Origin of the sequence: Actinoplanes sp. TBRC 11911, assembly GCF_012933445.1 — a bacterium.
In the GTDB taxonomy this organism is placed as follows: Bacteria; Actinomycetota; Actinomycetes; order Mycobacteriales; family Micromonosporaceae; genus Actinoplanes.
The window spans coordinates 57,672-115,342 of record NZ_JABBNC010000021.1 but is presented as its reverse complement, the minus strand read 5'-3'; the positions used below and the strand labels follow the sequence as shown (position 1 = coordinate 115,342).

Genomic DNA, 57,671 nt, shown 5'->3' with positions numbered 1-57,671 from the left:
GCGCCAGCCCCGTCATGCGGACCTACCTCGGGCCGATGAACGTCGCCGCGTCCGACGGCGACGACGTGCTGCTGCGGATCGTGCGGGACACCTTGACCTCGATCAATCACCCGGTCGGCACCTGCCGGGCGGGGACCGACGACTACGCTGTCGTGGATCCGGACCTGCGGGTGCACGGCGTCGAAGGCCTGTACGTCGTGGACGCGTCGGTCATGCCCGACATACCGAGGGGCAACACGCACGCGCCGTCCATCATGATCGGTGAGCGGGGAGCTGACCTGGTGCTGAGCGCGGAGAACGCGTAGCGATGCCGCGTCGGATCTCGGCCATCGCCGCCTGGGTGGCCGGGTCCGCGCCGGGGATCATCACGTGCAGCGTCTGATCCGGGTCGTCGGTGATGCGAACGGCCTTCACCTGCACGTCGATCCGGGCGGCACCCCCGTAGAACAGCGTCGATCTGAAGTTGCCGCCGGAGGACACCGGTCCTTTCGCCCAGATCGTACGGAAAATACGGCTTCGCGCGGTCAACTCCTCGATGAGCTTGATCGTCTCCGGGTCATCGGGGTAGCGCCCGAGGTCCATGCGAAGCATGCCGATCAAGTGGCATGCCGCGACGAACCAGTCCTGGTGGAGATCGGCGCGACCACTGAGCGACAGCCAGCGGACGGCATTGCGTTCCCGGGACGGCATCGCCGGGAAATCCGCGATCACGAGGCGGGCCAGCGGGTTTGCCGCGAGGACGTCGGTGCGGCGGCCGAGCAGTACCACCGGGACATCGGCGAGCGTCTCCATCAACTGAAACGTCGACGGGCGTACGGTCTGGATCGCGGACGCCCGCCTGGAAACGGGGTGCGGGCCCAGCCGGGCCAGGTCGTACATGTGCTCGCGGGCGGCGCCGTCGAGCTCGAGGACGTCGGCGAGCGCACGCAGCACGACATTGCTCGGAATGAGCCGCCGCTTTCCCTGTTCCAGCTTGCTGTAATAGTCGACGCTTACCCCGGCGAGGTCAGCCACCTCTTCGCGCCGGAGTCCACGGACACGTCGCGGCTCGGCATTCGTGGGAGTCAGTGCTGCACGCCTTCTGTGCAGGAAATCACCCAGGGTGAGATGATTCATGCTTTCGTCCGTTCCCGCTTACCAGAACATTGCCTATTCAAAATGCGTGGGCGGCGCGGCCGTCGCGTTGCCTGATCCCGCCCGTCTCTTTGACTCTTGCGGCCAGCCGCACACCGCCGCGGCCCAGGTCACCGGAACACCGCGCCATGATGGGTGGGTGATGTGGGAAGACAGCAACGCCGTCAAGTGGGCCGAGGACTGCCATGCGTTCGGGCGCCTCTCGGTGCAGCCGATCGATGCGGGCGAGCCATCCGGAAAGATCTCGGCCACGTCGCTCGGCTCGATGTCCGCGTTGCAGATCACGGGGACGCCACAGGTGCTCCGCCGCACGCGCCGGGCCGTCCGGCAGGACCCCCTCGAAATCGTCAAGTTGTATATTCCGCTGACCCCCGCGGCCCTTCGTGTCGACGCCGACGACCTTGTCGCGCTGCGCCCCGGGCAAATGGTTTTCTACGACCTCGGGCGGCCCTACGACGCCGTCCACGAGCAGGAGTACTCGGCGATCGCGTTGACGTTTCCGCGCGACACCCTCGCGCTGCCCGGCCGGGTCCTCGAGCAGTGGTTCTACCGCCCCTTCCCGTGCGATCAGGGCGCCGGGGCCGTGGTGGCCGACTTCACCCGATCGGCGATTCGCGAAGGCGGGTTCCTCGGCATTTCCGCCGGGCGGCTGGGCGATGCCGGACTCCACCTCATCGCCGGAATGCTGGGCGCGCAGGTCGCCCAGGACGAAAAGGCGGCGGATGCTCTGCGGATCAAGATCTTTCACTATGTACGGGATCACCTGAGCGAACCCGGCCTGACCCACGATCGCGTCGCGGCCGCCCATCGCATGGCGCCCCGGACGTTGCACCGCCTGTTCGAGGACCAACCGTTCACCGTCACCGAATACATCCGCATGCGGCGCCTCGAGACCGTGCGCAGCGAGCTGACCAACCCGCTGTTCCGCCACCTCAGCATCGCCCGGATCGCGGCGCGCTGGGGTTTCCTCAGCCAGCCCCACTTCACCAGGGCATTCCAGGCGCGGTACGGCGTCACACCGTCCTCGGTCCGCCGATCCGGCCTCGATCAGAAGAACGTGTCGTAGAGCAGGAACGCGTTCAAGGCGATGATCAGGGCCGCCACCGTGGCGGCCGCGAGCGTGGTCAGCCGATGGTTGACAAAGCTGCCCATGATGTCGCGGCGGCGGGTCACCAGGATCAGCGGGACCAGCGCGAACGGAATGCCGAACGACAGCACCACCTGGGAGATCACCAGGCTGTCGGTCGGCGGCAGGCCCAGCGCCAGCACGGTCAGCGCCGGCGCCATCGTCACGGCACGCCGCACGAACAGCGGGATGCGGCGACGGATGAAACCCTGCATGACCACCTGGCCGGCGTACGTGCCGACGCTCGACGAGGACAGCCCGGAGGCGAGCAGGGCCACCGCGAACGCCAGCGCCGCGCCGCCGCCGACCATCCGGGCCAGGCCGTCGTGCGCGGCCTGGATCGAGTCGTCGCCCAGCGCGTAGCCCGACGAATGGAACAGCGACGCCGCCACCACCAGCATGGACAGGTTGATCAGGCCGGCCGCGCCGAGCCCGATCAGCACGTCGAGCCGCTGGAAACGCAGCAGTTCGTGGCGTTCGCCGTCGTCGCGGCAGGCGACCCGGGACTTGGTCAGCGCCGAGTGCAGGTAGACCACGTGCGGCATCACGGTCGCGCCGATGATGCCGCAGACCAGCAGCACGCTGTCGCCGCCGGCGAGCCGCGGGATCAGCCCGGAGGCGATACCGGCCGGGTCCGCGCCGACGGCCAGCAGGTCGTACAGGAAACCCAGCAGGACGATGCCGAGCAGACCGGCGATCGCGAGTTCGAAGCGGCGGTAGCCGCGCTGTTCCAGGGCCAGGATGCCGAACGCGACCACCGCGGTGATCAGCCCGGCGGGGAACAGCGGCACGTGGAACAGCAGGTAGAGGCCGACCGCGGCACCGAGGAACTCGGCCAGGTCGGTCGCCATCGCGATGATCTCGGCCTGCACCCACAGGCCGCGCGACACCGGGCGGGGCAGGTGCTGGCGGCACAGCTCGGGCAGGTCCCGGCCGGTGGCCACGCCGGCCTTGGCGGACAGGTACTGCACCAGCATCGCGGTGAGGTTGGCCAGCACGATGACCCAGATGAGCGTGTAGCCGAACTGGGCGCCGGCGGTGAAGTTGGTCGCGAAGTTACCCGGGTCCACGTAGGCGACGGCCGCGACGAACGCCGGCCCGAGCAGCGCGACCGTCCCCCGTACGCGGCCCTGGGCCAGCAACTTGCGCAGCTCGGAGGTGGCGACGGCGCTTTCCCCCGAACCCACGCCGTCGCCCTTTACCGGGCCCATCCTTACCCGACCGAGGGGCCGAGGCCGAGCGACTGCGGTGTGCTGGAGTCCGGCGACGGTTGCCGCAAGCCCTCGTCGAGCTCGCCGAACTCGGTCATCAGCGCCGGGCTGCCGCCCCACGGCGTCTGTTCCTCGGCGACCAGTGTGTTCGTCGTGAGCAGCAGACCCGCGACCGACGCCCCGTTCTGCAGCGCCGAGCGGGCGACCCGTAACGGATCGACGATGCCCATCTCGATCATGTTGCCGAACCGGCCCTGCAGCGCGTCGAAGCCCTCGTCGCGGCCCAGGGCCGAGATCCGGGTGACGACCTCCTGGCCGGAGAAGCCGGCGTTGCTCGCGATCAGGAATGCCGGCTCGGTCAGCGAACGCCGGACGATCTCGACGCCGGTGGCGTAGTCGTCCTTGAGCTCCAGGCCGTCGAGCGCGTCCTGGGCGTGCAGCAGCGCGGCCCCGCCACCGGCGACGATGCCCTCGGCCATCGCCGCGCGGGTCGCCGACAGGGCGTCCTCGACGCGGTGCTGCAGTTCCTTGAGCTCGGCGTTGGTGGGCGCGCCGACGTGGATGACCGCGACCTTGCCGGACAGCGCGCCGATGCGTTCGGTGAGCACGTCCTCGTCCGCCCCGAAGGTGGCGCGTTCCAATTCGGAACGCAGCTGGGTGAGCCGGAACTCGACGGCCTCGCGCGAGCCGTCGCCGCCGATGATCGCGGTGCTCTCCGCATCCACCCGTACCTGGTCGGCCCGGCCGAGCTGGTCGATCGTCATGGTCTCCAGCGTGAACCCGGAGTGCCGGCTGTACACCGTCCCACCGGTGATCGCCGCGATGTCCTCGAGCTTGTGCAGCCGGCGGTCGCCGAAGCCGGGTGCCCGCACCGCGACGCACTGGAAGACGCCGTTGACGTGGTTGTGGGTGAGCATCGACAGCGCGGTGCCCTCCACGTTCTCGGCGATGATGATCAGCGGCCGCGGCGCCCGCATGATCTTGTCGAGCAGCGGCATGAGCTGCTGCACCTTGGTGATCTTCTCGCTGCAGAGCAGGATGTACGGGTCGTCGACGACGGCGGTGAGCCGGGCCGGGTCGGTCACCATATACGGCGAGAGGTAGCCGTTGTCGAACTCGAAGCCCTCCACGAAGTCGACGTCGAGCCCGTTGCGCGCCGACTCCTCGACGGTCACGATGCCGCCGTCGCCGACCGTGTACAGCGCCTTCGCGATCGCCGAGCCGACCGTGTCGTCGTCGTTGGCCGAGATCGCCGCCACCCGGGCGAGATCGGCCTCGGCGGTCACCTCGCGGGCCACCGTCTGCAGCCGCTCGACCAGACGATCCACCGCAAGATCAACACCCCGCTTGACCAGTACGGGATTTGCCCCGGCCCCGATCGCCGCCATGCCTTCGCGGACGATCGCCTGAGCCAGAACGGTGGCCGTGGTCGTCCCGTCGCCGACGATGTCGTTGGTCTTGATCGCCGCTTCCTTGACCAGCTGCGCGCCCATGTTCTCGAACTGGTTCTTGAGGTGGATCTCCCGGGCGATCGTCACGCCGTCGTTGGTGACCACGGGCGAGCCGGTGATCTTCTCCAGGATGACGTTGCGGCCCTTGGGGCCGAGTGTCGACTTGACCGCCTCGGCCAGCTTGTCGACGCCGCTCTGGAGCAAAGTACGCGCATCAGCGCCGAATCGAAGTTCCTTGGCCATGAGGGTCTCTCCTTATGAAGATTCGCCGATGCCATCGGTGTCGTAGCGGTGCCGCAACATGCCGCGGCAGATGCTGGTGTTCGCGTCGAGGCTGGTGCGGGTCAATCGGGCCTTGCGCAGGTGCAGCGGGACCGCGTCCTCCTCCAGCGGGGAGCCGTCCGAAGAAAGAAGCAACGGCGAGGAGTCCCCACTGGGCAGCCCGAGCTCGCGGCGCCGCCGGCGCAACCTGTCCAGCGCCGCCGAGCGGGGCAGGTCGCCCAGCGTCGCCGCGGCCAGGTCCGCCGGCGTCGCGCCCGCGGCAACGAGCGGCCGGCACACGACGTCGGTGCCGGCCAGGACGGACTTGCCGAGGAAGTTGGCGCGCAGCTCGTCGAGCTCGCCGACCGCCTCCCCGCTGAACGAGTGGGCGAACCCGGCTCGTGCGGCCACCCCGTCGTTTATCGCGTCGGCCGCGAAGTGGTCGTCCAGCACCACCTCCGCGCGGCGGACCTCGTCGAGGGCGGACACCGAGTCGTACGCGTCGGCCACCATCAGGTACGCGAAGTTGGGCGCGCAGAAGTAGGTCGGCAGCCGCAGGTGAACCGACGCGGTGCCGTCCGAATCGAGCGACGCCGACGCCACGAAGCCGAGCGTCGTGATCGGCTCGTCCAGCTCGGGATCGCGCACCTCGGCCAGGGCGGCCAAGATGCGCGATCCGGTGGTGGCGGTCATCCCAGCGAGGCCGCCGGCGAGCCCGGGTTCACGCCAACGGCGTCGTCCCGGGCCGCCGGAGCCCCCTCGCCCGCGCCGAGCCGGTACTCCTCGGGGACCTCGATGCCGTACAGCTTGGCGGCGTTGAGACCGAGGATCTTCTTCTTGGTCGCCACGGTCACCCGCGGGTAGTCGTCGAACTCCTCGCCCGGGTAGTCCCAGTCGACGAAGCCCTCGATCTGCCACTTGGGCTCCCAGATCCCGTAGTCGCTGCCGAAGGTCATCTTGTCCTCGCCGACCCAGAACAGCAGCTCGCCCATCACCTTCGCGAAGAATCGGGGCCGCGCGTGCATGAGACCGCCGATCACCACCGACAGGCCGGCGTACACGTTGGGCTCCTGGGTCGCCATGAAGCAGAAGTCCTCGATGCGGGGCAGGCCCACGTGTTCCACGATGAAGTTGAGCTCGGGGAAGTCGGTCGCCGCGTGATCCACGTCGGAGACGTCGAAGGCGTCCTTGTCCAGCGGCCAGATAGTCGGGCCCTTGTGCACGTGGATGTTGCGGATGCCCAGTTCCTGGCACTTCTCCAGATACCGGTACGCGGCCGGGTCCTTGAGCGTCCAGCCGCGCGAGCCGTTGTTCCACTCGGCGGTGTAGAGCTTGACGCCGATGCTGCCGTAGCGGTCGACGTTCTCGGCCAGCTTCTTCAGCCCGTCGTCGCCGTCGCGCGGGTCCCAGCGGGTGTTCGCGATGAACTTGCCGGGGTGCTTGGCGCCCAGCGCGGCGTTCTTCTCGGTGGTGTTGAAGCCTTCCTTGTACCATTCGGTCAGATAGGTCGGCTGGAAGATCGCGATGTCCACGTAGCCGTCCTGGAAGACGTCCTTCATCAGGTCGTCCTCGGTGTAGGACATGAACTTCTCGATCGGCCAGTGCGTCGATTCCGGCCCCAGCCCCTGATAGGCGTGGAAGCACTCGATCCAGCCCTTGGCGTACTGCTCGGCGCCCGGCACCCAGTTGTCCGGGCCGGCGTTCCAGTAGTGCATGTGGCTGTCGACGACGAAGTACTTCTGGCCATCCTTCTCGTACAACGCGCTACCTCCCGGCCTTGAGGTCGAATCCGATGAATTCGGCGGCGTCCTCGGGGTTGGCGAACATGATCGTCCGGTCGTCCTCGTGGATCATCCGGCCGTAGTGGGTGGACATGCTCTCCTCGAACTGGGCCGCGTCGAAGTAGCCGGGCTCCTCGCCCAGCGCCTCGGAGACCTCGTCGTAGACGACGTCCATCCGGTTCGTCGCGTCCACCCGGATCATCGAGGGCAGTGGCGTCACCCGTACGTTGGGCTTGGTCCGCATGACATCCGCGACGACCACGCCGACCTGGTTGTTCATCAGCGTGAAGCCACACATGTTGGACGCGGTGTTGTCGGACTTGAACGGGCTCGGCGCCGTCTTGAACTGCTGTGTCACCGCTCCAGCTCCTTCGGGATGTCCAGGCCGAGATCGGTCACGATGCCGGCGAAACGGCTCTTCACACGGTCCAGCGCGTCCTCGAAGCGCAACGGCTTGTGGTCCGGCTGCGACCACAGCGGCTGCATCGCGCGGGCGGCGCCGATCGAGGTCCCGGCCCACTCGGCCAGCCAGGCGTTGAGGGTCCGCTTGTTGTGGTCGGCGAACTCCCGGTCGCTGGTGAGCAGCTCGTACAGGGCCCGGGTGTAGCGCAGGTCCCGTTCGGCGAAGTCGTACTCCTCGGCGCCGACGATCGTCGGGGTGACGAAGTCGCCGTTGCGCGGCGCCGCCTGCATCACGAGCTGGCTGCGGAACAGCTCGCCGACCAGTGGCTGGAACACCACGTTGGCGGCGAACACGGCCTCGCCCCAGTCGTCGATGCCGGTCAGCCGCTCGGCCGTCTCGCGGACGCCCTGCCACGCCGGATCCGCGTTCCAGGTCTCCAGGTGCGCGGTGCCGTCGAAGCCCTCGATCTCCTCGCTGAGGGTGAGCTGGTACAGCGCCAGGTCCTGGGCGGCCCGGATCAGGTGCATGCTGTTGACCGCGATCGCGGTGTTGTGCATGTTGGTCGGCCCGCGGCGGTTGGCGTTCGCGAACAGGTACAGGCCGAGTCCGTGGTCGACGTGCATCCACGCGCCGATGTGCTGCTGCACGAAACGCACCCAGTTCGGGTTCCACTGCTCGAACGCCTTGGCCTGGCGGGCCGCGTCGACGTTCTGGTTGACCTGGCGCACGACGTTGGCGTTGTAGCGGTAGAGCGAGAGCTCCCACTCCTCGTTGGGGTCGCGGAACTCGTGCCAGCCGTGCGCCGGCCACTCGTAGCCCTGCCCGCCGGTGCCGGGTCCGCGTTCGGGCTCGGGGCGGTCGCTGCCCCACGCCTTCAGGGCGGTCCAGTCCAGCGGGTAGCCGCCGCGACCGTCGGCGAACCCGTACAGCCAGCCCTGCGCGAGGTAGTGCCGGGGATCCGGCTGCACCTCGACGGTGACGTCCTCGTAGTGGGTCTGCTTGCGCTTCTGCGGAGTGAAGTAGTTGAACCGGCGCGCCGTCGAGTCCGGGAACTCCTTGGCGCCGGCCTCGGCGTCGGTGAAGACGGGCTTGGGAACGCTGCGTTCCGTCGCGGTCGTCATCAGTCCTCCCCACCTGTGGTCGTGAATTTGTCGTAGTAGATGTGTTTCTCGGGCGCGCCGAGCGACGCCATCAGCGGCTGGGCCGCTTCGACCATCGGTGGCGGACCGCAGAGGTACGCGTGTGCTCCGCGCAGGTCGGCCTCGTACCGCTTGAGCACGTCGGTGATGAAGCCGACCTCGCCGTCCCAGTCGTCGCCGTCCGGCTCGGACAGCGCCGGCACGAACCGGAAGCCGGGCAGTTTGTCCCGCAACGCCTCGATCTCGTCGACAAAGCAAAGATCCTTGGCCGTACGGGCTCCGTAATAGAACACGGCCTTGCGCTCGATTCCGCGCTCGGCCATCGAGCGCAGCAGTGCCAGGATCGGCGCCAGGCCCGCGCCGCCCCCCACGAAGATCAGGTCCTTGTCGGGGGCGTCGCGCAGCGTGAACACGCCGAACGGCCCGGTCAGGTCGAGCCGGTCGCCGACCCGCAACCGGCCGTCCAGGAACGACGAGAACACGCCGTCCGGGTAGACCTTGATGACGAACTCGAGCCGCCCGTCCTCCTTGCTGGACGTGTTCGCCATCGAGAACGAGCGCGTCACCTCCGTACCGGGCACCTTGATGTCCATGTACTGGCCGGGAAAGAACGTGATCTCGGCCGGCTCGATCAGCCGCAGGACCAGGTGCCGGAGGTCGTGGGTCACCTTGTCGATCGCCACGACCTCGGCCACCGCGTTCTGGATGGGCAGCCCCGAGCGGATCATGTCCTCGTCGAAGTTGAGCAGCTCGATCGTCACGTCCTCGTACACGTGCGCCCGGCACAGCAGCGTGAAGCCCTCCTCCAGCTCGTAGTCGGGCAGCGCGAACGTGGAATAACGGTCGAGTTCGATGTCGTCACCGTCGAGCACGAACGACTTGCAGGAGGCGCACTGGCCCTCCTTGCAGCCGTGCATGAGCATCAGCCCCTGCTCGGCTGCGGAGCGCAGCACGGTCTGCTCCTCGTCGACCTCGATCTCGATGCCGACCGGCTCGAACCGGACCCGGTGCTTCTCACCCATGGCGTCAGCGCGCAAACCGGCCGGCCGGGCCGCCCCTGATGTACTGCGCGTGGAACGCCGCGCGCTCTTCGTCGGTCATCTCGTTGAGCAGCACGTTCGGGCTCTGCAGCGGACCCATCCGGCGCAGGTGGTCCAGCGTCCACATCTTCTTCGGGTCGTCCAGGTTGAGGTGCGGCTGCGCGACCATCGTCTTGCCGTCGTCGCGGACGTAACCCATGTCCTTGACCACGTCGGCCCAGTTCCAGCCGTGGTAGAGGGTCTCCCACTCGCGGGCGCCGATGAGCTGACCCATGTTCGGGGTCTGACGACCCTGGTAGGTGGGCCGGAACGCCTCGACGTCGGTCCACCGGCAGACCTCGTGGCAGTACGTGCGCCACTGCCCGTTGACCTCGGCCATCACCATGTCCTCGCGGACCAGGCACGGGACCATGCAGGTCCAGCAGCGGTGCGGGTACTGGTAGTCGACGTCCTCGGCGACGATCGGGTGGTGCCCGTTGGGCGTACTCAAGCGGTTGTAGTTCTCCCACCACTTGCCGTACCGGTCATACCAGCCCGGGTACTTGTACTCGAACCACTCGAAGTCCTTGTCGGTCATCGGGTCGATCCGCCAGTAGTTGGCCAGCCAGCCGGTCGCGAAGAACTGCGCCACCTCGTGCACGTAGCCCTTGTTCCAGATCTGGTTCCACGACTCCTCGATCAGGTCGTGCGGGATGACCAGGCCGTACTTCTCCAGCGGTACGAGATAGCTGCGGTAGTAGTCGTCGTAGATCCAGCGGCGCCACATCTCGGCGTACGACTCGCGGTCCTTGCGCCGGTCCTTGGTGCCGTACTCGATGAACGTGCCGATCGCGGCGTCCACCACGCGGTGGTTGTTCCACCAGGCGTACCGGAGATCTCTCTCGAGCAGTTGGTGGTTGCCCTCGTCGGCGAGCGCCATCAGCAGGGTGGCGTACCCGTTGCTGATGTGCCGCGACTCGTCGGACTGCACCGAGTGGAACACGGTCGGCAGCAGGTAGTCGCCGTTCGCGGCGGCCTCGGCCGGCATCGCGACGAACAACGTGTTGGTGAACGCCGTCTCGGCCACGATGGTCAGGTAGATGCTGGCCGCGGTGATCGCGTCGCCGGTGATGAAACCCTCGGCGAACTGGCGGCCGATGGTGCCGCAGTAGTCGTTCTGGAAATTGCGCAGGCTCGAGTTGAAGCCGGCCGGGTCGATGTAGTTGTTCATGTACAGGCGCTTGAGGTTCTGCTGGATCGTCGAGTGCCGTACCTCGTCGATCATCTGGATCGCCTGGCCGTTGTGCAGCTCCGGGTTCGGCACGTTGCGGAACAGCAGCGGCATCGCCCGGGCCGCCGAGATCTCCGGCAACGGGATGATCGACAGGAACAGCTTCTGCCACTCCAGCCAGCGTTCCTGCACCTGGCGGAACATGTTGCCGCGGATCGCGCCGTCGGACGCGCCGTACACCCGGTGGTCCTTCTCCTCCTGCATCGGGAAGTACGACCGCAGCACCTGCTTGAGTGGGTCCTTCTTCTGCGCCTTGCGGAACGTGTAGTCGGTTCCGTAATGCGAGACCGGCTGGTGGTACATCGGTTCCCAGGCCAGCTCCTGGATCTTCTGATGAGCCTTGGCCACGCTCTGCCGACTCATAAGGTCAACTCCTTCGACAGCTCTGCAGTCCTTCAGACCGCATCAGACCCCGGCTCGGCCTGAGCTGCGGTCTCACAATGAGTCAGGGCTAAACGTCCTTTTCCCCGAAGACCGCAGCCCGGATCTCGGCCAGGTGGGCCTTGACGTTCTCGCCGACCTGGCGGTCGCCTTCCGGCGCCGGCTCGATACCGAACGCGCGCAGCAGCTCGGCGGCGGGCGCGCCCGGATCGGCGTTACCCAGCGTCGGATGCAGGCCGTGGTCGGCCAGATGGTGGAAGACCACATTGACGACGGTCCACGGGTTGAACGTCTCGGACGGCGGCTCCATCGCCTGAGTCCATCGCGGAGTCGCTCGTTTGGGGTCTCAACATGAGACGAAACAGGAATCGAAGCAGGTAGACGCGGCGCGTACGGTGTAGTCAGCACGCGACGGAGGGCAAGGGAGCCCCGCCCATGCCACCTGAACATCCACCCGACACCGGTGACATGAGACTGGCGAAGACCCGCGAGCGGTTCCTCACCGCCGAGCAGGTCGATCCGCACCATGTCCGGGACTCGATCCTGGCCTCGTGGTGGCGATCGCGCCGGTGGAATGTGGCCGCCGACCGGATCGACCTGGCCTACCGCCATGCCCCCGATCTGGACACTCCGCTGACCCGCAGCGCGTTACCGGTGCTGCGGCATCTGCGTCACCACCTGGACGGCCAGCCGATCAGCATCATCCTGACCGATCCGACCGGGCTGGTCCTGGTGCGCCTGGACGCCGGCCGCGACCTCGACACCCACCTCGACCGGGTCAACCTGGCGCCCGGCTTCAGCTACGCCGAGGAGTTCGTCGGCACCAATGGGATCGGCACCGCGCTGGAGGGCGGCCGGCCGATGCACGTGTTCGGCCACGAGCACTACGCCGAGCACCTGGAGGACCTGGCCTGCGCCGGGGTGCCGATCCACCACCCGATCTCCGGCAAGACGGTCGGCGCGGTCGATCTCACCTGCTGGCGCAAGGACGCCGACCCGCTGCTGCTGACCCTGGCCAAGACGACGGCGGGACAGATCCAGCAGGCGCTGCTCAGCGACAGCGGGATCCAGGAACTGACGCTGCTCCAGGAGTACCTGCGCACGTGCAGGCGTACGGCGGGAATTGTGTTCGCTCTGAACAACGACGTGGTGATGATGAACGACATCGCCCGGCACGCGCTCGACCCGGCCGAACAGGCGGTGCTGCTGACCCAGGCGGCCGAGACGCTGGCCGGCCGCAACCCGGCCGCGTCGCTGCTGGTCGAGCTGCCCAGCGGGGTGAAAGCGCGGATGTTCTGCCGGCCGGTGCGCGGCGAGGGCCTGCTCAGCGGCGGCGTCGTGCATGTCAAGCTGGGCGAGCAACCCGCGGGCGTACGCCTCGACCCCGGCCCCGGGCCGCGGATGTTCCTGCCCGGCCTCGTCGGCAGCGGCGGGCTCTGGCTCAGCGGCTGCCACCAGGTGAAATCGGTGTACGACACGGGCACGTGGCTGGCCCTGGAAGGCGAGCCCGGGGTGGGCAAGCTGGCCGCCGTGCGCGCGATCCACCAGTACGAACGGCCCGCCGCGCACTTCGCCGTCGTGGATGCGGCCGCCCCGGGCCGTGGCTGGCTGGCCGACGTGCGCCGCGAACTGGCCGGCGGTGCAGGCGTGCTGGTCATCCGCCACGTCGACAAGATCAGCGCGGCGGCCCTGGAAAAGCTGACGAAGCTGCTCGAACAGGGCGGTGCCGCGCCGCCGTGGGTCGCGGTGACGCTGAGCCCCCGGCACGACGGCGGCGAGCTGGCCGGGCTGCTGCGCTTCTTCCCGAGCACGGTGGAGCTGCCGCCGCTGCGCTACCACCTGGAGGACGTGCCGGCGCTGGTCTCGTTCTTCCTGTCCAAGCTGGTCACCGACGGGCGGCTGGGGTGTTCGCCGGAGGCGATGCAGATGCTCAGCCGGGCGAGCTGGCCGGGCAACGTCGAGCAGCTGTGGCAGGTGCTGCGCAACATCGTCCAGCACCGGCGCGGCGGCACCATCCAGCCCGGCGACCTGCCGGCCGAGTGCCGCACGGTCAGTCGCCGGCTGTTGAGCCCGCTGGAGGCGATGGAACGCGACGCGATCGTGCGCAGCCTGCAGGACTGGGACGGCAGCAAGGTCAAGGCGGCGGCCGCACTCGGCATGTCCCGCGCCACCATCTACCGCAAGATCCACGAGTACGGCATCGTCGCCCCGCCGCGGCACGCCTGATCACCTGCATCGTCGCGGCACCGTGTCACCCGGCCTGATTGACCGGCAGGGACACGACGATTGTGGTGCCCTTGCCGGCCGGGCTGCTCACCATGATCGCGCCGCCCAGCGCCTCTACCCGGTCGCGCAGGCCGACCAGCCCCGAGCCGTTGGACGGGTCGGCGCCGCCGGTCCCGTCGTCGCTCACCGACAAACGCAGCCAGCCGTTGCGCTCCTCGACCAGCACCTCGGCGTGCTCGGCCTGGGCATACTTGCTGGTGTTGGTCAAAGCCTCCGAAACCACATAATAAGACGCTATTTCCACCGATGGCGGGAACCGTTGCTCGGTGTGCACCCGCATCTCCACCGGCAGCGGCGCCCGCCGGGCCAGCGTCCGCAGCGCCGGGCTGAGCCCACCCTCGGACAGGATCGCCGGGTGGATCCCCCGGGAGATCTCCCGCAGGTCGTCGAGCACCTCGGTGATCTCGGTGGCGGCCGCCTGCACCGCCGCGCGAATCTCCTGCTGCCCGTCGGTCACCGTGGTCTCGGCCAGGCGCAGCTCCAGGGCCAGCGAGACGAGCCGCTGCTGGGCGCCGTCGTGCAAGTCCCGTTCGATGCGCCGGCGCGTCTCGTCGGCGGCCGCCACCACCCGCGCGCGGGAGGCGATCAGCTGGCCGTGACTTTCCGCGTTGGCGACCGCGGTGGCGATCAGCTCGGTGAAGTCGAGCAGCCGTTTCTCGATGTCGATGGGCAGTTCCTCGCCGCGTACGCCGAAAGCGCCCCACACCCGCCCCTCGACCGTGATCGGGCAGAAGATCGCCGAGTCCGCGCTCGCCGAACTGCCCGCCGTGACGGTCGTCAGAATCTGCGGGTCACGCAGCAGCCCGAGCAGGCCGGGCGCGGCGCCGTCGCCGCTGCCGCCGGCGTCGCTGCCGGCTCGACCGGCGCGGTCGCCGGCGAGATGCGACGGCGTCCCGTCCGGCGCGAACCGCACGATGATTGTCGTGTCCGCGCCGAGCAGGGCCGTCACCTCGTTGGTGACCGAGGTGAAGACGTCGTCCGGCTGGGCTCCGGCGGCGACCAGCGTCGCCACCCGGCGCAGCGCCGCCTGTTCCCGGGCCAGCCGGTTGATCTCCACGCTGCTTTCCGCGTTTGCCACGGCGGTCGCGACGAGCTCGGTGAACCTGGTGATCTGCGCCTCGGTCTCCGGCGGGAACGCCTGGTCGCCGCGGGTGGACGCGGCGATGACCCCCCAGATGTGGCCGCCGACCACGATCGGGCACCCCACCGACGAGCGGATGCCCAGCTCATGGGCCTCGTCGGCGATCCGGCCGGTGGCTCGTTCGAAGGTGTCGACGCGGGCCGGGGCACCGGTGCGCAGCACCGCCCGGGCGATGCTCGGGCCGTCCAGCTCGATCCACGTGCCGACGGCCAGCACGGCGGGCACCCGGCTCCAGACCGCGACGCCGACCACCCCGTCCTCGTCGTAGCGCTCCATCCGGGCCAGGTCGGCGTCGCAGAGCAGGCCGACCTCGCGGGTGACCGCCTCGAACACGGTGACCGGTTCCGGGGACCGCGCGACCAGGGTGGCGACCCGTCGCAGCGCGGACTGCTCGCGCGACAGCCGGGCCGACTCCACCACCGCTCGCCGCATCCGGGCGGCCAGCTCGGCCACCACCAGCGCGGTCACCAGGAAGACACCCATCGGCACCAGGTCGCGCTCCTCGGCGATCCAGAACGAATGCACCGGCGCGAGGAACAGGTACGAGAACACCACGACGCTGAGCAGCACCGCGAAGACCGCCACGTGGATGCCCCAGGTGATGGCCACCGGCAGCACCACCAGCATGTACAGCACGAGCAGGCTGAGCGCGGGCAGACGCGGTTCCAGCAAAGCGATGGCCGTGCTGACGACGGCCGTCAGCAACGCCGCGACAACGAGACCGCTCACCCAGTGAGCGGCCAGCGCCCTCCAGCGGTCGAACGTCATCACAGGTGCGCCCCCCGGGCACATGTTATGCCTGGTAGCGCCCCTGACGACAGTGCTCTTGCCGGTTGTTGGCCGGGGTCTTACTCGTCGTTCGCCGGCAGGCTGTCCATGAACGAGCTGACCGAGAAGACCGCGCGGCCGGCGCCGGCCGGTCCGTATCCGGGCGGGCTGGACAGCCCGTTGGCCTCCATGACAGCGCGGTACGTCTCCAGCAGCCGGACGTGGTATTCCAGCGGCGCGCCGTCCGGGTTGGTCTTGCCCAGCGGGGTGGTCGGTTCCGGGCACCAGGTGGTGAAGCGCGGCGTGATCCCCCGGGACATGAAATACTCCAGGCCCTCGGCGGTGGAGTCGATCGCCTCGTTGACCGTGGTGAAGCCGAACGGCTCGGCCATCTCGATGCCGGCCACGAAGTTCGGGATGACGTTGCGCGCCCCGAAGATCTCGGCGGAGTCCAGGATGCGGCGGTGCCACTCCTCCCGGCCCACGTACCGCTCTTTACCGGGGCAGTACAGCTCGAACAGCCGCTTGTCCCACACTTCGTAGTTAGGGTGATAAATGCGGACGCCGTAGTCGTGGAAGCGCTGCACGCTCTCGCGGGGCAGCGCCTGCGCCACCACCTTGCCGATCCAGCGACCCGGGAAGTGCTGCTCGATGGCCTCCGCGTACTGGCCGTAGAAGTCGGCCTCGGCCTTGCCACCGACGTGCGAGGTGATGCTGCCGCCGGTCAGCGTGTACGCCCGGGAGGCGCCGTCGGTGTCGTACTTGGCGATGATCTCCAGCGCCTCGAGGACCTCATCGACCGGCTTGACTCCGGTATACGGCCGGCCGGCCGCCTTGTGCTGACGCCAGTTGTGGTTGATGTCGCAGTACTGGCACTCTTCCTTGGCGCCGAAATACTGACAGACGCGGAAGACTGTCAAGTAAATCAGGTATCCCCATTGGATGGTCGGCGCGACCTCCATGACGGACTTCCCGTTGGCGAGCTTGTGCTGGTAATACGGCGGCATCGGGGGCAGCCCGACGTCCGCGATCGGCTTGTCGTCGAGGAACAGCGTCAGCTTGCCGTCCGCGTCGGGCTTCACCCGGTACGGCGAGTCGGGGTTGGTGCGCACCGAGACCACCGTGCGACGCAGCTCGTACGGCCCGCCGGTCAGCACGATCTCCTCCGGGGGGCGGCGCAGCGCGGCCTCGCCCAGCTCCGGCAGCGTCCGGTGGTCGAACGAGAAGATGAAGTACGACTTCGGCTTGACCTGCCCGTTCTCGTTGTCGGTCAGCGCCGAGTCGTCGAACGCCATCCCGCCGCGCAGCAGATCCTCCTTGATGATCGCCTCACGCGGCACGTGGGGAAAACGCCCCATCAGGTCCTCGACGAGGTCCGTACGCGATGTCATGTGTCCTCCCGCTGTTGCCCTCGCAACCATACGTCCCCGCTCCGGGCCGCCCGCGACCCTCCCTAGATCAACTCCGTACGCTAAAACCTCAACCCGCATTCAAGTCAAGTTCCCGGTACGCCCGTGCCCCGGCACCCCGGAAGCCCTTGGTGACCATCCAGACGCCGACGGCCAGCTCCCAGCCCGCGATCGGCAGGGTGGCCAGCAGCGACAGCCCGGAGGTCTGCTCGTTGCCACCGAACAGCGTCGCGAGCCCCGCGGCGACCAGCAGCGGCGCGCCGATCAGGCCGACCACCGGGATGACGCGCGGCACGAGGCGGGCCCGCAGCAGCAGCGTCCCGAACATCGCCGCGTTCAGCGCGGGCATGATCCCTGGCCCGAACAGAAAGGTCCAGTCCTTGACCGCGACCAGCGCCTGCCCCACCACGCTCAGCGTCGCCGGGTCGGCCGCGCCACCAGGGACGCCCGCCGGGTTCCCGGCCAGGACACCGCTCGGGTTCCCGGCCAGGACACCGCTCGGGTTCCCGGCAAGGACACCGCCTGCGACGCCGCCCGGGTTGCCGCCCAGGTCGCTGGCGGGGGCGGCGATCGCGGCGCCGATGGCGTCCTGCCGCAGCGTGACGACGGCGAGGACGCTGACGACACCGACGATGATGATCCCCGCTTCGATCAGGCGGGTGGTGAGGAAGCCGAGCGCCAGCGACTCGCCGTGCCGCCGGATGACCGGGAACACGACCACCGCGGTGGCGGCGCAGGCGAGCGCGGTGACGAAGTCGAGCAGGCCACCCCACAGAACCCGGGTCTCACTCCCCGCGCCGAGGATGAAGCCCGGGTCGTCGAGGACCGGCGCGAGCAGCAGCAGTGCGGGCACAGAGGCGACGAAGGTGATGAGGTAGAAGACCCCGCAGAGACGCACGTTGATGTTCATGAGCCGCAGCGTAGGGCCCGGCGCGGGAACCGGTCATCACCACAGGTGATGAGATGACGCCTCGACGTGGCGAGTTGACTGCATTGACGTCTTGAATCAATGCAGTCAACTCAAGTCAACACGTCGCCCGCGAGGACACGCCCGGGCAAGCAGCCAGCCTCGCCGCGGGCGGCCACAACCTGCACGACGCCGCGGCTCCCCACACCCGCAAGCAACCAGCCTCGCTGTGGCCGGCCACAACCTGCACGACGCCGCGGCTCCCCACACCCGCAAGCAACCAGCCTCGCTGTGGCCGGCCACAACCTGCACGACGTCGCGGCTCCCCACACCCGCAAGCAACCAGCCTCGCCGCGGGCGGCCACAACCTGCACGACGTCGCGGCTCCCCACACCTGGGCCGACTCCGGCATGACCGCGACCAAACGAGCCGAATAGTTGCACAACCCGGGATGGGCGCTCCCGAACACTGTAACGATTCAACTGCTTCGCTCGTTCGAGCGCCGATCCCCGTTTTGGTTTCGTAGTCCACGCCCGCGCCGGCCAGCGTTTGGTCGCCGTCCCGCCGGACGCCTTCTGAGCAGAGCATGCGCATCGCGGGATCGGGGCGGCTTTGTCCGATTAGGAAGCCTTCGTGCGGCGGGTTCGAGTGTCCGGTGTAGACCTTGGAGAGTTGTGGTCGATATGTGGGCGTAACTCTCCAAGGTCTCGATTCCAGGTCTTGCCGGCGGCCTCCAAAAGCCGCGAAGTAACACGAATCATCCGTCCAATGTAGAGGCCTGTCCACGATGTGGTCTGTCCCTGTCACATCGCGGGACGCTCGGCCGGATCGGCCATCAAGATTCGCAAAATCCACGATGCACGAGGTGCCCACAAGGCACAATTGCCGCAAAGCACCACCGAGCGGACCACCGCGCGTGCCGTGCCGACCGCAAGGCGGGCGGCACCCCGAACGCGGCTGCGGCAGGCAAGCCCGCCGCACGTGACAGGTCCGGCCCACCACGTGGCCATCCCGGCGCACATGGCCAGTCGACCGCAGGTGGCCAGCCCGGCGCACATGGCCAAGCATGCCCGCGTGACCAATGCGGCCCGCGTGATTAACCCGGCCCGCGTGGCCAGCCCGGCCCGCGCGACCAGCCCGGCCCGCGCGACCAGCCCGGCCCGCGCGACCAGCCCGGCCCGCGCGACCAGCCCGGCCCGCGCGACCAACCCAGCCCGCGTGACCAACGCGGCGCGCGCGAGGGCGCGGCGGCCGTGCTGCGTGCCTGCCGCGCCCTCGCGTCATGCGGTCATGAGCGCGTCTCGATGTGCGGTCAGGACTCGCCGTCGGTGCCGGACGGGGCGATGCCGTTGTGTGAGTTGACCGGCGCCGGGCCGCGCCACACTTCGTCGTTCGGCACCGGCTCGAAGTCCACCAGCCCGGGCATCGTCATCTCCGGCTTCGCGTGCGTGCGGTGCGCGGCCAGCGCCGCCCGGTGGTAGTCCTCCAGCTCGGTGAGGAACCCGCTGTCGGCGTAGACCGTGCCGTCGACCAGCGGGCCCGGCCGGCCCTCCAGCACCGCCACGACGTCCTCGCCGGTCAGGGTCTTGTGCGACTCCAGGGCGTGGGCCAGGGCGAGCACCTGCCGGCGGTTCTCCTCCAGGATCTCCGCGGTGCGCTTGAGCAGCACGCCGAGGTTGTCCTCGATCCGGTCGGCCAAGGCGCGGCGTACGGACATGTCGTTCTTCTCGGCGTTCGGCGGCGCGCCGCCGGGGGTGCCGGAGCCGATCCGGCTGGACGCCGCGTAGGAGGAGACGGTCGAGCCCATCCCCCACACGCCTTCCATGTTGGTCGCGACCGAGGTGGCCGACTCGAGGTCGCCGGAGACACCGGACGAGCTGTCGCCCTCGAAGAACATGCGCTCGCCGGCCAGCGACGCCAGCGCGACGCAGATGTCCGACTCGTAGTGGCTGCGCCAGCTGGTGAACTGGTCCTCGGGCGGGATGCTCGCGACCATCCCGAGGTAGCCGCTGCCCTTTTCGATCGTCGCGATGTCGATCTCCATGTGGTGCCGGGTGCGGTAGGCGACCACCGCGTGGCACGCCTCGTGCACCGCCACCGCGTGCCGTTCGCGCTCGATGTACTCGACGTTCTCCGCCGGGCCGAGCTCCTTGAGCTGCTTGGCCCGGATGATGTCGCGCCACGTGATCGCGTCGCGCCCGTCCCGGATCGCGGTGATCAGCGCCTCGTTCACCATGTCCTTGATGGTGGCCCCGGTGGCGTACGGGGTGATGGTGGCGAGTTTGTCGATCTGCTCGGGGGTGAGCTCGTGCTTGACTTTGTCGAGGTAGCCGTCGTACGTGCGGACCCGGCCGGCCTTGGTCGGGTAGCCCACCTTGTAGATCCGGTCGATGCGGCCGGGTCGCAGCAGTGCCTCGTCCAGCGCCTCGGGCAGGTTGGTCGCCATCATCACCAGGATGCGGTACTTGGGTGGCGGCTTCGGACGCATGCCCAGCACCCGGCGTACGTGCCGGTTGACGAAGCCGCGCGGCTTCTTCAGGCCGGACAGCTCGGTCAGCAGCGCCTCGAGCGTGCCCATGCCGCCACCCCCGCCGCCCATGCCGGGGAACCCGACCTGCGCCTTGTCGGTGGCGGAAGGGGCCGCGGCGGCCGCGTTCTGGGTGAGCATCCAGCGCGAGTCGTTCGACAGGTACGAGAAACCGTTGCAGCCGGCCGCCTGGAACGGCGCCGGCGTCATGCCACGCGGGAAACCGCCGCCACCCTGGGCCAGCGCGCCGCGATTACCGAGCGAGTCGGCCTCGTCGAAGAAGACGATGACGCCCCCGTAACGCAGGGCGAGCTTGCGCAGCTTGCGGAACAGTCCCTTGACCTTCAGCACGCCGACACCGAAGAACATGTTGATGAAGGCGCCCGGGTCGACGAACACGTACGGCTTGCCGGTCTCGCCGGCCACCGCCTCGGCCATCAGGGTCTTGCCGGTGCCGGGCGGTCCCCACAGCAGGATGCCGCCGGGCACGTACCCGCCCTTGGCCTCGATCGCCTCCGGGTTCTCCAGGTAGACGATGTTCTCCTTGACCCGCTCCAGCACATGGTCCTGGCCCCAGACGTCGGTGAAGCGGGTCTTCACGTCGTCCGGGAAGTAGACCTCGACGCCGCCCCGGGACAGGAACCAGAAGATCGCGCCGAACTGGGCGACCGCCACGAACAGCACGAAGATCACTTGGAGGAACAGCGGGGCGGCCGACCAGATCAGGGCCGGGAGCTGGAACAGCGCGGTGAACGGCGACGTCTTGAGCACCTGGCCGAGGATCAGCGCCAGCACCGCGATGACGAGCAGCCACTTGAACACCCGCAGGATCCGGTACCGGGTCCAGTCGGAGAACTTCCGATGCGTGGACCGCTCGAAGCCGCCGAAGATGCCCTCGGCCCACAGCCGGTGGTAGCCCGGGGCGTGCTCGCTGATCAGGAAGTGCAGTTGCCGGACGAGTTCCAGGCCGACGAGCACCAGCAGCACGATTCCCTTGGCGTCGCGCAACTGCAGGCGTACGGCGTCACCGAATGGCAAAATGGGATCGTTTGCCATCGATGCCCAAACGATGGCGAACCACGCCGCCACGAACAGCAGCAGGAATTTCACCCGGTCCCAGAACGAAAGCCTCTTCCGGGTCGGCCGGGGGGTATCGACCTGGATCTCGGTCATGAGCTGCTCCTCACCGTGAACGACGTCGCGATGTCGTTCAGCTCGCTCGACCGGTCGCTGTAACACCGGGAGGAGCATCGGATGATCAGCTCATAGAGCTTGCTGCTGTCGCTGTTCACCAGCGCTATCTGGTCGAAGGTGTGCAGCACGCTGTTGTCCATCTCGTATTCGTAGGTCACCCGCACGCCGTGCAGGCCGCTGGACGGGGTGAGGACCTGGTCGCGCAGCAGCTGGAACCCGGGAAGCCCGCCGGTCGCGGTGGCCGCGGCCTGCTGGCGAGCGGCATCGGTGACCGGCAGGAACAGATCCCGCAGCGAATCCAGCGAGATCTCGTTCTGCGCCTCCGGAGTCAGCGGGGAGACCCGGGCGTAGACCACCGGCTCGTCCGTCTCGTCGCCGGTGACCAGGTGTTCCGCGGTCGGATGCGCCGACGCGTCGTACAGCACCGACCACCACGCCTGTTCGCGTTGCTGGGCGGCGACCGAATCGGGGTTGGTGCCGCTCAACGCGTCGTCGAGCGTTTTCGTATCGGCCGCATGCCAGTCGTGGGGCACCTTGAAATAGGTCATCTGCCCCGAGTTCTTGACATAGTTGAATTCCGGCGCCGCGCAGGCACCGAGGAGCAGGACGCCGGCGGTTGCCGCCGCCGCGCCCCATCGCATTGCTCGTCTCAGCACAAAGGTCCACCACTCCGACTTCAGGACGATCACCGCAGACAACGCTTGCCGGTGCGCATTTGTTCAAGCTGTGAGTTGTCCGACTCGGGGGAACGAGACTTCAAAAAATAGCCGTTATCGGCGCATATTAATGGCGCCCTGACGTCCATTGAGCATTCATTTCCCGCGCTGGCCTGGCGATCTCCCGGCCGGCGCCCGGGGCTCCGGCGGTGCCCGCCGGCGCGCGTTCACATCGGATGGTGTGATGTCGCTGACACCCACGCGGACGCGCTGACCCCCGCCACCGTGTCCATCCTCGACATCGGCGCAGGTCACCACGTGGATGCCGGGAGTGGCCGGCGACCTTCCGGGGCGGCCTAACACTTCTTACAAGCCGGAAACAACTTCTTGACACATCTGACGGAGTCGATGTTGGCTCTGCTGACAACGTTGTCAGGGAGAGGAACCTGATGCTTCGAACTCGTGTCCTCGCCGCGTTAGCCGGGGTGGCAGTGACCATCCCGATCGGCGCGGCAGCGCAGGCCTCCGGGCCCGCACAGCTCATCTCGAACCCGGTCAATTACGTAAATCCGTTCATCGGCACGACGAACGCCGGCAACACCTACCCGGGTGCCGTGAAGCCGTTCGGCATGCTCGCCTTCAGCCCGCAGACCTCGCGGGGCCAGCTGGCCACGCCCGCGCCCGGCGGGTACGAGTACAACGCTCCGAAGATCCGCGGGCTGAGCCTGACCCACGTCAGCGGCGTCGGTTGTTACGGCGCGAACGGTGACATCCCGATCATGCCGTACGTGGGTGCGGTGACCACCTCGCCCAGCGCCGACACCGGTGACGTCGTCTACGGCAGCACGTATCAGCACGCCAACGAGGCGGCCGCGCCCGGCTACTACAAGGTCGGCCTGGACAGCGGTGCGGGCGCGGAGCTCACCGTCACCGACCGCACCGGCATGGGCAAGTTCACCTTCCCCGCCGACAAGCCGGCCAGCCTGCTGTTCCGTACGTCCATGTCGGAGACCGGCAGCACCGATGCGACGGTGCACATCGACCCGAAGACCCGCACGATCACGGGCTCGGTCAGCGCCGGTAACTTCTGCGGCCCGCAGAGCACCGACAACTCGCACTCGTACTACACGCTGCACTTCGTCGCGACGCTCGACCAGCCGTTCAGCACGACCGGCACCTGGAAGGACGCGACCGTCACCCCGGACAGCACCGACGCGGCGGGCGGCAGCGGCTACAGCGGCGGCCAGCCGGTCGCCGGCAAGGGCTCCGGCGGCTACGTCACGTTCGCGCCGGGGACGAAGGCCGTGTCGATGCGCGTGGCCATCTCGTACACGGACCTGGCCGGCGCCGAGCACAACCTGGCGGCGGAGCAGCCGGGCCGGATCGGCTTCGACACGATCAAGAAGAAGGCGCAGGACGCCTGGAACGACCGCCTCGGCAAGATCAAGATCGGCGGCGGCACCACCGCGCAGCGCACCACTTTCTACACCGCGCTCTACCACTCCACCCTGGAGCCGACGCTGACCAGCGACGTCGACGGCCGCTACTACGGCGCCGACGACAAGATCCACCGGCTTGCCAAGGGACAGAAGGCGCAGTACGGCACCTTCTCCGGCTGGGACCAGTACCGGGCCCAGGTGCAGCTGCTGGCCCTGCTCGACCAGCGGCAGGCGGCCGACTATGCGCAGTCGCTGTTCAACTACGCCACCCAGCGCGACGGCGAGTGGGACCGCTGGCTGCTGGAGAACGGCAAGACCAGCGTCATGTCCGGCGACCCGTCCGCGGCCGCGGTGGCGGCGATCTACGCGTTCGGGGCGAAGGGCTTCGACGCGAAGGGCGCGCTGAAGTCGCTCGTGACGGCGGCGACCGTGCCGACTGACAACGATGTCAGCGACGCCGGCTGTAACGTCGAGTGCTTCGGGCAGCGTCCGTCGCTGCAGGACTACATGGACCTCGGCTACGTGCCGGCCGACGACTGCCACTGCTGGGGCGGCGCCGCCGAGACCCTCGAGGACTCGGCCGCCGACTACGGCATATCGCAGCTGGCCCAGGCGCTCGGCGACAAGAAGACCGCCGCCACGTTCCTGGACCGCTCGCACAACTGGCGCAACGTGTTCGACCCGGCGGCCAAGGCCGAGACCGGTCTCGAGCACAACATCCGCGAGCACGTCACCGCCATCACCGCCAGCTCGGAGAACGCCCCGAACGAGGGCAAGGCGCAGGCGTTCGACGGCGACAAGGGCACCAAGTGGCTGACCTTCGCCACCACCGGCTTCATCGGGGCGCAGTTCGACAAGGCGTACACGGTGAACCAGTACGCGCTGACCTCGGCCAACGACGTGCCGGGCCGCGACCCGGCCGACTGGCAGCTGCAGGGCTCGAACGACGGCCAGGACTGGACCACCGTCGACACGCAGACCGCGCAGACCTTCGCCGGGCGGGGCGTGACCAACGAGTACACGGTCGCGAACCCGCAGGCGTTCAGCTACTACCGGCTGAACGTGACGAAGAACGGTGGCCAGCCCATCGTGCAGCTCGGCGAGCTCGAGCTGGCCGACCCGAGCGTGGCGACCCCGGTTCCGGCCGACGGCGCCTTCGTCGGCTGGGCGCGGGAGCGCAACCGCGACGGGTCCTGGGCCGGCGGCTTCTCCCCGTCGACCGGGCAGGGCTTCGTCGAGGGCACCAGCGCCCGGTACACGTGGATGGTCTACTCCGACGTGACCACGCTGGCGCAGAAGATGGGCGGCAACGACGTCGCGGTCCAGCGTCTCGACGCGTTCTTCCGCAACCCGGACGGCACGTTCGACTTCAGCGCCAACAAGGGCACCCGCTTCGACGTGGGCAACGAGCCGGACATCCAGACGCCGTACCTGTACAACTACTTCGGTGCCGCGGCCAAGACGCAGGAGACGGTCAAGGCGATCATCGACACCGAGTGGAACGACGGGCCCGGCGGTATCCCCGGCAACGACGACGCGGGCACGATGAGCTCCTGGTACGTCCTGTCGGCGCTGGGCCTCTACCCGGCCGTGCCGACCCGGGCCGAGCTCAGCCTCACCACCCCGTTGTTCCCCAAGGCCGAGGTTCGCCTCGGCAGCGGCCACAAGCTGACCATCGACGCCCCGAACACCGAGTCCAAGCACTACGTACAGGCTCTGAAGGTGGACGGCAAGTCGACCACGCACGCGTGGCTCGCGGCCAGCACGGTCACCAAGGGCGGCCACCTCTCCTACACGCTGGGCAGCACGCCCAACGCCAAGTGGGGTAGCGGCCGCGGCGACGTCCCGCCGCAGAACTGAGAACCACCGGGGCCGACCTTCCCCCCAAGGCCGGCCCCGGGCTCTTTCAGCGGCCCGCCATCACGCCGCCGTCGACGCTCAGGATCACCCCGGTCACCCAGCTCGCGTCAGCGGAGAGCAGGTAGGTGATCGCCGCGGACATGTCCTTCGGCGTCCCGACCCGGCCCAGCGGATGCAACGGCAAGAACCCCTCCAGCGCGGCCGGCACCTGTTCCTTGGGCAGGAACTTCTCGAAGATGGGCGTCGCCACCGCGCCCGGGGCGACGGCGTTGACCCGGATCTGGTGCGGCGCCAGCTCCAGGGCCAGGTTGTGGGTCAGGGCATGCAGCCCGCCCTTGGCCATCGAGTAGGCGCTCGACGGCGTGAGCCCGATCGCCTGCAACGCCCACATGCTGCCGACGTTGACGATCGACCCGCCCTTGCCGCCGTCGACCATCCCCCGGGCGACCGTCTGAGTGATGAAGAAGATCGCCCGGGTGACGTCGTGGTACGTGTCGAAGGCCGCGTCGTCGTGGTCGAAGAACGGCTGCGGCAGGAACGTCCCCGCGGAGTTGACGAGCAGCGTCGCGTCCGCGTGCTCGGCCGCGAGCTGCTCACGCACCCGGCGTACCTGGTCACGGTCGCGCAGGTCGCCGGCGATCCCCCAGGCCTGGCCGGTGGCGGACAGCTCCTTCACCGTCTGGTCGACCTTGTCCTGGTTCTGGCCGATGATGACGGCGCTGCCGCCCCGCTCCACCACGTCGATGGCGGTCTGCCGCCCCATTCCGCTGCTGCCACCGACCACCACGAGCTTGCGACCCTGGAAAGCCTCGGTCATGACTTCTCCCTTCCTTGTGGCGTACGCCTGACCGGCTTCCAGTGACTTTCATTTGGATCGCTACCGCTCGCCTACGAGGTTTACCCGGTCCGCCCCCGGGTCGCGCTACGCCTTCGACGGCGCGATGTTCTGGTTCAGCCGGAACACGTTCGCCGGGTCGTACCGGTCCTTGACCGAGACCAACCGGTCGTACGTGTCCCCCGGGTACGACGAACGCACCTGGTCCGGGCCCGCGGCCTCACCGGTGAAGTTCACGTACGCCGAACCGGTCCCCACCCCGTCGGTGGCCCGCCGTGCCCAGGCGACCGCCTGGTCGAAGCCCTCCGCACCGGGCGTACGCGCGACGACGTTGAGGATGAACTCCTTGTCCCGGTTGTGGAACGCGCTGCCCCCGGCCGGCGGCCGCGACATCGCCCCACCCAGGTGGTGGACGTGGATCTCGGTCATCGGGGTCGGGATCTCCGCGTACGACCGCAGCAGCGACGCGACCGTGTCCGCGCCGATGCCGTCGAGGAAGTTCGACCGGAAATAGTTGTGCACGCCGCGCGGGTACAGCGGGTCGATCAACTGCTGCATCCCCAGGTACGGCATCGGGGAGAAGACGTCGGCGATGACCGGAGCCAATTCCCGTACCGGCTGGGTCTGCTTGTCGCCGTCGGCCAGCGCGCCGGACCACATGCCGAGAACCGCCACGATCGGCTTGCCGTGCACCTCCTCGGGCAGGAACGGCACCGGCGGCGCCGTGGTCAGGTTGAGCACCGTGGTGAGCTCGTCCGGCGCGCTCGCACACGCCTCCCGATAACCGTTGATGATCTGCTCGGCGTACTCGCCCGGGTAGAAGACGCCGCCGGAGAACACCATCGGGCCGACGTCGTGCAGCGTGTACTCGAACGAGGTGACCACCCCGAAGTTCCCGCCGCCGCCGCGCAGCGCCCACAGCAGGTCCGGGTTCTCGTCGGCGTCGGCGCGCAGCAGCTGCCCGTCCGCCGTCACCACGTCGGCCGCGACCAGGTTGTCCGCGGTCAGCCCGAGCCGCCGCACCAGCCAGCCGATACCGCCGCCCAGCGTGAACCCGGCGATCCCGGTGCTGGAGATCAGCCCACCGGTCAGCGCCAGGCCGAACGCCTGGGTCTCCGCGTCCATGTCCCGCCAGAGCACCCCGGCCTGCGCGACGACGCGCTTGTTGATCGGGTCGACCCGGATCCCCTTCATCGGCGACAGGTCCAGCACGATGCCGTCGTCGGTGGTGGAGAAGCCCGGGATGCTGTGCCCGCCGCCGCGCACCGCCAGCGGCAGGTTCTCGCTGCGGGCGAACTGGACGCCCTTGATGACGTCCGCGACGCCGGCGCACCGTAATACGAGTGCGGGCCGGCGGTCGTGCGCGCCGTTCCAGATCGAGCGCGCCTCGTCGTAGCCGTCCGAATCCGGCGTGATCAATTCCCCGCGTACGCCTTGGGACAGTTCCGCCAAGGTCGCCTCGCCTAACGCGGTCATACCAATTCCCCCTGTTGTGCCTAGGTGTTTTGCCTCGACAAGCCAAACAGCCGAGCCCTGAGCAGGGTCTTAGCGCGCCTTAGCGAGAATTTCCGCGGTCTTTGCCAGGCCGATCCGGCAGCCCGCCTTCGCGAAATGGGTGGCCGCCTCCCGGGCGTTTCCGGCGGTGTCCTGCCCCAGCTCGGCCAGGAACAGCAGCGCCCACCCGGTCAGCCGCGGATAGCCCTGCGGGCGTAACGCCTCCACCGCCTGCCCGGCCAGCTCCCGGCTCCGGTGCCGATCGCCCGCGAACAGCTCCAGCACCGCGAGATCCAGCAGGCCACCGCCCGTGCCCGGGCCGTCCTCGATCTCCTGCGAACGGTGCAGCGCGGCCTCGGCCAACCGGCGGCCGGTGTCGATGTCCCCGGCGGCGGCCTCGGTCAGGCCCAGATTGGCCAGCGTCAAATTCTCGCCGCGACGGTCCCCCAGCTGCCGCCGCAGCCGCAGCGCCTCACCCAGGTGGGTGCGTGCCGACGCGTACGAGCTGAGATCGCGCTCGATGCAGCCGAGCTGATGCAACGCGAAAGCCCGGCCGGCGTCATCGCCCAGCCGCTCGAACACCTCGGCCGCGTGCCGCACCGCGCCGGCCGCCATCGGCAGATCACGGTCGGTCCGGTACGCGGACCCGATCGCCGACCAGATGTACCCGACGGCCTGCGCGCGCCCGACCCGGCGCCCGACCAGCGCCGTCTCTTCGAACGCCGGCACCCACCGCCCCGCGCACGGCACCAGCACCAGCGTGGCGGTCACGACCGGCAGGAAGGGAGCGGTGGCGCTGGGCACCCGCTCCACCGCGGCGAGGGTGTCGTGCAGGAACTTCAGGGCCGCGGTCGTCTCCTCGCGGGACAGCTCGAGGACACTGCGCAACCAGTACGCCGCGGCGACCACCTCGGGCGCCTCCTCGGCCATCCCCCGGTCCGCGATCGCGAGAGCCTCAGCCGCGTTGCCCCGAACCGGTTCCAGGAAGCCCGCCAGCACCCGGGTGTAGTCCTGCCGCGGCGCGATGGCGACCGCCGCCTCCCCCAGCTCGGCGAACCGGTCCACCCGCCCCAGCCGGGCATCCAGCAACGCCAGCGCCAGCAGGGCCCGGGCCCGCTCCTCGCAGCAGTCCGGCGAGGCCGCGGCCAGCGCCTCCTCCAGCCAGCGCGACCCCTCGGCGAAGTGACCGCGGGCCAGCCAGAACCGCCACAGGCTCACGGCGAGCAACAAGGCCCGGTCCGGGTCGGTACGCAGCGCCCGGCCCAGCGCCACCCGAAGGTTGTCGTGCTCCTCGTCCAGCAGCTGTGGCCGGGCCTCCACCACGTCCCGGCGCCGGTCCGGGTCATGATCCACCGCCAGCCGCAGGTAATACTCGAAGTGGGCCGTCCGGGTGCCGGCCTCCTCACCGGAGTTCGCCAGCTGCTCGCGCCCGAACTGCCGGATCGTCTCCAGCAGCCGGAAGCGCGACCGCTGCCCGGCCGGCTCGGCCAGCACCATCGACTTGTCCACCAGCCGGCCCAGACAGTCCAGGATCATCTCCGGCGCCAACGGCTCCGCGGCCCCGACCCCCTCGGCCGCGGCCAGCGTGAACCCGCCCGCGAACACCGACAGCCGCCGCAGCAGCACCTGCTCCGGCTCGGTCAGCATCCCGTGACTCCACTGCAGAGCCGCCCGCAGCGTCGCGTGCCGCGTCATCCGGTCGCCGCCACCGAGCACGGTCAGCGCGTTACCGAGCCGCTCGGCGATCTCCGCGGGCGCCAGGTGCGCCAGCCGGGCCGCGGCCAGCTCGATCGCCAGCGGCACCCCGTCCAGCCGCCGGCAGATCTCCACCACCGGCCCCACGGTGTCCTGATCCAGGTGAAATTCCGGCCGTACGTCCAACGCCCGCTCCACGAACAGCCGCACCGACTCGCGGCCCAGCGCGTCATCGACCGCTTCCGCCAGGTCCGACATCTCCGTCGACGGCACCCGGTCCGGCACCGCCAGCGACGGCACCCGAAGAATCACCTCACCCGGCACGTGCAGCGGCTCCCGGCTGGTGGTCAGCACCCGCAGCGCCGGGCACTCCGCCAGCAGCCGCCTGAGCAGCCGCGCGCAGGCGTCCAGCACGTGCTCACAGTTGTCGAACAGCAGCAGCACATCCCGGGCCACGAGCCGCGCCACCAGCACCCGCACCGGATCCGCCCCCGCCGCCGGGTCCAGCCCCATGGCCTCGGCCACCGCGTCCGACAGCCGCTCCGCCGCCGTAACCGGCGCCAGGTCAACCAGCCACACCCCGTCGGCGTGCCGCGCGATCAGCCCGCGCGCCGCCTCCTCGGCAAGCCGCGTCTTCCCGACCCCGCCGGGCCCGGTGAGCGTGACGAGCCGCGCCCGCGCCAGTTCGCGCCTTACCTCCGCGACTTGCCGTTCCCGCCCCACAAAGCTGGTCAGCCCCGCCGGAATGTTGCTCCCCGCGCGCGCCCCCGCGTAGCCCAACCCAACACCCAGGCCCACCCCCGCGTCGGCCGGCCCGACAGGCATTCCTGTCCCAACGTCGGCGCCGCCGGTGCCCGCACCCGTGTTGCCGTCGCCGGCACCCTCGGTCCGCGTGTCTGCCCCTCCACCCGTTTCCGAGCTCCCGATGAGCAGGTCCCGATATAACCGCCGCGTATCCGGGTCGGGATCCGTACCAAATGTCTTGTCCAGGTCCTCCCGCAGCCGTTCATAGAGCGCCAACGCCTCGGACCGCCGCCCTTCCCCCGCAAGCAGCCGCATATAGGCACGCGCGGCCGCCTCATGCACCGGATCCGCCTCGTTCGCCCGGCGCAGCGCCTCGGCCGCCACCGCCGCGTTCTCCGCCTTTTCCGCATACGCCACGAGCACATCGCAATACGTCTGCCGAAGGTCGTTCCGCGGCCCGCTGGCCCACTCAGCAAACCGATCCTCAGGCAGCAGTTCCCCCGCGTACGCCTCCACGGCCGCCTCGAGATCGGCCAGCTCCCGGCTGGCGAGCGCATGACCCGCGAGCTGCCGAAACACCCGCACATCGGTCTCCACCACGCCATCGGCCCGGAGCACCACCAGACCATCCCGCAGCGCCAGCAGCTCCCCATCGCCCCCGCCCAGCTCCCGCCGCGCGACATGCAACGCTTGATGCAGGTTGTTGGCCGCCGACGCCGCACTCCGATCCGGCCACAGCAATTCGAGCAGCTGCTCCCGGTGCATCCGCTGCTCCGGCGCCAGCGCCAGCACTTTCACCACGGTCCGCGCTTTACGCAGCCGCCAGGGCCGCCCACCGACGTCAGACCCCGCGACGTCGATAGCGAATCCCCCAAGCAGCCGGATACGCATCTTCCCCCCGAGCCCGACCCTATGCCCGCGACCAGCGAGATCGCGACAGCCTGCCGCCTTACCGACACCCACCCCACCCCCGCCACCCACCAGCCGCCAGTCCCCAGCCCCCCGCCGCCGCACCCCTAGCCGACCGACTCACCCCAGCGACGCCGTCACCTTCGGTTCGTCAAAGACTCCGACCCCAACCTCGCGGCCCGGCCCGAGTCGCGTAGCCAAGCCCAGCCTCGCGGCCAAGCCCAGCCTCGCGGCCAAGCCCTGACCTCGTGGTGGCCAAGCCCTGACCTCGTGGTGGCCAAGCCCTGACCTCGTGGTGGCCAAGCCCTGACCTCGTGAGGCATCCTAGGATCCTGGACTGATAGCTCCCTAGTCTGTCGAGATCGCGCACAGGATCTACCGCTATCGCGACAAGCCGCTAGCACCACCCGGGCTCGGCTCGCTAGCACCACCCGGGCTCGGCGGATCTCGGGGGAAACCTCACCTGCGGGCGGTCGCAGCCGGTGGGTTGGGAGTGCAGGCGCGGTGGGCTTCTAGCGCCGGCAGAAACTGGACTCCGACTGAAATTCCGTGCGTGCGGAGAGACGCTCCCGGAGACCGAATCCCGAAATGTGAGCGCGATGACCACAATGCGGAAGAATGTATGAGCCGGGCGGAGGATTCGTCTGATTTGCAGCATTCGAAGTCCGATTTCGAAGCGCGAATTCGAGATCTTGGAAAGTTACGCCCATATTTAGACCACAACTCTCCAAGGTTCACATTTTTCACGCCGAAGCCCGAGGACAAAAGCCGCCTACTCCCACAAAGAACCATCCAAAAGGGACGGCTATCTCGAATGGTGGAACGCCCATCCACATAGAAAGACGCCGCGCCCACATAATGAGCCAATCGCGCGCCTACATAGTGAGCCAATCGCATCCCGCGTCCGGCGCAGGCGTGGTTCATCCTGGATGGCGCTCCAGCTTCCTGCGATCCACCACGATATATCGCGAAAAATCGGGCAGCGGGCTGGTCATCGGGTACTGCGGCAAGATTCGAAAGGGCGCGCAACTAACGCATCCGCTGCACAAGAAGGTTGGCCCGGACACGGCCGACTGCCCTCGCCAGAACGCGGTGCGCGCAGAGGGCTACGGCAAATCGGTACCGCGAGGCGCCGGGGAGCCGCCACGAGCCGGAGGCCGAGGCGCGGCGCGGCGCGGCGGAACGCAGGGTCAGGCGGCTCGGCGCGATCACGAGCCGGAGGCCAAGGCGCGGCGCCGCGGAACGCAGGGCCGTTCGGCTCGGCGCGATGGTGGGAAAGCCGACCGGGGTGCGGACCGGCCACGCCGTGCGGAGGGGCTGACGGCGCAGCTGCCGTCACCTCAAGGTCACTCGCGCCCCGCCGGACAGGAACGAGTCGTGTAGCTCCAGGCTCGTCAAGGTCACCGGCTTGGGGACGTCGAAGACCAGCTTGCCGGTCACCCGCTCGCCTGGGTCGATCTTGTTCACCAGGGTCCGGATGTTCTGGTTGGCGTACAAGCCGGCCAGCTCGTCGTCGCCGAACTCGGTGCCGGCCGCGTCGAGAGCCTTCTGCGCGCTGCCCAGAAAATACTTCGGGCGGTCGGCGATGTTCTTCACCGATAGGCTCACCACGCAATATTTGCCGGCCGCCGTGCGACGCAAATGTTCGACGCCCACCTGGGTTTTCGAGCAGTCCACCCGGGAGACCACGAATTCGAACTTTCCGTCCCGCACCGCCTTCCCGATCCCGGGCGGCGGCGGCGAAGGCCGAGCGGGCGGGGTCCCACCAGCGGCGGCCGGGGCCGGCGCGGCCGCATCCTTACGCACCGGATTCCCCGCGTTCATGCCGACGAGGAAAATGGCGATCAGCGCGACCACCGCGCCCACCGATCCCAATATGGGCCAGAGCAGATGAGAGGGGCGTGGCGTCGGCATCGGGCACTCCGGTTGAGCAGGTTTCCTCAACTGTCAACCCGCCACCCCGGCGATGACACCGATTCGTCCAAACACTGACAACCCGGGGGACCTGGCAAGCGGGTCCCCCGGGGTCGCAAGGGTCAGGAGACCGTGAACGGTCCGGCGACCCCACCTCGGTTCGACTCGATGAAGATCACCGTGGGCCGGGTGGCCGGGGCCGCCCCGTTCCGCAACCGGATGTCGATGTCACCGATGCCCGGCGGCGCCGCCGCGACGACGGTCCCGGACGCGATCGCCGGCGAGGCAAGCGACCCTACGTGGACGAGCACTGTCGCTCCCACGAACGACCCGGTCCCGGTGATCCGGAAGTCGTTCGCCTTCCACTTGGCCGTCCCGATCGTCACCCGGTCCACCGCCGGCGTGACCAGCACGTCGTCGGACTTCGAGCCGGCCGGCGAGGTGACCGTCAACCGGAACGTCAGACCCTTGTTGGTCATCGGGTACCGGTAGAACGGCATCGTGAACGACGGGCTCAGCGTGCTCGCCCCGGACAGCGTGACCCGGTCGGGGTCGTTGGCCGCGATCGGGTTCGTGGTGCCGGTGGCGAGCTGGGTCCAGGCGTACGTGGCCGGGGTCGTTGATCCGGCGCCGCTGAGCGTGACCGTGGTGTTGCGAGCCACGGCGGCCCGGTCGGCTCCGGCGTTCGCGACCACGGCGCCCTGAATCGTGACCGGACCCAGGCGCGGGGACGCTTCCCCGTACCCGTTGACGTTCCTGGCCTGCACCGTGAACGAGTAGTTCGCGTCCCCGGTCAGCCCCGTGATCGTCATGCTGGTCGCGGTCGTCTCCCGCAGGTTGCCCACCGGGGTGCCGGCCGCGTCGAAGACCTGTACGCCGTACCCGGTGACGGACGGGTCGTTCAGGGTCCAGTTCAGCGTGACCTGTCCGGCGCCCACCACGGGCGTACCGAAGGTCGGTGCGTCGGGGGTGGGGGTGTTGGTGATGGTGTAGTTGCGTTCGCCGACCAGCGAGACGTTGCCGGCCAGGTCGAACGCCGCGAACTTCAGCGTCGTGGTGGCCGCGATGGTGATCGGCCCGGTGTAGAGGATCGCCGAGGCGGACAGCACGTCGGCCAGCACCGGATCGGTCCCGTCGGTCGTGTAGTAGATCTCCGAGCCCGGCTCGTTCGCCGACAGCGTCACCTGCCGTGCCGTCGGGTAGCTGCCGTCCGCGAGGGAGGCCGCCACGGTCGGCGGGGTGACGTCGGTCTGCGCCTGCACGACCACCGGCGGGAACGTCAGACCGACGCTGCTCATCGAGACGACCTCGATGTCGTAGTCCTCGGTGGCGGACAGCCCGGTGATCGTCGTGCCGCGAGCCGCCTGGCCGGTGATGCGACGGCCGATCTCGACCTGCTCACCGCCGGTGACGGTGTGCGCGACCGCGGTGACCCGGTAGCCGGTGATGGCCGGTGTGCCGGGGATGGCGACCGCGGGCGTCCAGTTGAGCCGCACTCCCCCGGCGACCTTCACGGCGGTCACGCCGGTCGGCCCGGGCGGGCCGGACTGCAGCGGTCCGTTGGGGCAGCCGCCCATGCCTGGACCGCCGGGCTCACCGAACTCGGCAATGGTCAGACCTTGCCGGTTTCCGTCCGGGTCGGTCTGCTCCCAGGACAGCAGCCGCTCGCCGAGCCCGGCGTTCGCGGCGATCTGAGCGACCGCGGGGTCGGCGAACTCGTACGTGGCGGTGAACGTGTCCCCGGTGATGGAAAGTCCGGACTGGTATCCGCCGCGCGGCGCCGGCACCAGCGGCCCGGGCAGCGCCCGCACGTCGCGTCGGGCGACAGCGGTCGTCGTCAACGCGGGTTCCACGATCCGCTGCTCGATGTTGGCCTGGTCGACGGTCGCGCCGATGTGCCCGGTCACCGTCACCGTGGTGCCCTGCTGGACGGCGTCGGCGGTGACCATCGCGTCGCCGACGACGGTCTGTGCCACCGGTTCGGCCCCGAACCGGATCGACACGACGTCGCCGGGCAGGATGTCGGGGGTGACGTTCACCCCGGTGCCCGCGCCCCAGCAGTAGCCGCCCGGGTGATTGACCTCGAAGGCCACGTCCCCCTCGGCGACGACGCCGGCCGCGGACCCGACGATGCCCACTCCGGGGCGGGTGACTTCGATGATCGCGGTTTCTCCGATGTGGTCCTGATATCCCTCGACGGTGACGAAGTCACGGTTGGGGAAGACCACCAGGTTGTCGGGGAAGGTCGGCACGCCCGCGGCGGCCATGGCCCCGGACGGGATCACGGCTATCCCGACGCCGGCGGCGACGATGGCGGACACAGCTATTCGCAAGACACGAGGTTTCGATGCATGGCGTAGAGGCATCTATGGCTCCGTTTCGAAAGCAGGGGTTGCGCCAAGCTATGAAGGCCGCCTGAAGCCACCCTGAAGAAAACCTGAGGCCCGTTCCCGTACGCCGGGAGCACCGTCCCCGCCGAAGCGCTCTGTTGCCAAGGCCACCAGCCCGATCCCGCCCCGCACGGCGGCCGGGGCCGGCGCCCGCTCGTCGTCTGGCTGCACGGCGGTGGTGAAGGTGCTTCGCTGCCGGACGATTACTACGACAACGAGACCACGTTGCGTGCCAACCGCGGGGCGCTGGGCTTCGCCACCCCGCAGGCGCAGCGCATTTTCGACGGCGCGTACGTGGTCGCCCCGCAGAGCACCTCCTACTGGATCGAGGACGGTCCCCGGTTCGCCCCGCTGATCCGCGAGATCATTCGTGACCTCGTACGCAAGCAGGGAATCGACACCGACCGCATCCACGTCGCCGGCTGCAGCAACGGCGGGTACATGAGCCTGGAGATGACCACCCTTTACCCGGACCTGTTCGCCACGTCGGTGCCGATCTGCGGGCTCGTCACGGATCTGATCCCCGATGCCTCACTGGCGAGGATCAGCACACCCACCTGGCTGGTCGCCTCGCTGGACGACGACACCGTGCCGCCACAGGAAAATACGGTGCACGCGGCCGGCCTCATTCCGGGCGCGCGGGTGAGTCTGTACGACCACGTGATCTGGAACGGACATCAATTTCCCGGTCACTGGTCGTGGATCTATGTGGCCCGCAACGACCCGGCCGTACGCGGCGAACACATCTGGCAGTGGATGGCCCGGCGCGAGCGCTGACGCCCTGTGAAGGCACCGCCACTGTGCTAACGTGGCCGCGTTGCAGTTTTGATTTCCTGAGACGTCTCCACGCCTGATGGGTGATCTCGACCCATCAGGCTATTTTCGTCGGTACTCGGTTTTCCGGGGCGATCAACGCGGCGACGCGAGGCCCGCAAGGTGCGGGTCTCACAGGTCGGCAAGGAGCAATCATGGCTACCGGTACCGTCAAATGGTTCAACGCGGACAAGGGTTTCGGCTTCATCACCCAGGATGACGGCGGCAAGGACGTTTTCGCGCATTTCTCCGCCATCGTGACCCAGGGTTTCCGCACCCTCGAGGAGAACCAGCGAGTGGAGTACGACGTGACGCAGGGCGCCAAGGGCCCGCAGGCGGAGAACATCCGCCCGCTCTGACGAAGCAACCCGGCCGCGAGGCTGGATGATGGACGGCCACCGCGTGATCTCGCGCGGTGGCCGTTCCGTGTGCAAGAGGCAAAGTGCCGCCGGTGCGCGACACGGCGAACGCACGCTTGCACGCGTAGGGTGAACGCGCCGGCTTTTCGCAAAGCGGTGGCCCCAGTCCGCCGGCGGCGGGCGAATTCACGAGAGTGGCTCATGATCATCTCAAAGGAAGTTGTTCTCGCCGTCCTCCGGGAGCGCGGCCAGCACGCCCGAGCCGATTTCGTCGATCGCGAGCTGCCCGACCGCATCGACACCGATCACCATGGCAGCCTGCTGGCGATGCTCCACCTCGATCCGGCCGAGTTGGACGATGACAAATCACGCGACTAGCCCCGGAGGGGCGGCCCGTGGCCGGCTGCTCTCCGGCGGCCATGAAATCGTATGCGGGCATGACGTTTCCGCGGTGTTAGGCTGCCATCGATGCCGACTTCCGCGCGCGGTGCGCGAGCAGAGCCGCCAGACGCACCCGATGCGCTCGAGACGTCGGCGCGGCGCGCGTCCGCACGATCACCGGTCACCATGCGCGACATCGCCGCCGCGTCCGGGGTCTCGCAGAGCACCGTGTCACGCGTGCTCAACAACGCGCCGACCAAGGTTCCGATCGCGCCAGACACCCGGGAACGGGTGATCGAGGCCGCCCGCCATCTCGGGTACCGGCCCAACCCGCTGGCCCGCGGCCTGCGCGGCGCGCCGACGAACCTGATCGGGGCGGTGGTCCGCGACTTCAGCGACGTCTTCTACGCCGGGGTCATCGAGACGCTGGTCGTGGAGTCGATGGCGCACGGTTACAACGTGGTCCTCGGCCACGTGAACGGCCGTCTCGACGCGGGGACGCCGCTCACCACCGTGCTGGAGACGCGGCACACCGACGCGATCATCCTGCTCGGCGACATGCGGGCGTACCCGGAACTGCTCGCCGACCTGCGCGGATCGCCGGTTCCGGTGGTGGCGCTGTGGCAGGGCGGCAGCCCACTGGAGTTCCCCACGGCCAACCCGGACGACCGCGCCGGGCTGCAGGCCGGGCTCGAGCATCTGGCGTCGCTCGGCCACCGGCGGATCGGCTTCCTGAGCGCGGAGCTGCCCAACAACTACCGGATCCGGGAGGACGCGTACGCCGACTTCATGCGCGACCGCTTCGGCGGGGTGCCCGACGGATACCTGCAACGCTGCCCGCTCGACCTGAACGGCGGCGAGTCCGCGCTGCGCCGCCTGATGGCCCTCGCCGAGCCACCGACCGCGGTGGCCGCGTCGACCGACCTGGTCGCGATGGGCGCGCTGCACGCCGCGCACACGCTCGGCATCCCGGTTCCGGCGCGACTGTCCGTGGTCGGCTTCGACGACATCCTCATCGCGTCGCACACGGTGCCGGCGCTGACCACGTTGCGGATGCCGATCGCCGAGATCATCGGCCACGCGGTCGCCGAGGCGGTCACGCTGGCCCGGCACCCGGGCACCGGCCGCGAGCCCAGCCTGGCCACGTTCAAGCCGGAGCTGATCGTCCGCGAGTCGACGGCGCCGCCCGGGAAGCGGCCGTGATCGGGTGCACCGGCCGAAGCCATCGGCTACCTGGGGATCCACACCCGCATGCCGCCGACGCCCCGGTTGGCCCAGGCGAAGTACGGGATCGCGCCGGCCGTCCCGCCCCGGGCCACCGGCACCGCGATGCCCACCATCTCCGGGCCCGGCACGGTGGCGAACGCCCGGTGCCGGTCCCAGGTCAGCTCCTCGATCTCCATGCCCTCCGGGGCGTCGGCCGACTCGACGCAGTAGACGAGCGGGCCGCGTTCCACCGCCACGCAGCCGCGTATCGCGTCGACCCTCGGGTCGGGCTCGGTGATCCGGGGCGGCATGTCCAGGCTCAGCTCGGCGACCTCACCGGGCTGCCAGCGCCGGTGCCGTTTGACGGTGCCGGCCGGGGCGGCGAGGGTGCCGTCCGGTTCGGTGAGGGTCGCGGAGTGGCACCAGCGGGGGACGCGCAGCGACAGCGTCCATGGTTGCGGTGGCGTCTGCTCGATGTGCACGGTGACGCGGCCGTCCCACGGGTAGGCGGTGCGTATCCGTAACCGGATCGGCCCGGCGATGACGTCCGCCGAGGCGTACTGGTGCAATTGGATCCCGGTGTCGTCGTACGTCGCGAGATATTGCTGCCAGGAACCGAGCAGGCGCATCAGGTTGGGCGGGCAGCAGGCGCAAGCGTACCAGGGCCGGCGGCCGGCGGTGCCGCCGGGCGCGCGACGGGTGCGTAGTTGCAGCGGGTTGGTGTAGAAGAAGCGGGTCCCGTCGAGCGACACCCCGCTGAGCACGCCGTTGTAGAGGGTCCGTTCGATCGCGTCCGCGTAGCCGGCCTCGCCGGTGGCCAGCAGCAGCCGCCAGGCCAGCATCACGCTCGCGATGGCCGCGCAGGTCTCCGCGTACGCGCGGTCGGGCGGCAGCTCGTACGGGTCGCCGAACGCCTCGTCGCGGTGCCGGCTGCCCATGCCGCCGGTCAGGTACGTGCGGGTGTGCATCAGATCATTCCAGCGGCGGCGCACGGCGGCGAGCAGCTGGTCGTCGCCGAGCTCGACGGCCACGTCCACGGCGCCGCAGTCCAGGTACAGCTGCCGGACCGCGTGACCGGCGACCGAGGCGGCGTCGCGTACCGGCTCATGATCCTGCCAATAGGTCGGCCCGAACCGTTCCGCGCCGCGCAGCCGCCCGTGTCCCCGCATGTCGAGCATCGCGGCGGCCCGCGTCAGGTAGCGCCGGTCGCCGGTCACCCGGGTCAGCTCGACGAGCGCCATCTCGACGCCGGGATGACCGTCCACCAGCGACTCGGTGAGCAGATGCTCGGCCGCCCGCACCGCGATCGTGAGCAACCGGTCGTCGCCGCGCGCCCGATGCCACGCCACCGCCGCCTGGATGAGGTGGCCGGCGCTGTACAGCTCGTGCCCCCAGGACAGGTCGCGGTACGGCACGCCGCCGCCGACCACCTGCACGTAGCTGTTCAGATAGCCGTCGCCGCGCTGTGCCGCGGCCACCAGGGCGATCACCTCGTCCGCGGCGGCCGCCAGGTCGTCGTCGGCCGACCAGCCGACCGCCTCGAGCCATTTGTAGACGTCCGAGTCGAGGAACGGCAGATCCCCCCGGTACGCCCCGGCCCCGCCCGCCGCCAGCCGCAGGTTCTCCAGGTTCCCGGCGCGGCGGAGCTGGTCGAGCCCGTGCGGGATGGTGCGTTCCCGGTTGATCCGCACCCGATCGGCCCAGAACCCGTCGACGAGCTGGACCTGCCGCGCGTCGAACGGCTTGCGCACGGTCCGGGACGGCTGTACCACGACGACACTCATTTCACGGCTCCGCTCATCAGACCGGCCATGTAATACCGCTGCAGCAGCAGATAGACGAGCACGCACGGGATGATCGAGATGGTGACGCCGGCCTGCAGCATGCCCCAGTCGGTGCCGCCGAGGCTGGTCTCGGTCCGGGCGGTCGCCAGGATCACCGGCAGCGTGAACTTCTCGCTCGAGCTCATCATCACCAGCGCGCCGAGGAACTCGTTCCAGGACGTGATGAACGCGAACAGGGTCACGGTGACGATCGCCGGCACCGTGGGCGGGATGAAGATGCGCAGCAGCACCTGCAGCGACCCGGCCCCGTCCATGACGGCGGCCTCCTCGATCTCGCGCGGCACCGCGGCGAAGCTGTTACGCAGGATGTACAGGCTGAACGGCAACTGGATCGCGGTGTGCAGCACGGCCAGGCCGGTCAGCGAGTTGGTCAGCCCGATCTTCGCGAACATCAGGAACATCGGGGTCAGCAACGCCTGGTACGGCACGATCAGCGAGAGCAGCAGGACCACGAAGATCAGCTCTTTCGCCGGGATCGGGAACCGGGCCAAGGCGTACGCGCAAGGAACCGTGAGCACCAGTGTCAGAATGATCGTCAGGACCGCGGTGCCGGCGCTGTTGCCGAGGTAGGTGAGCAGCCCCTCCTGGTAATGCCACAGCCGCCGGTAGCTGTCCAGGCTCACCCCGTGCGGCAGGTAGGTGGGCGGGGCCGTGGCCGCCTCGGCGGTCGGCTTGATCGAGGCCAGCACCGAGTAGAGCAGCGGCAGCAGCATGATCGTGGCGATCGCGACGCAGCCGGCTCCCACCAGGTATCCCGGTCGCCGGACGGTCACGACTCACTCCGGCGGGTGAGGACGAGCTGCACGATGGTGAACGCCAGGATGGTCACCGCCAGGATCAGCGACAGCGCCGCGCCGTAACCGAGTTTCAGATACGGGAACGAGTTCAGGTAGACGAAGAAGACCGAGGTGGCCGTCTCGTTCTGCGGCTGCCCGGCGGTCATGATGTAGAACTGGTCGAACGCCAGCAGCGAGCCGATCACGCTGACCAGCGTCACCAGCAGCAGCGTTCGCCTGGTCAGCGGCAGCATCACCCGGCCGACCCGCTGCCAGTACCCGGCGCCGTCGACCAGGCTCGCCTCGGTGATCTCGGCAGGGATGGCCTGGATCGCCCCGACGAACAGGATCATGCCGAAGCCGATGACCTTCCAGACCACCGAGGTGCTGATCGCCAGGTTCGACACGGTCGGGTCGACGCCGAGCCAGAGCACCGGCTGGTCGATGATCCCGAGGTCCAGCAGGATCCGGTTGATCACCCCGAAGTCGGTGCTGAACAGCCAATACCAGAGCAGGCTCGACACGCCCAGGCCGATCACCACGGGTACGAAGATCACCGTGCGGGTGACGCCGCGGATCCGGGAGGCCGGCGCGGTGAGCAGGGCCAGCAGGTAACCGCCGACGATGAGCACCGGCGTGACGATCGCGGTGTATTCGAGGGTGAACACGAACGACACCCAGAACTGCCGGTCGCCGAACGCCTGCCGGAAGTTGTCCAGGCCGATGAACCGGGGCGCGCTGATCAGCGACCACTCGTGCAGCGACATCCAGATCATCCGGCCGAGCGGGTAGACCGTGAACACGCCGACGAACACCAGCGCCGGGGCTACGTAGGCCAGGCCGATCCACCGGTTCCGCATGCCTCTACCTCCGCGACGGCGACGGCGTCGTGTCCAGCGGCGCGGTACTCGTTCTTGCTTCGCCCCGCCGGACACGACGGGCTTTCAGGATTTGGACGCTATGTCCTTCATGGACTTCTTCGCGTCCGCGATCACCGTGTCGAGGTTGTCGTCGCTGTAGTAGGCGCGCTGCAACATCTTCAGCCACGGCCCCTGCGGCGAGTTGATCTGCTCGAAGAACGTCAGCGTGTACGGCGTACGACCCACGGTCAGCGCCTTCGCCACGTCCTGCACGAGCGGTTCGGCCTTGAAGTACTTGTTGTCGACCATGTCGCCGCGCGTGGTCAGGTTCAGCGCCTTGGCGTACACCTCGACCTGGACCTCGTCGGAGAGCAGGAACTTCATGAAGTTGACAGCGTCGCTGACCCGGTCGCTGCCCTTGGGCACCACCACCAGGTCGCCGCCAATGAACGAGGCCGACGTGCCGGCCGTCATGCCGGGCAGCAGCGAGACGCCGAACTTCATCGACGGGTTCTGCTGCCGGGCCAGCGTGATGTTGAAGTTGCCGGTGCCCATCATGCCGACCTTGCCGGTGCCGAACTGCAGGTGGAACGTCTCGCCGTTCTCGGTCCGGTCGCCGTCGTGGACGTTGCCGGCCTTGACCATGTCGCGTTCGAACTGCAGCACCTGCTTCACGCCGTCGCCGACGAGCGGTTCGTCGCCCGGCCCGGCCGCCTCGATCTTGGCGCCGGAGGCCCACATGAGCGGCCCGACCGTGAAGATGTTGCACCCGGCGCAGTTGCCGGGCAGGTAGTAGCCCTTCACCCCGCCGCCCAGCGCGGTGATCTTGTCGGCGTAGGCGCGCAGCTCGCTCAGGCTGGCCGGCGGCTTGTCCGGGTCGAGTCCGGCCTTCTGGAACAGGTCCTTGTTGTAGAACAGCGCGGACACGTCGGCGTAGAGCGGCACCCCGTAGAGCTTCTGCTCGTACGTCGCGACCGTCATGTGCCCCTTGCTGGCGGTGGTCAGCTCGGGCCAGCCGCTGGTGCGCCCGGTGAGGTCGACCAGCTGGCCCGCCTTCTCGAACTGCGGCGCGTAGATCAGGTCCATCCCCATCAGGTCGGGGACCTGGCCGGACGCGATGCCCTGAGCGATCTTGCCAACCATCTCCGTGTGCGGGATGTAGGTCAGCTTGATCGGGCACTCGGCGTTCTTGGTGTTCCACGCCTGGACGAGCATGTCCACCATTTCCTTGTTGCCGCCCGAGCGCTCCCACATGGTGAGCTCGCCTTTGCTGGCGCAACTTGTCGTGGCCGCCACTGTCTGGCCGGCGGTGGAATCTGGTGACTCAGCCCCCTCGGAGCAGCCCGCGACCCCGATCATGGCCGCGACCGTCAGGAGGGACAACCGCTGACGGGTTTTCATGGCTCGGGACCGTACTCCGCACCGCATACGTTTGCATACATACGTTTGCGCGCATGGGCGTCGGGTGTTTCAACGGACTATTCGCAACTCCCGGTCCGTATTGTTGAGGCGCCGCCCGCCCTCCGGCGTCACCGTGACGATGTCCTCGATCCGCACGCCGAACCGCCCCGGCAGGTAGATCCCCGGCTCGATCGAGAAGCACATGCCCGGCACCAGCGGCTGCTTCTCACCCTCCACCATGTACGGCGGCTCGTGCGTGGTCACCCCGATCCCGTGCCCGGTCCGGTGGATGAACCACTCCCCGTACCCGGCCTCGGTGATGACCCGCCGCGCGACCCGGTCGATCTCCTCGCACGCCACCCCCGGCCGGACCGCCTCGAAGGCTGCTTGCTGCGCCTCCCGCACGATGTCATGAACTTTCCGGACTTCTTCCCCCGGTTCCCCCACGTGCACGGTCCGGGTGGTGTCCGAGCCGTACCCGTGCCGCAGCCCGCCGAAGTCCAGCACCACGGTGTCGCCGTCCTGGATCACCCGCTCGCCGGCCTCGTGGTGCGGGTTCGCCCCGTTCGGCCCCGACCCCACGACGGTGAAGTCCACCTGCTCATGCCCGAACTTGCGCAGCAGCCCGGCGAGGTCCGCGGCCACGTCCAGCTCCCGCCGCCCCGCAAAGGCCACCCCGACAATTTCCCCGTACGCCTCATCGGCCGCCGCACCCGCACCAGCGAGCCGTGCGAGCTCGTGTGCGTCCTTGACGGCGCGCAGCATCGGCAGGCCGTCGGTGAGCGCCGTGAACCGCAGCTCCGGCAGCGTGCGTTGCAGCCCGAGCAGGTGCAGCGCCCAGGTCGTGTCCGACATGCCGAAGGCGCCTCGATTGCCCAGCAGCGGCGCGACGCCGGCGTAGGGGTTGTCGCCGTCGCGCCAGTCGCGCATCTCCAGTGCCGGCGCCCCCGCGGCGGCCTCGGCGTCCGGCCGTTCCAGCGCCGGCACCATGAGCACCGGCGCTTTCCCCGGGCGCAGGATCAGCAGCGTGAGCCGCTCGGTGATCGCCGTCGGCCGATACCCGGTGAGCCACGACAGATCCGGTCCGGGCGCCACGAGGACGCCGGCGAGCCCGGCCGCCGCCGCGGCATCGGCGGCCCTGGTCATACGCGCGGCATAGTCGTCGCTGGTGAACGCTGCGGGGTCAGTCATCGTCGCCTCCGGACGCATAGGGGGCCTGACCGGGGATGGGGACGGTCGGGCGCGCGGGCCGGCCTCAAGCATCCGGCACCGCCGCGCGCCCCGGCATCATGCGGCACGGACGACGTCGCCACGTGTGAACCCGCGCGGTGTGGGGATCTGCGACGGTCCCGGCGGGCGGGTGCCTAGGCGGCCGGGACCGGGGCCAGGAGCTCGCGGACGCGCGGGACGACCTCGCGGCCGAACAGCTCGATGGTGCGGGTGCGGGCCTCGCTCGGCAGGCGCAGGATGTCGTACTTGAGGTCGAAACGGCTCAGGTGCAGGTCGCGGGCCATGGCGGCGATCTTCTGGGCGACCGTCTCCGGCGAGCCGACCACCAGCGCGCCGGTGGGACCCACCTCGGCGTCGTAGCTCGCGCGGGTCGGGGCGGGCCAGCCGCGCTCGATGCCGGTCTGCCGGATCACTGGCTCCCAGTAATTCCAGTAGAGGTCCGCGGCCTCGTCGTCGGAGTCGGCGATCAGGCCGATCGAATGGACGCCCACCGGAAGCGGCGGCCGGTCGAAGTGCTCCAGCGCCCGGACGTAGAGGTCGACGTGGCCGGCGAAGCGCCGCGGGCTGCCGCCGATGATCGCCAGCATCAGGGGCAGGCCATTGGCGGCGGCGCGGACCACCGAGTTCGGGCTGCCGCCGACGCCGATCCAGGTGGGAATGCCGCCGGGCCGCATCCTCGGGTGCAGCAGCACGTCGTTCAGCGGCGCGCGGACGGTGCCGGACCAGGTCACCGCCTCCTCGCGCATCAGCCGCAGGAACAGCTCCAGCTTGTCCTCGAACAGCTGCTCGTAGTCGGTCAGGTCGTAGCCGAACAGCGGAAACGACTCGATCGCGGACGCCCGGCCGAGGATCAGCTGCGCGCGACCGTTCGACAGCGCGTCGAGGGTGGAGAACTGCTGGTACAGGCGTACCGGATCATTTGTGCTCAGGACCGTGACCGACGTGCCCAGCCGGATCTTCTCGGTGGCCGTGGCCATCGCGGCCAGCAGCACCGGGGTGGCCGAGTCGTTGTAGCCCTCGCGGTAGTGCTCGCCGACGCTGAACACGTCCAGGCCGACCGACTCGGCGAGCTTCGCCTCCTCGACCAGCAGCCGCACGCTCTCGGCGTCGCTCAGGTCACGGCCGCCGGTCGAGCTGATCTCCCCGAAGGAGTTGAGTCCGAATTCCACGCCGCCACCCTGCACCGCGACCCCCGGGCTCGCAAACCGGGGGATAGTCGCTAACCTTGGGAAAGTGACGACTCTGGACTTGCCGTCGGCCGAGAGCCCGGGCACCTGCTTCGCCGTGCAGCACGCCGCCGACCTCGTCGGGCAGCGCTGGGCGGCGGCCATCCTCTGGGCCGGCGTGCAGGGCGCCCGCCGCTTCACCGAATATCGCCGGATGGTCGCGGGGATCTCCGACAAGGTCCTCGCCCATCGCCTCAAGGACCTGGAGGCGCAGGGCCTCCTCCGGCGCGAGGTCATCCCGAGTACGCCGGTGCAGATCCTCTACTCGGTTACCGAGGACGGCGCCGAGCTGATCGCGCTGCTCCTGCCGGTGGTGAAGTGGAGCAACCGCCGGCGCGAGAAGCGACTCGCGGGTTAGCCGCAGGGCCTGACGTCAGTAACTCGGCGAACTGCGCGACAATCGGCGCCCACAGACCCGCGGCCGAGTGCGCTACGAGAACGGTGTCCTCGGGCTCGCCCACGGCAGCGTCGATCGCCGCGACGAACGACTCGGTGGTGGCCGCCGGATCGGCGCCGGGCAGATCGACCGCTCGCACGCGATGGCCCCGGCGCTGCAACTCGGGAATCAGTTTCCGCCAATGCCAGGCGGAATGAAAAGCGCCGTGCAGCAACACGAATTCGGTCATTCTACAGCCTCCCCAGAAAGCGTTTATGAGGCCTTTATCCGGCGTCGCGGCGAGTATATCCGGACAATTTTCGGGAGGTGCCGGGCGAACATTCGGGCATGCGCCATACGGATCGTGATCACCGCGTCCGGGAAGGCCTTCGCGGTGACCGGGCCGGGTCCGGCTCCGCCCGGAGAGCGCGACCCGGTCGACAGGGGGTGGCACGCTGAGCCGATGGCTGTGTTGCGGGTTCGGGGCTTCGCGCTTCCTTCGGGCGAGCCGGTCGACCTCTATGCCGACGGTGACCGGTGGACGTCGGATCCGGTGGCCGGCGCCGACCTGGTCGCCGAGGGCTGGATCGTGCCGGGACTGGTGGACGCGCACACCCACCCCGGCGCGTCGGATCCGGGCCGGCCGCTGGATGCCGGCATCCTCCGGGAGGACCTTCGCGCGCATCTCGCGTCCGGTGTCACGCTGATTCGCGCGCCCGGCCTCGCCGGTGATCCGCCGGACTGGTTCGGGCGCTCCGACGACAGCCCGCGGGCGCTGCACGCCGGACCGTGGATCGCGCAGCAGGGGCAGTTCTTCGACGGCTGGGGCCGCCGGCCGGCGACGGCGGATCTGCCCGCTGTCGCCGCCGAGCAGGCAGCCCGTACGGGATGGGCAAAGGTTGTGATCGACTGGCTCGCCGACGACGACGTGATGCCGGTTGCGGTGCTGCGGGCGGCCGTCGCGCGCGTGCACGCGGTGGGTGGGCGGCTCGCGGTGCACTCCCAGCACGCGGCGGGTGGCCGGGTCGCGGTCGAGGCCGGCGTCGATTCGCTGGAGCACGGTATGGGCCTCGACCCGGAGCTGCTGCCGCGGATGGCCGCGCGGGGCATCGCGCTGACGCCCACGCTGTCCGGGATCACCGAGTCGCTGCGGCGGATCAACGCCGATCCCGAGCGGGCGCGGACGAGCTGGTACGTGCCCGGGGCGAGCGCGCACGGCCGACTGACCGCGGCCGCCGTCGAGGCCGGGGTGACCGTCCTGGCCGGTACGGATTCGCGACCGCACGGACAGATTACGCGGGAGGTGCGGGCGCTGGTGGCCGCCGGCGTGTCTCCGCATGAGGCGATCGCGGCCGCCTCCTGGACGGCCCGGTCGTACCTGGGTCTGCCCGGCTTGCAAGAGGGCGCCCCGGCGGACGCTGTCGTGTTCGACGCCGACCCGCGCACCGACCTCGGCCAGCTCGACAAGCCGCGCGCCGTGATCGTCCGCGGAAAGCTGTTCACCGGCGGCCGGCCCGCATGATCGCGGCACCTTCACCGAAGAGAGCCGGTTTGTCCGTTTAACTCTGGACTATGTGATCAGTTTTCTGGACTCCGTGCTGTGGGGGCCCGCCCGCTCGGACCCTAGCTTCGAAACGGCCTATTCAGGGCGGTCGACGTTAGCGGGGACGGGCGAAATGAATGATCCGGTGTCGGAAGAATTGCGTGGGGTCGTGGCCGGGCCGGTGCTGCTGCCGGGGGACGCGGGATTCGCCGACGAGGTCGCGGTCTACAACCTGAACAACTATCTGGAGCCGGCGGTGGCGGTCGGGGTCACGAGTGTCGCCGACGTGCGGGCCGTGGTTCGGCTCGCCGCGGCACGGCGGCTGCCCGTGGCGGTGCGCACCACCGGGCATCAGGTGGCCCAGCATGCGGGCGGCGCGATTCTGATCAACACCTCCCGGATGGACGGCGTACGGATCGACGCGGACGCCCGGACGGCGCGGGTCGAAGCGGGAGTCCGGTGGAGTGCGGTGACGGCCGCCGCGGCGGAGTACGGATTGGCGCCGATGAGTGGCTCCACTCTTTCCGTCGGCGTTGTCGCCTACCTGCTCGGCGGCGGGCAGAGCCCGGTGTTCGGTCGCTCCCAAGGGTACGCGGCTGACCACGTACGGGAGATTGAACTGGTGACCGCCGACGGTGAGCTGCGGCAGGTGACCGCGGCCGACGAACCCGATCTGTTCTGGGCCTTGCGTGGCGGCAAGGGCAATTTCGGGGTGGTGACGGCGATCGAGTTCGACCTGTTCCCGGTCAGCGAGTTCTACGGTGGCGGGCTGCATTTCCCCGGGGAGCGGATGGCTTCGGTTCTGCGGGTATGGCGTACGTGGGCTCTTACGCTTCCGGAAGAGGCCACCACCTCCGTCGCCGTGCAGCGACTTCCCCCGATTCCCGAGCTGCCGGAACCGTTGCGTGGTGCGTTTGTGTTGCACGTGCGATTCGCTTTTCTGGGATCCACCGAGGACGGTGCGCGTTTGCTGGCCCCGATCCGGGCTGTCACGGCGGCGATTCTGGACGATGTCCGCACCCGGCCGTACACCGAAAGCGCCCTGATTCACGCTTCGCCGAGTACCGGCACATCCGCGTCGGCGCCGTGCTGCGCGGCCACATGTGGCTGAACACCGGCGGGGCCGAGCCGTTGCTGCTACGTGCCGGCGATTGCTACCTGCTGACGAGCGGCGACGCGTACGCCGTGGGGTCGGACCCGGATCGCCCGGCCGACGACGGCATGGCCGTTTTCGAGGCGGCCTGGCCGGACACGGTCTACCACAACGTGGCGCCGGGGGTGCCCGGTGAGACCTCGGCGATCAGCGGCGCGCTGGCGTTCGACGAGACGACGGCGGCCCTGCTCGTCGAGCACCTGCCCGCGGTCTCGGCGATCCGGTCCGGGACGCCCGCTGCCGCCGCCTTACGCCCGGTGCTGGAGATGCTGGCGCAGGAGACTTCGACGGACATTCCGGGCACCGGCGCGATGCGCGACCACCTGACGCACATCCTGTTCGTGCAGACCCTGCGCGCCGTGCTGACCGGCGCCGGGACGCCGACGGGCTGGCTACGGGCCTTGGGTGACGAGCGCCTGCGGCCGGCGCTGGCGCTGATGCATCGCCACCCCGCCGAGCCGTGGACACTGCCCAAGCTGGCCGCCGCGGCGGGCATGTCCCGCAGCACGTTCGCGCAGCGCTTCAAGGACACGGTCGGGCTGGCCCCGCTGGACTATCTCGCCCGGTGGCGGGTGCAGTCCGCGGCTCGGTTGCTGCGGGCGACCGATCGCACGATCAGCTCGGTGGCGAAGGAGTTCGGCTTCGGCACCGAGAACTCCTTCATCCGCACATTCAAGCGGGTGACCGGCCAGTCCCCGGCGCGCTACCGCCTGAACCGCCGTACCGAGCGAACGTCAACGCAGTTCCCGATAGCTGCCTGAAAAAATTGCCTGGACAAGCCGTTTCGTACTGCGTTGCAGTGGCGGGCAACGGCTCGAGGGTGAGCCGCATACCGAGGGCCGAACGCGTCCGCCGGATCGGCGGCTCGGACGCCGTACGGGATCGTGTCGCATTGATCGGATAGCCCGGCAATCGACCCATGCGTGTCTATCTCCCCGAAGCGTCCCCTGGAGATCAAACCAATCGCCTCGCGAGCCTCCAAACAGGATGATGATCGGCTAGCGTCAGGGTCGCAGAGATACTTCTCTATGGCTCGGGGAGGCCAGATGACCATACGCAGACGGGTGACCGTCGGCGCGCTGATCTCGGTGGCGGCTCTCGCCCTCAGTGGCACGGCGGCCGCCGCGGCGCCGTCGCACACACCGGCAGCGACCCAAGGGGGCATCACCCACGAGGAGAACCCCCGCGTACCCGAAGGGGCGGTGTGGACGGAAGTTTACTTCCCGTCCGCCGACCACAGTGGCGTCCAGCTTCACGCCGACGTCCTCCGGCCGGCGAACCTGCCGCGCCACGCCAAGACTCCGGTCATCCTCGCCGTCGGGCCCTACTTCGGCCACGCCGGTCAGACCGGGCCGGAAGGGTGGACCCAGACCGGGCCCTCGAACCGGTTCGAGGACTTCACCAGCGGCACCAACCTGTTCGCCCGCGGCTACAGCTACGTGATGGTCGACCTGCGCGGCTTCGGTGGCAGCACCGGCTGCCTCGACTGGGTCGGGCCCGGCGAGCAGGCCGACGTGAAGGCCGCCATCCAGTGGTCGGCGAGCCAGCCGTGGTCGACCGGCAAGGTGGGCATGTACGGCAAGTCGTACGACGCCGTGACCGGGCTGGTCGGCAACAACCTGCGCCAAGGGGCCCTCAAGGCGGTCGTGGCGCAGGAGCCGGTGTGGAACATGTACAACTACCTGTTCAGCAACGGTGTGCCCCGGCCCAACGTGACCGGCACCCCGAACGCGTACAACGGTATCGCCACGATGGCGCCGCTGGCCGACGACAGCGACCACTACAAGGCGAACGCGAACTACGAGGTGAGCCACCCCGAGTGCCTCAGCGACAACCTGACGAACAACAACAACCCGGACCTGGACTCATCGTACTGGCGGGCGCGTAACCTCGCGGCGAAGGCCAAGGGCACGGACACTCCGCTGTTCATCACCCAGGGCTTCATCGAGAACAACACCAAGCCCGAGGACACCGAGGAGTACCTCGACAACCACCGCGGCGTCGAGCGCGGCTGGATGGGCCAGTGGGAGCACGTCCGCGGCAACGAGACCAACGCGGCGGGGCAGCTGCTGCAGGGCCGCGCCGGGTTCTTCGACGAGGTCATGCGCTTCTACGACCGCTACCTGAAGGGCATCAAGTCGCCGGTCCACGACCCGGCCTTCGCCATCGAGGACAGCACCGCCGTCTGGCGCGCGCAGTCCACCTGGCCGACGCCGACGTCGGACACCACGGCGAGCCTGCCGGACGGGCAGTACGTCGACGACGGCATCGCCTCGGCACTAGCGGCACCGGCCCCGGCCGAGGGCCAGCAGTGGGACATGGAGCACGCGACCGACACCGCACCGCTGGCCGCGAAGAGCCTCGCCCCGCTGGTGGCGGCGGCCGACACGCACAGCTACTACGGATGGTCCACGCCCACGAAGTCTCGGGTGCGGATCACCGCCACGCCGCGGATCTCGTTGAACGCGAGCGCCGCGGGCAACGTCATGGTGCGGTTGTGGGACGTCGCACCGGGCGGGACCTCGGTCATGTTCGACGAGAACGTCGCGCTGATCTCGCGGGCCGGCAAGGTCACGTTCGACCTGAAGTCCACCGACTGGACCTTCGAGGTAGGCCACCAGCTCGGCGTTCAGATCGGCACGATCGGCAGCAACAGCTGGCGCGACACCCCGAGCGGCAACACGATCCAGGTCTCCCGGGCGAAGCTGAGCCTCGACCTGCAGAACCCGAAGTTCGACGTGCCGACCCAGGGCGGTCGGTCACCGTTCCTCGACACATATCTGAGGCAGTTCACCCGTACGCTCTCGGACGTCGGTGCGGGGACCTTCCCGCTCGCCGTCCGCGATCGGCACTGACGAGCTCGCAGCAGGGGGTGGACCGTCTCGCGGCGGTCCACCCCGCGTCGGACCAGCCGGTAGGGTCGCGCACGTGGATCTGGATGTCGCCGCGTCGCGGCTCGGGGTGCCGGTCGAGGATCTCGAGCGCGTACGACGGCTTGCCGGTGACCATCCGTCGGCGCCGCTGCCGGACAAAGTAGACGCTCCCGCTCTCCTTGACCGGCTCGGGGTGCGGCCCGATGACGCCGCCGAGATCATGGCCGGCTGGCCCGATGCCGGGTCTCCGCTGTGGACTCCTGAGCTGCGCTGGCTGCTCGACCGCTCGATCGCGCTGGTGCGCGCGGACCTCGCTGGCCATGCCTGGCTGGTGCCCGGTCCCGAGTTGCCGCGTGAGCGCGGATTCGCTTGGCGGCATCTGTACGTGTACGGGTATCTTGCGCTTGTCGACGTCGTCCGGGCGTACCACCGGAAGCATGGCATTTCCGACGACGTGTCCTGGGTGACCCTCGCCGATTTGGGGCGCAACCTCGCGATCGACCGGCGGATGCGCGGCGAGGGCTGGCCGATCATGCAGAGCTGGCTGACGCTGCACGCGCGGGGCAGCCTCTACGAGCTGGGGCGGTTGCAGCACCAGCGCGGCGACACCAGTATCGACCTGCACATTCCGGACGCGGGGCCGCTGAGCCCGGAGTCGGTCACGGCGTCGCTCGACCGGGCCCGCGCGTTCTTTCCGCGGCACTTTCCGGACGAGCGGTACACGGCGTTCTCCTGCGGCTCGTGGCTGCTCGACCCGCAGCTGCTGGAGTACCTGCCCGACGATGCGAACATCGTGCGGTTTCAGCGACGGTTCGATCTGGAGGCGTACGAGGAACCGGAGGGGTTGAACGCCGATGTCGAGGTGCGGCGTTTCGTGTTTCGCAGTTTGAGCACGCCGCTCGACCGGTTGCCGCGGCGCACCGTGCTGCAGCGCGCGATCGTGGACCACCTGCGGGCGGGGCGTCACTGGTATTGGCGGCGCGGCCACTTCCCGATCTAATCGAGCGAGTCCATGCTGAGCACGACGGCGCCCACGCGCTGCTCGGTGTCGACGCGGCGGTGGGCGGCGGCCGCCTCGGACATCGGGTAGACGCGGTCGACGATCGGCCGGATCTGGCCGGCCTCGATCATGGCGGTGAGTGTTGTCAGGTCCTCCGTCGTCTCGGGGGCGAAGGCGGTGGTGACGCGCGGGGTCGTCGCCGAGCGGAGCAGCACCGGCAGGCGCGGGTTGCCGTTGAGATAGCGGCCGCCCGGCTGGAGCATGCCGAGGAGACGGCGGAACGGGCTGGCCGGGACCATGTCGAAGATGACGTCGAAGCGGCCGCCCATGGTGGTGACATCGGCCGTCGTGTAGTCGACGAAGTCGTCGGCGCCGAGACGGCGGACGAACTCCTCCTTGATGCCGTGGTCGACCGCGGTGATCCGGGCGCCCATCGAGCGGGCGATTTGCACGGCGTGGGCGCCGATGCTGCCGCCGGCCCCGATGATCAGCACATGCTCGCCGGCTTTGATTGTCGCCCGTCGCATGAAGTGCAGAGCGTTGAGGCCGCCGAGCGGGACGGCGGCGGCCTCGGCGAACGTCATGTTCTTCGGCTTGGCCGCGAGGGCGGCGCTCGCGGGCAGGACGACGTACTCGCCGTAGGCGCCCAGGTGGAGGCCGGCCGCGCCGTAGATTTGGTGGCCCGGGGCGAAGCGGGTGACCCGTTCGCCGACCGACACCACCTCGCCGGCGAAGTAGCCGCCCAGGATCCGCCGTCGCGGCCGGAAGACGCCGACCGTGATCCGCAGGGGCAGCCAGATCCATTTCACCGAGTACCGGAAGCTGCGGAACTCGCAGTCCGATTTGGTCGCTTCGGCGGCCCGTACGCGGATCAGCACGTCCCGATCGCCGGGGACCGGGGCCGGCACGTCCGCCAGGTGCAGGACGTCCGGCCCGCCGTAACGGGTGTAGACGACGGCTTTCACGAAGCCATCGGACCGGTTGGCCGGCCGCTCCGTCAACGTGGTGTATCTGGATGCCCTCACCAAACACATGGTGGTGAGCCAGACGCCCGACGGCGCCGCGACCTTGTGCGCCGAGGTCGATGTCCGGCTACTTCACGGTCCTGCGCTCTGCTGGTCGTCGAGGATAGGCGGGTGGGCGTGGTAGAGGTTGCGGCGGGGTCGTTGGTGGGGGTCGATGTTCGGCGGTGGGATGAAGTCGGGGTGCCGGTCGGGGCCGAGGCGGATGTGCCAGCCTGTGGTGGGGTGGTGGATGAGTCGGTGGTGGTGGCGGCAGAGCAAAACCATGTTGTCCAGGGTGGTGGGACCGCCGTCGGTCCAGGCGGTGATGTGGTGGGCGTCGGTCCAGCGGGGTGGGCGGTCGCAGTCGGGGAAAGCGCAGCCGCCGTCGCGGATGTGCAGAGCGCGGCGTAACGCTGCGGTCGCGAGCCGGCGGGTGCGGCCGGTGTCGAGGATCTGGCCGGCGCTGCCGAGTACGACGGGCAGGATGCGGGCGTCGCAGGCCATCTGCCGTACGGTCGTGGCGGACAGGCGTTCGCCGGTGTCGGTGACGGCGGTGCCCAGGGTGCGGGTCAAGGGTTGGTAGGCGACGGTGACCGCGACTTGGGGTGCTTCGCCGCCGTCGTCGGGGAGCTGGCCGGTGCGCAGGGTCAGCCGGCAGATCTCGACCAGGGCGTCAGCGCGGCGTTGCGCGGGGGTGCGGTCGTCTTCGGGCAGTGGCTGGCACAGGGGGTGCAGGGCGGCCTGGACGGTGGCGGCGTCTTCGATGCCGAGCACACCGGAGAGCCGCACGAGGCCGTCGAGCGGCAGGGACAGGGTCAGGCCGCGTCGGCGTCGGGCGCGGGCTTCCTGGCGGGCGAGGGCGGCTTCGTCGGCGCGGTCGGCCACCTCGGGTGCGACGTGCGCGAGGATGCGTTCGCCGATGCGGCGTAGCTGATAGGCGGGTAGCCGGGCCGCCATCTCGATCATCGTGTGCTCGGCGTCGTGCACGATGCGGGACACGTCGGCTGCGGGGAGGTCGTTGTGGTCGGCGAGGTCGGCGGGGATGGCTTCGATGGTGGCGGCGATCACGGCGGCCTGACGGGTGTCGGTGTGCCGGTCGAGCATCGCCTGCTCGATGACCGGGTGTTGTGCGGCGGTGGCGGCTTCGGTGAGGTCGCGGGCGGGTTGTGGATCGAGCATCAGCAGGGCGCGTAGCCATCGGGTCGTGGAGCGGTGGCCCGCCGCTGCGGGCAGGCCGCGGGTGGTGGCCTGCCGCACCAGCCGGGCCTGCAACACCAGAGCGCTCTGTTCCAGGCGGTGTGCTGCCCGGAGCAGGTCGGTGAGCTCGTCGTCGGAGAACGGCCACAGTGCGGCGGCGGCGAGTTTCGCCGCGTCGTCGCCGAGCTGTTCCAGTTCTGCCATCACGCCGACGATTATCGAACACCCGTACGACAGTTTCGCCGGGCGCCAGATCGCCGCGGAGATCCACATTCACCATATGAAACCTGCGTGACGCCACTCCGAACCGGCTTGACGGTCCCGCCCGTCGGGCCGGTCTACGCATTCGGCCGGCGGGCGGTTGAAGCTGCCACGCGGACACGTCATGCCTATACGCACAGGGGGCTCGCCTCCAGGTAACCACAGCCCTCAGCGGACCTGGCGGAAGAACGTTCGCACGTCGTCGACCAGCAGGTCCGGGGCCTCCAGGGCGGCGAAGTGGCCGCCGCGGCTGAACTCGGACCAGTGCACGACGTCGTGGTCGCGTTCGGCGAGCGGGCGGATCGTGACGTCGTTCGGGAACACCGCCACGCCGGTCGGCACCGGGGAGCGTTCCGCGGTCTGGCCCCAGCTGCGGGCGTCCTCGTAGTAGATGCGCGCGGCCGAGCCCGCGGTGCCGGTCAGCCAGTAGACCGAGACGTCGGTGAGGATCAGGTCGCGGTCGACGGCGTCCTCGGGGATCTCGGCGGCGGGGTCGGTCCACTCCTTGAATTTCTCGACGATCCAGGCGAGTTGGCCGACCGGCGAGTCCGTCAGGGCGTACGCGATGGTCTGGGGTCTTGTCGACTGAATGATGGCATATCCGGACATGTCCTGACCCCACCTCGTCATCAGGTCGAGGCGGGCCTGGTCGGCCGGGTCGAGGTCGGCGAGCGGGCCGGACGGGAACGCGATCAAGTTGTTGACGTGCACTCCGACGACATGATCGGGGTCGACGCGGCCGACCTGCGGGGAGACGATCGCGCCGGTGTCGCCGCCCTGGGCGCCGTAACGCTCGTAGCCGAGGCGGTCCATCAGCGAAGCCCACGCGCGCGCGACCCGCGACGTGCTCCACCCCGAACCGGCGAGCGGGCTGGAGAACCCGAAGCCGGGCAGTGACGGCGCGACGACGTGGAACGCGTCCGCGGGGTCGCCGCCGTGCCGCGCGGGATCGGTCAGTGGTCCGATGATCTTCAAGAACTCCACGATCGAGCCGGGCCAGCCGTGCGTGAGCAGCAGCGGCAACGCGTCCGGCCGGGGCGAGCGGACGTGCAGGAAATGCACCGGCTGCCCGTCGAGGACGGTGGTGAACTGGGGAAACTCGTTCAGGCGCGCCTCGTGGGCCCGCCAGTCGTACTTGGTGCGCCAGTGGTCGGCCAGGTCCCGCAGGTAGTCGGGCGGCACCCCGGCCTCCCAACCGGCGCCGGGCACCGGGTCGGGCCAGCGGGTCTGGGCGAGCCGCCGGTGCAGGTCGTCGAGGCGGTCCTGGGGGATATCGATCCGGTACGGGCTGATGTTCGCATTCATGACAGTCACGCTAGAAGCAATTGAGGACAACTTCTGTCCGCAGTCATACATCCGTGAGCTCGCCGACACCGGGCATCCACCGCGACCGAGCCGCCGAGCGCCAGCACCGCAACGTGGGGTCTGGGGTCGCCCCCAGGTAAATCCAGCAAACATCGGATCTCTGGGCGGTCGAGAAAAACTTGATCACGGCCGAATCAAGCAGCATGCGAGCGCTTTTACCCACTCCGCGAGACATCGATGCCCAACAATTGACTGCGGCAGACATCCCATGTTAAGCCTTCCGTCATGAGAGCGTTCCGCATGGCGGCGGCCGGCCTTCTGATCGCCGGTCTCCTCGTCGCCCACCCCTCCCCCGCGAGCGCCGCCCCCACCGACGCGGCGTTCAACTCGAGCACCGGCGCGCTGAACGTCGACTACGCCGGCTACCTGTCGAAGCACGACATCGTCTACAACCGCCCCAACACCAATCCCCTGTACGGGCTGACGGTCGGCAACGGCCGCACCGGCGCGATGGCGTGGGCCCAGAACGGGCTGACCATGCAGGTGTCCGGGGTGGATCTGGCCGAGCAGTCGACGTACGCGGCCGGGAACCTCAATCTCGCGCTGGCCGGCACGTCGTCCCAGCAACGGCTTTCCCTGTACGACGGCACGCTGACCACCACGTACGACAACAACCGCACCGTCACCGTGATGGGCGCCCCGAACTCCGAGGTGATGGGCGTGCACGTGGACGGGAGCGCCGCGACCGGCACCGTCGCGCTCGACCTGAGCCTGTGGGACATGAACACGGTGCAGAACATCGCCGACGTGCCCGACCTGAACACGTGGCGCACGGTCAGCACGTACGCCGACTCGACCGGCGCCGGGCTCAGCCGCGGGCAGACCGACGCGAACGGATTCGGCTACACATTCGCGGCGACCGTCGAAGGCGCCGCCTACACCGCGCAGGCCGTGAACGGCACCCGCGTGCGGCTGACCATCACGCCGTCGTCGAGCTACACCATCTGGTTCACGGCGGCGAGCCGGATCAACGCGCCGAGCCGCAACTCGGTTCAGCAGGCGCGCAACCAGCTCGCGGCGGTCAAACAGACCGGCTACGCGAGCACGCTGACCAGCTACAAGAACTGGTGGCACAGCTTCTGGGCCAAGAGCTTCGTGCAGTACAACGCCGGCGGATCCGACTATCTGGAGAACGTCTACTACCTGGCGACCTACATGATCGCGGCGGGTGGTTACGGGAACTATCCGGTGCATTTCATCAACGGGGTGTTCCGGGCGACCCAGGACAACTCCAAATGGAGCAACGGCTACTGGTACTGGAATCAGCGCGACGTCTACAACTCGTTCTACGCGTCCAACCACGCCGACCTGATGAAGACGTTCAACAACCTCTACTCGCGGAACACGAACGCGCTCAAGGCGTACACCCAGACGCGATACAACACCGATTCGCTCTGGGTGCCGGAGACGATGGGCTGGGACGGCAACGCGCGCGGCA

At 69.1% G+C, this 57,671-nt stretch carries 44 protein-coding genes (2 of these 44 cut by a window edge); 14 read left to right on the top strand and 30 right to left on the bottom strand.

Annotated features, from left to right (window positions below; translation table 11 throughout):
- On the top strand, positions 1–305 hold the 3' end of the coding sequence (locus tag HH310_RS26060) for a GMC family oxidoreductase (protein WP_211192639.1). It extends 1,279 nt beyond the left edge of the window; only the last 305 of its 1,584 coding nucleotides appear in the window; its start codon lies beyond the left edge, outside the window; the stop codon is at positions 303–305.
- On the opposite strand, the gene HH310_RS26055 is transcribed toward HH310_RS26060, so the two are convergent.
- On the bottom strand, positions 253–1,116 hold the full coding sequence (locus HH310_RS26055; RefSeq protein WP_169178273.1) for a helix-turn-helix domain-containing protein: 864 nt from the start codon (positions 1,114–1,116) through the stop codon (positions 253–255). The two genes, HH310_RS26060 and HH310_RS26055, sit on opposite strands and share 53 nt — an antisense overlap.
- On the opposite strand from HH310_RS26055, the gene HH310_RS26050 reads away from it, so the two are divergent.
- Entirely contained in the window at positions 1,115–2,200 is a 1,086-nt protein-coding gene (locus HH310_RS26050) for a helix-turn-helix domain-containing protein (protein ID WP_169178272.1), read from the top strand. The genes HH310_RS26055 and HH310_RS26050 overlap by 2 nt on opposite strands.
- Here the strand turns inward: HH310_RS26050 and HH310_RS26045 are convergent.
- From HH310_RS26045 to HH310_RS26005, 9 genes are all read right to left on the bottom strand, one after another.
- Positions 2,182–3,471 (bottom strand): Nramp family divalent metal transporter, encoded by a 1,290-nt coding sequence (locus HH310_RS26045; RefSeq protein ID WP_248294416.1) that lies wholly within the window; start codon positions 3,469–3,471, stop codon positions 2,182–2,184. The two genes, HH310_RS26050 and HH310_RS26045, sit on opposite strands and share 19 nt — an antisense overlap.
- 2 nt (positions 3,472–3,473) lie before the next feature.
- Positions 3,474–5,165 (bottom strand): chaperonin GroEL, encoded by a 1,692-nt coding sequence (gene groL / locus HH310_RS26040; RefSeq protein ID WP_169178271.1) that lies wholly within the window; start codon positions 5,163–5,165, stop codon positions 3,474–3,476.
- Positions 5,166–5,177: 12 nt separating this feature from the next.
- Positions 5,178–5,876: an iron-sulfur cluster assembly protein gene (locus HH310_RS26035; RefSeq protein ID WP_169178270.1), complete on the bottom strand. Its 699-nt coding sequence runs from the start codon at positions 5,874–5,876 to the stop codon at positions 5,178–5,180.
- Positions 5,873–6,943, bottom strand: coding sequence for an amidohydrolase family protein (locus tag HH310_RS26030; RefSeq protein WP_169178269.1), 1,071 nt, complete (start codon positions 6,941–6,943; stop codon positions 5,873–5,875). The genes HH310_RS26035 and HH310_RS26030 overlap by 4 nt, the downstream gene beginning before the upstream one ends.
- A gap of 4 nt (positions 6,944–6,947) precedes the next feature.
- Positions 6,948–7,322: a propane 2-monooxygenase effector subunit MimD gene (gene mimD, locus HH310_RS26025; protein ID WP_312034317.1), complete on the bottom strand. Its 375-nt coding sequence runs from the start codon at positions 7,320–7,322 to the stop codon at positions 6,948–6,950.
- Entirely contained in the window at positions 7,319–8,488 is a 1,170-nt protein-coding gene (locus HH310_RS26020; protein WP_169178268.1) for a toluene hydroxylase, read from the bottom strand. Before HH310_RS26020 ends, mimD begins: the two co-directional genes overlap by 4 nt.
- Positions 8,488–9,528, bottom strand: a complete 1,041-nt coding sequence (locus tag HH310_RS26015) for a 2Fe-2S iron-sulfur cluster binding domain-containing protein (protein ID WP_169178267.1) — start codon at positions 9,526–9,528, stop codon at positions 8,488–8,490. The genes HH310_RS26020 and HH310_RS26015 overlap by 1 nt, the downstream gene beginning before the upstream one ends.
- Positions 9,529–9,532: 4 nt before the next feature.
- The gene (locus HH310_RS26010) at positions 9,533–11,179 is read right to left on the bottom strand and encodes a methane monooxygenase (protein WP_248294415.1); all 1,647 of its coding nucleotides are present in this window, start codon (positions 11,177–11,179) and stop codon (positions 9,533–9,535) included.
- Positions 11,180–11,267: 88 nt separating this feature from the next.
- Positions 11,268–11,507, bottom strand: a complete 240-nt coding sequence (locus tag HH310_RS26005; RefSeq protein ID WP_169178266.1) for a hypothetical protein — start codon at positions 11,505–11,507, stop codon at positions 11,268–11,270.
- Positions 11,508–11,632: 125 nt separating this feature from the next.
- Between HH310_RS26005 and HH310_RS26000 the strand changes: the two genes are divergently transcribed.
- Positions 11,633–13,423, top strand: a complete 1,791-nt coding sequence (locus HH310_RS26000; protein ID WP_169178265.1) for a sigma-54-dependent Fis family transcriptional regulator — start codon at positions 11,633–11,635, stop codon at positions 13,421–13,423.
- A 25-nt stretch (positions 13,424–13,448) separates the two neighbouring features.
- Here the strand turns inward: HH310_RS26000 and HH310_RS25995 are convergent, their stop codons facing one another.
- The 5 genes from HH310_RS25995 to HH310_RS25970 form a co-directional block, all read right to left on the bottom strand.
- Positions 13,449–15,353: a GAF domain-containing protein gene (locus HH310_RS25995; RefSeq protein WP_169178264.1), complete on the bottom strand. Its 1,905-nt coding sequence runs from the start codon at positions 15,351–15,353 to the stop codon at positions 13,449–13,451.
- 119 nt (positions 15,354–15,472) lie between these two features.
- Positions 15,473–16,783: a radical SAM protein gene (locus tag HH310_RS25990; RefSeq protein WP_169178263.1), complete on the bottom strand. Its 1,311-nt coding sequence runs from the start codon at positions 16,781–16,783 to the stop codon at positions 15,473–15,475.
- 88 nt (positions 16,784–16,871) lie between these two features.
- Positions 16,872–17,711: a DUF4386 domain-containing protein gene (locus tag HH310_RS25985; RefSeq protein ID WP_211192638.1), complete on the bottom strand. Its 840-nt coding sequence runs from the start codon at positions 17,709–17,711 to the stop codon at positions 16,872–16,874.
- 1,309 nt (positions 17,712–19,020) lie between these two features.
- On the bottom strand, positions 19,021–21,408 hold the full coding sequence (locus tag HH310_RS25975; protein WP_169178261.1) for an AAA family ATPase: 2,388 nt from the start codon (positions 21,406–21,408) through the stop codon (positions 19,021–19,023).
- Positions 21,405–22,085 carry a hypothetical protein gene (locus HH310_RS25970; protein ID WP_312034316.1) on the bottom strand — a complete coding sequence of 227 codons (681 nt, stop codon included), beginning with the start codon at positions 22,083–22,085 and terminating at the stop codon, positions 21,405–21,407. Before HH310_RS25970 ends, HH310_RS25975 begins: the two co-directional genes overlap by 4 nt.
- Before the next feature lie 449 nt (positions 22,086–22,534).
- Here HH310_RS25970 and HH310_RS25965 point away from each other — a divergent pair, with 449 nt between their 5' ends.
- The gene (locus HH310_RS25965) at positions 22,535–25,384 is read left to right on the top strand and encodes a GH92 family glycosyl hydrolase (RefSeq protein ID WP_169178260.1); all 2,850 of its coding nucleotides are present in this window, start codon (positions 22,535–22,537) and stop codon (positions 25,382–25,384) included.
- Positions 25,385–25,430: 46 nt separating this feature from the next.
- Here HH310_RS25965 and HH310_RS25960 read toward each other — a convergent pair whose 3' ends face one another.
- The 5 genes from HH310_RS25960 to HH310_RS25940 all read right to left on the bottom strand — a co-directional run bounded on the left by HH310_RS25960 (position 25,431) and on the right by HH310_RS25940 (position 35,308).
- Positions 25,431–26,201, bottom strand: a complete 771-nt coding sequence (locus HH310_RS25960; RefSeq protein ID WP_169178259.1) for an SDR family NAD(P)-dependent oxidoreductase — start codon at positions 26,199–26,201, stop codon at positions 25,431–25,433.
- A gap of 105 nt (positions 26,202–26,306) precedes the next feature.
- Entirely contained in the window at positions 26,307–27,695 is a 1,389-nt protein-coding gene (locus tag HH310_RS25955) for an FAD-binding oxidoreductase (protein WP_169178258.1), read from the bottom strand.
- A gap of 69 nt (positions 27,696–27,764) precedes the next feature.
- Positions 27,765–30,953: a BTAD domain-containing putative transcriptional regulator gene (locus HH310_RS25950; RefSeq protein ID WP_169178257.1), complete on the bottom strand. Its 3,189-nt coding sequence runs from the start codon at positions 30,951–30,953 to the stop codon at positions 27,765–27,767.
- Positions 30,954–32,396: 1,443 nt separating this feature from the next.
- Positions 32,397–32,927 (bottom strand): DUF4352 domain-containing protein, encoded by a 531-nt coding sequence (locus tag HH310_RS25945; protein WP_312034315.1) that lies wholly within the window; start codon positions 32,925–32,927, stop codon positions 32,397–32,399.
- A gap of 170 nt (positions 32,928–33,097) precedes the next feature.
- Positions 33,098–35,308: a fibronectin type III domain-containing protein gene (locus tag HH310_RS25940; RefSeq protein ID WP_211192637.1), complete on the bottom strand. Its 2,211-nt coding sequence runs from the start codon at positions 35,306–35,308 to the stop codon at positions 33,098–33,100.
- 282 nt (positions 35,309–35,590) lie between these two features.
- On the opposite strand from HH310_RS25940, the gene HH310_RS25935 reads away from it, so the two are divergent.
- The 3 genes from HH310_RS25935 to HH310_RS25925 all read left to right on the top strand — a co-directional run bounded on the left by HH310_RS25935 (position 35,591) and on the right by HH310_RS25925 (position 38,121).
- Positions 35,591–36,142, top strand: coding sequence for a prolyl oligopeptidase family serine peptidase (locus HH310_RS25935; protein ID WP_396027544.1), 552 nt, complete (start codon positions 35,591–35,593; stop codon positions 36,140–36,142).
- Positions 36,143–36,333: 191 nt separating this feature from the next.
- The gene (locus tag HH310_RS25930; RefSeq protein ID WP_169178254.1) at positions 36,334–36,537 is read left to right on the top strand and encodes a cold-shock protein; all 204 of its coding nucleotides are present in this window, start codon (positions 36,334–36,336) and stop codon (positions 36,535–36,537) included.
- A 468-nt stretch (positions 36,538–37,005) separates the two neighbouring features.
- On the top strand, positions 37,006–38,121 hold the full coding sequence (locus HH310_RS25925; RefSeq protein WP_169178253.1) for a LacI family DNA-binding transcriptional regulator: 1,116 nt from the start codon (positions 37,006–37,008) through the stop codon (positions 38,119–38,121).
- 26 nt (positions 38,122–38,147) lie between these two features.
- Here the strand turns inward: HH310_RS25925 and HH310_RS25920 are convergent, their stop codons facing one another.
- The 6 genes from HH310_RS25920 to HH310_RS25895 all read right to left on the bottom strand — a co-directional run bounded on the left by HH310_RS25920 (position 38,148) and on the right by HH310_RS25895 (position 45,404).
- Positions 38,148–39,908, bottom strand: a complete 1,761-nt coding sequence (locus HH310_RS25920) for a glycoside hydrolase family 127 protein (protein ID WP_169178252.1) — start codon at positions 39,906–39,908, stop codon at positions 38,148–38,150.
- Positions 39,905–40,741 (bottom strand): carbohydrate ABC transporter permease, encoded by an 837-nt coding sequence (locus HH310_RS25915; RefSeq protein ID WP_312034314.1) that lies wholly within the window; start codon positions 40,739–40,741, stop codon positions 39,905–39,907. Before HH310_RS25915 ends, HH310_RS25920 begins: the two co-directional genes overlap by 4 nt.
- Positions 40,738–41,604 carry a carbohydrate ABC transporter permease gene (locus HH310_RS25910; protein WP_169178251.1) on the bottom strand — a complete coding sequence of 289 codons (867 nt, stop codon included), beginning with the start codon at positions 41,602–41,604 and terminating at the stop codon, positions 40,738–40,740. Before HH310_RS25910 ends, HH310_RS25915 begins: the two co-directional genes overlap by 4 nt.
- Positions 41,605–41,688: 84 nt before the next feature.
- Positions 41,689–43,005 (bottom strand): ABC transporter substrate-binding protein, encoded by a 1,317-nt coding sequence (locus HH310_RS25905; protein WP_248294413.1) that lies wholly within the window; start codon positions 43,003–43,005, stop codon positions 41,689–41,691.
- Positions 43,006–43,074: 69 nt separating this feature from the next.
- Positions 43,075–44,196 (bottom strand): aminopeptidase P family protein, encoded by a 1,122-nt coding sequence (locus tag HH310_RS25900; protein WP_169178250.1) that lies wholly within the window; start codon positions 44,194–44,196, stop codon positions 43,075–43,077.
- A 173-nt stretch (positions 44,197–44,369) separates the two neighbouring features.
- Positions 44,370–45,404, bottom strand: coding sequence for an LLM class flavin-dependent oxidoreductase (locus tag HH310_RS25895; protein ID WP_312034313.1), 1,035 nt, complete (start codon positions 45,402–45,404; stop codon positions 44,370–44,372).
- A 64-nt stretch (positions 45,405–45,468) separates the two neighbouring features.
- Between HH310_RS25895 and HH310_RS25890 the strand changes: the two genes are divergently transcribed.
- Positions 45,469–45,819: a helix-turn-helix domain-containing protein gene (locus HH310_RS25890; protein WP_312034312.1), complete on the top strand. Its 351-nt coding sequence runs from the start codon at positions 45,469–45,471 to the stop codon at positions 45,817–45,819.
- Here HH310_RS25890 and HH310_RS45855 read toward each other — a convergent pair.
- Entirely contained in the window at positions 45,731–46,087 is a 357-nt protein-coding gene (locus tag HH310_RS45855) for an esterase/lipase family protein (protein ID WP_396027543.1), read from the bottom strand. The genes HH310_RS25890 and HH310_RS45855 overlap by 89 nt on opposite strands.
- A 213-nt stretch (positions 46,088–46,300) precedes the next feature.
- Here HH310_RS45855 and HH310_RS25885 point away from each other — a divergent pair, with 213 nt between their 5' ends.
- From HH310_RS25885 to HH310_RS25865, 5 genes are all read left to right on the top strand, one after another.
- Positions 46,301–47,359, top strand: coding sequence for an amidohydrolase family protein (locus HH310_RS25885; RefSeq protein WP_169178247.1), 1,059 nt, complete (start codon positions 46,301–46,303; stop codon positions 47,357–47,359).
- A gap of 154 nt (positions 47,360–47,513) precedes the next feature.
- Positions 47,514–48,491: an FAD-binding oxidoreductase gene (locus tag HH310_RS25880; protein WP_169178246.1), complete on the top strand. Its 978-nt coding sequence runs from the start codon at positions 47,514–47,516 to the stop codon at positions 48,489–48,491.
- Positions 48,467–49,294 carry an AraC family transcriptional regulator gene (locus tag HH310_RS25875; RefSeq protein WP_169178245.1) on the top strand — a complete coding sequence of 276 codons (828 nt, stop codon included), beginning with the start codon at positions 48,467–48,469 and terminating at the stop codon, positions 49,292–49,294. Before HH310_RS25880 ends, HH310_RS25875 begins: the two co-directional genes overlap by 25 nt.
- Before the next feature lie 285 nt (positions 49,295–49,579).
- Complete coding sequence (locus HH310_RS25870) at positions 49,580–51,388, top strand: CocE/NonD family hydrolase (protein ID WP_169178244.1); 1,809 nt, start codon at positions 49,580–49,582, stop codon at positions 51,386–51,388.
- Between the two features lie 73 nt (positions 51,389–51,461).
- A complete protein-coding gene (locus HH310_RS25865; RefSeq protein WP_169178243.1) occupies positions 51,462–52,406 on the top strand; it encodes an acyltransferase domain-containing protein in 945 nt (314 codons plus the stop codon).
- On the opposite strand, the gene HH310_RS25860 is transcribed toward HH310_RS25865, so the two are convergent.
- The 3 genes from HH310_RS25860 to HH310_RS25850 all read right to left on the bottom strand — a co-directional run bounded on the left by HH310_RS25860 (position 52,403) and on the right by HH310_RS25850 (position 56,173).
- Positions 52,403–53,431: an NAD(P)-dependent alcohol dehydrogenase gene (locus tag HH310_RS25860; RefSeq protein ID WP_312034311.1), complete on the bottom strand. Its 1,029-nt coding sequence runs from the start codon at positions 53,429–53,431 to the stop codon at positions 52,403–52,405. The two genes, HH310_RS25865 and HH310_RS25860, sit on opposite strands and share 4 nt — an antisense overlap.
- Positions 53,432–53,503: 72 nt before the next feature.
- On the bottom strand, positions 53,504–54,880 hold the full coding sequence (locus HH310_RS25855) for an HNH endonuclease signature motif containing protein (protein ID WP_248294412.1): 1,377 nt from the start codon (positions 54,878–54,880) through the stop codon (positions 53,504–53,506).
- Positions 54,881–55,036: 156 nt separating this feature from the next.
- Positions 55,037–56,173 carry an epoxide hydrolase family protein gene (locus tag HH310_RS25850; RefSeq protein WP_169178242.1) on the bottom strand — a complete coding sequence of 379 codons (1,137 nt, stop codon included), beginning with the start codon at positions 56,171–56,173 and terminating at the stop codon, positions 55,037–55,039.
- A gap of 285 nt (positions 56,174–56,458) precedes the next feature.
- Here HH310_RS25850 and HH310_RS25845 point away from each other — a divergent pair, with 285 nt between their 5' ends.
- Positions 56,459–57,671, top strand: the 5' portion of a protein-coding gene (locus tag HH310_RS25845) for a glycosyl hydrolase family 95 catalytic domain-containing protein (protein WP_169178241.1). Its footprint extends 1,505 nt past the window's final position; the window shows 1,213 of its 2,718 coding nt (coding positions 1–1,213); its start codon is at positions 56,459–56,461; the stop codon falls past the right edge of the window.

What these genes read in the sequence shown, in the direction of transcription:
- HH310_RS26050 (WP_169178272.1), top strand. Translation starts at nt 1,115, where the DNA reads ATGCTTTCGTCCGTTCCCGCTTACCAGAACATTGCCTATTCAAAATGC.
- HH310_RS26055 (WP_169178273.1), bottom strand. Translation starts at nt 1,116, where the DNA reads ATGAATCATCTCACCCTGGGTGATTTCCTGCACAGAAGGCGTGCAGCA.
- HH310_RS26045 (WP_248294416.1), bottom strand. Translation starts at nt 3,471, where the DNA reads ATGGGCCCGGTAAAGGGCGACGGCGTGGGTTCGGGGGAAAGCGCCGTC.
- groL (WP_169178271.1), bottom strand. Translation starts at nt 5,165, where the DNA reads ATGGCCAAGGAACTTCGATTCGGCGCTGATGCGCGTACTTTGCTCCAG.
- HH310_RS26035 (WP_169178270.1), bottom strand. Translation starts at nt 5,876, where the DNA reads ATGACCGCCACCACCGGATCGCGCATCTTGGCCGCCCTGGCCGAGGTG.
- HH310_RS26020 (WP_169178268.1), bottom strand. Translation starts at nt 8,488, where the DNA reads ATGACGACCGCGACGGAACGCAGCGTTCCCAAGCCCGTCTTCACCGAC.
- HH310_RS26015 (WP_169178267.1), bottom strand. Translation starts at nt 9,528, where the DNA reads ATGGGTGAGAAGCACCGGGTCCGGTTCGAGCCGGTCGGCATCGAGATC.
- HH310_RS26010 (WP_248294415.1), bottom strand. Translation starts at nt 11,179, where the DNA reads ATGAGTCGGCAGAGCGTGGCCAAGGCTCATCAGAAGATCCAGGAGCTG.
- HH310_RS26005 (WP_169178266.1), bottom strand. Translation starts at nt 11,507, where the DNA reads ATGGAGCCGCCGTCCGAGACGTTCAACCCGTGGACCGTCGTCAATGTG.
- HH310_RS26000 (WP_169178265.1), top strand. Translation starts at nt 11,633, where the DNA reads ATGCCACCTGAACATCCACCCGACACCGGTGACATGAGACTGGCGAAG.
- HH310_RS25990 (WP_169178263.1), bottom strand. Translation starts at nt 16,783, where the DNA reads ATGACATCGCGTACGGACCTCGTCGAGGACCTGATGGGGCGTTTTCCC.
- HH310_RS25985 (WP_211192638.1), bottom strand. Translation starts at nt 17,711, where the DNA reads ATGAACATCAACGTGCGTCTCTGCGGGGTCTTCTACCTCATCACCTTC.
- HH310_RS25975 (WP_169178261.1), bottom strand. Translation starts at nt 21,408, where the DNA reads ATGACCGAGATCCAGGTCGATACCCCCCGGCCGACCCGGAAGAGGCTT.
- HH310_RS25965 (WP_169178260.1), top strand. Translation starts at nt 22,535, where the DNA reads ATGCTTCGAACTCGTGTCCTCGCCGCGTTAGCCGGGGTGGCAGTGACC.
- HH310_RS25960 (WP_169178259.1), bottom strand. Translation starts at nt 26,201, where the DNA reads ATGACCGAGGCTTTCCAGGGTCGCAAGCTCGTGGTGGTCGGTGGCAGC.
- HH310_RS25955 (WP_169178258.1), bottom strand. Translation starts at nt 27,695, where the DNA reads ATGACCGCGTTAGGCGAGGCGACCTTGGCGGAACTGTCCCAAGGCGTA.
- HH310_RS25930 (WP_169178254.1), top strand. Translation starts at nt 36,334, where the DNA reads ATGGCTACCGGTACCGTCAAATGGTTCAACGCGGACAAGGGTTTCGGC.
- HH310_RS25925 (WP_169178253.1), top strand. Translation starts at nt 37,006, where the DNA reads ATGCCGACTTCCGCGCGCGGTGCGCGAGCAGAGCCGCCAGACGCACCC.
- HH310_RS25920 (WP_169178252.1), bottom strand. Translation starts at nt 39,908, where the DNA reads ATGAGTGTCGTCGTGGTACAGCCGTCCCGGACCGTGCGCAAGCCGTTC.
- HH310_RS25910 (WP_169178251.1), bottom strand. Translation starts at nt 41,604, where the DNA reads ATGCGGAACCGGTGGATCGGCCTGGCCTACGTAGCCCCGGCGCTGGTG.
- HH310_RS25905 (WP_248294413.1), bottom strand. Translation starts at nt 43,005, where the DNA reads ATGAAAACCCGTCAGCGGTTGTCCCTCCTGACGGTCGCGGCCATGATC.
- HH310_RS25900 (WP_169178250.1), bottom strand. Translation starts at nt 44,196, where the DNA reads ATGACTGACCCCGCAGCGTTCACCAGCGACGACTATGCCGCGCGTATG.
- HH310_RS45855 (WP_396027543.1), bottom strand. Translation starts at nt 46,087, where the DNA reads ATGACCGAATTCGTGTTGCTGCACGGCGCTTTTCATTCCGCCTGGCAT.
- HH310_RS25885 (WP_169178247.1), top strand. Translation starts at nt 46,301, where the DNA reads ATGGCTGTGTTGCGGGTTCGGGGCTTCGCGCTTCCTTCGGGCGAGCCG.
- HH310_RS25880 (WP_169178246.1), top strand. Translation starts at nt 47,514, where the DNA reads ATGAATGATCCGGTGTCGGAAGAATTGCGTGGGGTCGTGGCCGGGCCG.
- HH310_RS25870 (WP_169178244.1), top strand. Translation starts at nt 49,580, where the DNA reads ATGACCATACGCAGACGGGTGACCGTCGGCGCGCTGATCTCGGTGGCG.
- HH310_RS25855 (WP_248294412.1), bottom strand. Translation starts at nt 54,880, where the DNA reads ATGTGGATCTCCGCGGCGATCTGGCGCCCGGCGAAACTGTCGTACGGG.
- HH310_RS25850 (WP_169178242.1), bottom strand. Translation starts at nt 56,173, where the DNA reads ATGAATGCGAACATCAGCCCGTACCGGATCGATATCCCCCAGGACCGC.